Origin of the sequence: Halobacteriovorax sp. JY17, assembly GCF_002753895.1 — a bacterium.
Taxonomy (GTDB): Bacteria; Bdellovibrionota; Bacteriovoracia; order Bacteriovoracales; family Bacteriovoracaceae; genus Halobacteriovorax.
Genome location: NZ_NJER01000003.1, coordinates 285667 through 343337 on the forward strand (window position 1 = coordinate 285667; position 57671 = coordinate 343337).

General features: G+C 35.3%; 56 protein-coding genes and 1 other RNA gene (2 of these 57 only partly in view). 17 read left to right on the forward strand and 40 right to left on the reverse strand.

Annotation, left to right across the window (positions count from 1 at the left end; genetic code table 11):
• Positions 1 to 1589, reverse strand: partial view of a hypothetical protein gene (locus CES88_RS13780; protein ID WP_290735504.1) — the 5' portion only. It extends 457 nt beyond the left edge of the window; 1589 of the gene's 2046 nt are visible here — the first part of the coding sequence; its start codon is at positions 1587 to 1589; its stop codon lies beyond the left edge, outside the window.
• A 258-nt stretch (positions 1590 to 1847) separates the two neighbouring features.
• Here CES88_RS13780 and CES88_RS13785 point away from each other — a divergent pair, with 258 nt between their 5' ends.
• A complete protein-coding gene (locus tag CES88_RS13785) occupies positions 1848 to 3026 on the forward strand; it encodes a hypothetical protein (protein WP_290735505.1) in 1179 nt (392 codons plus the stop codon).
• 12 nt (positions 3027 to 3038) lie between these two features.
• Complete coding sequence (locus tag CES88_RS13790; protein WP_290735508.1) at positions 3039 to 4154, forward strand: SPASM domain-containing protein; 1116 nt, start codon at positions 3039 to 3041, stop codon at positions 4152 to 4154.
• On the opposite strand, the gene CES88_RS13795 is transcribed toward CES88_RS13790, so the two are convergent.
• The 6 genes from CES88_RS13795 to aroC form a co-directional block, all read right to left on the reverse strand.
• On the reverse strand, positions 4138 to 5283 hold the full coding sequence (locus CES88_RS13795; protein WP_290735510.1) for an SPASM domain-containing protein: 1146 nt from the start codon (positions 5281 to 5283) through the stop codon (positions 4138 to 4140). The genes CES88_RS13790 and CES88_RS13795 overlap by 17 nt on opposite strands.
• A gap of 13 nt (positions 5284 to 5296) precedes the next feature.
• Positions 5297 to 6178 carry a hypothetical protein gene (locus tag CES88_RS13800; protein ID WP_290735511.1) on the reverse strand — a complete coding sequence of 294 codons (882 nt, stop codon included), beginning with the start codon at positions 6176 to 6178 and terminating at the stop codon, positions 5297 to 5299.
• A gap of 21 nt (positions 6179 to 6199) precedes the next feature.
• Entirely contained in the window at positions 6200 to 6676 is a 477-nt protein-coding gene (locus CES88_RS13805) for a hypothetical protein (RefSeq protein WP_290735513.1), read from the reverse strand.
• 105 nt (positions 6677 to 6781) lie between these two features.
• Entirely contained in the window at positions 6782 to 8002 is a 1221-nt protein-coding gene (locus tag CES88_RS13810) for a hypothetical protein (protein WP_290735515.1), read from the reverse strand.
• Positions 7977 to 9002: a 3-dehydroquinate synthase family protein gene (locus tag CES88_RS13815; RefSeq protein ID WP_290735517.1), complete on the reverse strand. Its 1026-nt coding sequence runs from the start codon at positions 9000 to 9002 to the stop codon at positions 7977 to 7979. The genes CES88_RS13810 and CES88_RS13815 overlap by 26 nt, the downstream gene beginning before the upstream one ends.
• A complete protein-coding gene (gene aroC, locus CES88_RS13820; protein ID WP_290735519.1) occupies positions 8995 to 10002 on the reverse strand; it encodes a chorismate synthase in 1008 nt (335 codons plus the stop codon). The genes CES88_RS13815 and aroC overlap by 8 nt, the downstream gene beginning before the upstream one ends.
• A gap of 134 nt (positions 10003 to 10136) precedes the next feature.
• On the opposite strand from aroC, the gene CES88_RS13825 reads away from it, so the two are divergent.
• A complete protein-coding gene (locus CES88_RS13825; protein ID WP_290735522.1) occupies positions 10137 to 10838 on the forward strand; it encodes a hypothetical protein in 702 nt (233 codons plus the stop codon).
• Between the two features lie 9 nt (positions 10839 to 10847).
• Positions 10848 to 11564 carry a hypothetical protein gene (locus CES88_RS13830; RefSeq protein WP_290735524.1) on the forward strand — a complete coding sequence of 239 codons (717 nt, stop codon included), beginning with the start codon at positions 10848 to 10850 and terminating at the stop codon, positions 11562 to 11564.
• Between the two features lie 6 nt (positions 11565 to 11570).
• Here CES88_RS13830 and CES88_RS13835 read toward each other — a convergent pair whose 3' ends face one another.
• On the reverse strand, positions 11571 to 12989 hold the full coding sequence (locus CES88_RS13835) for a TolC family protein (RefSeq protein WP_290735527.1): 1419 nt from the start codon (positions 12987 to 12989) through the stop codon (positions 11571 to 11573).
• A gap of 126 nt (positions 12990 to 13115) precedes the next feature.
• Between CES88_RS13835 and rnpB the strand changes: the two genes are divergently transcribed.
• The 3 genes from rnpB to CES88_RS13850 all read left to right on the forward strand — a co-directional run bounded on the left by rnpB (position 13116) and on the right by CES88_RS13850 (position 16055).
• Positions 13116 to 13467, forward strand: an RNA gene (rnpB, locus tag CES88_RS13840) — RNase P RNA component class A.
• Positions 13468 to 13512: 45 nt separating this feature from the next.
• The gene (locus CES88_RS13845) at positions 13513 to 14844 is read left to right on the forward strand and encodes a twitch domain-containing radical SAM protein (RefSeq protein WP_290735531.1); all 1332 of its coding nucleotides are present in this window, start codon (positions 13513 to 13515) and stop codon (positions 14842 to 14844) included.
• On the forward strand, positions 14841 to 16055 hold the full coding sequence (locus tag CES88_RS13850) for a twitch domain-containing radical SAM protein (protein ID WP_290735533.1): 1215 nt from the start codon (positions 14841 to 14843) through the stop codon (positions 16053 to 16055). Before CES88_RS13845 ends, CES88_RS13850 begins: the two co-directional genes overlap by 4 nt.
• Here the strand turns inward: CES88_RS13850 and CES88_RS13855 are convergent.
• Genes CES88_RS13855 through CES88_RS13865 form a run of 3 tightly spaced genes read right to left on the reverse strand, consistent with a single transcriptional unit; the run spans position 16043 to position 18529 of the window.
• Positions 16043 to 17092 (reverse strand): hypothetical protein, encoded by a 1050-nt coding sequence (locus CES88_RS13855; protein WP_290735536.1) that lies wholly within the window; start codon positions 17090 to 17092, stop codon positions 16043 to 16045. The two genes, CES88_RS13850 and CES88_RS13855, sit on opposite strands and share 13 nt — an antisense overlap.
• 25 nt (positions 17093 to 17117) lie before the next feature.
• Positions 17118 to 17897 (reverse strand): hypothetical protein, encoded by a 780-nt coding sequence (locus CES88_RS13860; RefSeq protein WP_290735538.1) that lies wholly within the window; start codon positions 17895 to 17897, stop codon positions 17118 to 17120.
• Complete coding sequence (locus CES88_RS13865) at positions 17894 to 18529, reverse strand: helix-turn-helix transcriptional regulator (protein ID WP_290735541.1); 636 nt, start codon at positions 18527 to 18529, stop codon at positions 17894 to 17896. The genes CES88_RS13860 and CES88_RS13865 overlap by 4 nt, the downstream gene beginning before the upstream one ends.
• Positions 18530 to 18725: 196 nt before the next feature.
• On the opposite strand from CES88_RS13865, the gene CES88_RS13870 reads away from it, so the two are divergent.
• The 3 genes from CES88_RS13870 to CES88_RS13880 all read left to right on the forward strand — a co-directional run bounded on the left by CES88_RS13870 (position 18726) and on the right by CES88_RS13880 (position 20034).
• Positions 18726 to 19256, forward strand: a complete 531-nt coding sequence (locus CES88_RS13870; protein ID WP_290735542.1) for a pentapeptide repeat-containing protein — start codon at positions 18726 to 18728, stop codon at positions 19254 to 19256.
• A 199-nt stretch (positions 19257 to 19455) separates the two neighbouring features.
• A complete protein-coding gene (locus tag CES88_RS13875; RefSeq protein ID WP_290735545.1) occupies positions 19456 to 19599 on the forward strand; it encodes a hypothetical protein in 144 nt (47 codons plus the stop codon).
• 180 nt (positions 19600 to 19779) lie between these two features.
• The gene (locus CES88_RS13880) at positions 19780 to 20034 is read left to right on the forward strand and encodes a hypothetical protein (protein ID WP_290735547.1); all 255 of its coding nucleotides are present in this window, start codon (positions 19780 to 19782) and stop codon (positions 20032 to 20034) included.
• A gap of 15 nt (positions 20035 to 20049) precedes the next feature.
• On the opposite strand, the gene CES88_RS13885 is transcribed toward CES88_RS13880, so the two are convergent.
• Both CES88_RS13885 and nadC read right to left on the reverse strand, forming a co-directional pair.
• The gene (locus CES88_RS13885; RefSeq protein ID WP_290735550.1) at positions 20050 to 21615 is read right to left on the reverse strand and encodes an FAD-dependent oxidoreductase; all 1566 of its coding nucleotides are present in this window, start codon (positions 21613 to 21615) and stop codon (positions 20050 to 20052) included.
• On the reverse strand, positions 21616 to 22467 hold the full coding sequence (gene nadC / locus CES88_RS13890) for a carboxylating nicotinate-nucleotide diphosphorylase (protein WP_290735552.1): 852 nt from the start codon (positions 22465 to 22467) through the stop codon (positions 21616 to 21618). It lies immediately after the preceding gene.
• A 127-nt stretch (positions 22468 to 22594) separates the two neighbouring features.
• Here nadC and CES88_RS13895 point away from each other — a divergent pair, with 127 nt between their 5' ends.
• Positions 22595 to 23734: a hypothetical protein gene (locus CES88_RS13895; protein ID WP_290735555.1), complete on the forward strand. Its 1140-nt coding sequence runs from the start codon at positions 22595 to 22597 to the stop codon at positions 23732 to 23734.
• Here CES88_RS13895 and CES88_RS13900 read toward each other — a convergent pair whose 3' ends face one another.
• The 11 genes from CES88_RS13900 to CES88_RS13950 all read right to left on the reverse strand — a co-directional run bounded on the left by CES88_RS13900 (position 23735) and on the right by CES88_RS13950 (position 38175).
• Complete coding sequence (locus CES88_RS13900) at positions 23735 to 25387, reverse strand: HAMP domain-containing sensor histidine kinase (RefSeq protein ID WP_290735558.1); 1653 nt, start codon at positions 25385 to 25387, stop codon at positions 23735 to 23737. It lies immediately after the preceding gene.
• Positions 25377 to 26816: an ABC transporter substrate-binding protein gene (locus tag CES88_RS13905; RefSeq protein ID WP_290735561.1), complete on the reverse strand. Its 1440-nt coding sequence runs from the start codon at positions 26814 to 26816 to the stop codon at positions 25377 to 25379. The genes CES88_RS13900 and CES88_RS13905 overlap by 11 nt, the downstream gene beginning before the upstream one ends.
• Positions 26806 to 27591, reverse strand: coding sequence for an HEXXH motif-containing putative peptide modification protein (locus tag CES88_RS13910; RefSeq protein WP_290735563.1), 786 nt, complete (start codon positions 27589 to 27591; stop codon positions 26806 to 26808). The genes CES88_RS13905 and CES88_RS13910 overlap by 11 nt, the downstream gene beginning before the upstream one ends.
• Positions 27588 to 28592: an NAD-dependent epimerase/dehydratase family protein gene (locus CES88_RS13915; protein WP_290735566.1), complete on the reverse strand. Its 1005-nt coding sequence runs from the start codon at positions 28590 to 28592 to the stop codon at positions 27588 to 27590. The genes CES88_RS13910 and CES88_RS13915 overlap by 4 nt, the downstream gene beginning before the upstream one ends.
• Positions 28593 to 28601: 9 nt before the next feature.
• On the reverse strand, positions 28602 to 29390 hold the full coding sequence (locus CES88_RS13920; protein WP_290735569.1) for a hypothetical protein: 789 nt from the start codon (positions 29388 to 29390) through the stop codon (positions 28602 to 28604).
• A gap of 184 nt (positions 29391 to 29574) precedes the next feature.
• Positions 29575 to 31764, reverse strand: coding sequence for a thiamine pyrophosphate-dependent enzyme (locus CES88_RS13925; RefSeq protein ID WP_290735572.1), 2190 nt, complete (start codon positions 31762 to 31764; stop codon positions 29575 to 29577).
• A gap of 122 nt (positions 31765 to 31886) precedes the next feature.
• A complete protein-coding gene (locus CES88_RS13930) occupies positions 31887 to 33008 on the reverse strand; it encodes a hypothetical protein (protein WP_290735575.1) in 1122 nt (373 codons plus the stop codon).
• 89 nt (positions 33009 to 33097) lie between these two features.
• Entirely contained in the window at positions 33098 to 34150 is a 1053-nt protein-coding gene (locus CES88_RS13935) for a radical SAM protein (RefSeq protein WP_290735578.1), read from the reverse strand.
• The gene (locus CES88_RS13940; protein WP_290735580.1) at positions 34147 to 34833 is read right to left on the reverse strand and encodes a glycosyltransferase family 2 protein; all 687 of its coding nucleotides are present in this window, start codon (positions 34831 to 34833) and stop codon (positions 34147 to 34149) included. The genes CES88_RS13935 and CES88_RS13940 overlap by 4 nt, the downstream gene beginning before the upstream one ends.
• A gap of 73 nt (positions 34834 to 34906) precedes the next feature.
• Entirely contained in the window at positions 34907 to 36454 is a 1548-nt protein-coding gene (locus CES88_RS13945; RefSeq protein WP_290735583.1) for a radical SAM protein, read from the reverse strand.
• Between the two features lie 11 nt (positions 36455 to 36465).
• On the reverse strand, positions 36466 to 38175 hold the full coding sequence (locus CES88_RS13950; protein WP_290735586.1) for a hypothetical protein: 1710 nt from the start codon (positions 38173 to 38175) through the stop codon (positions 36466 to 36468).
• A 128-nt stretch (positions 38176 to 38303) separates the two neighbouring features.
• On the opposite strand from CES88_RS13950, the gene CES88_RS13955 reads away from it, so the two are divergent.
• Entirely contained in the window at positions 38304 to 39323 is a 1020-nt protein-coding gene (locus CES88_RS13955; RefSeq protein WP_290735589.1) for a cupin-like domain-containing protein, read from the forward strand.
• A 31-nt stretch (positions 39324 to 39354) separates the two neighbouring features.
• Here CES88_RS13955 and CES88_RS13960 read toward each other — a convergent pair whose 3' ends face one another.
• Positions 39355 to 40461, reverse strand: coding sequence for a Glu/Leu/Phe/Val dehydrogenase dimerization domain-containing protein (locus CES88_RS13960; protein ID WP_365993276.1), 1107 nt, complete (start codon positions 40459 to 40461; stop codon positions 39355 to 39357).
• A 109-nt stretch (positions 40462 to 40570) separates the two neighbouring features.
• Between CES88_RS13960 and CES88_RS13965 the strand changes: the two genes are divergently transcribed.
• Positions 40571 to 40921 carry a 2Fe-2S iron-sulfur cluster-binding protein gene (locus CES88_RS13965; protein WP_290735593.1) on the forward strand — a complete coding sequence of 117 codons (351 nt, stop codon included), beginning with the start codon at positions 40571 to 40573 and terminating at the stop codon, positions 40919 to 40921.
• Here the strand turns inward: CES88_RS13965 and CES88_RS13970 are convergent.
• From CES88_RS13970 to CES88_RS13995, 6 genes are all read right to left on the reverse strand, one after another.
• A complete protein-coding gene (locus tag CES88_RS13970; RefSeq protein ID WP_290735596.1) occupies positions 40910 to 41320 on the reverse strand; it encodes a hypothetical protein in 411 nt (136 codons plus the stop codon). The genes CES88_RS13965 and CES88_RS13970 overlap by 12 nt on opposite strands.
• Positions 41317 to 42294 carry an NAD(P)/FAD-dependent oxidoreductase gene (locus CES88_RS13975; RefSeq protein WP_290735601.1) on the reverse strand — a complete coding sequence of 326 codons (978 nt, stop codon included), beginning with the start codon at positions 42292 to 42294 and terminating at the stop codon, positions 41317 to 41319. Before CES88_RS13975 ends, CES88_RS13970 begins: the two co-directional genes overlap by 4 nt.
• Before the next feature lie 72 nt (positions 42295 to 42366).
• Positions 42367 to 43737, reverse strand: a complete 1371-nt coding sequence (locus CES88_RS13980; RefSeq protein WP_290735604.1) for a hemolysin family protein — start codon at positions 43735 to 43737, stop codon at positions 42367 to 42369.
• Positions 43738 to 43978: 241 nt separating this feature from the next.
• Positions 43979 to 44434, reverse strand: coding sequence for a hypothetical protein (locus CES88_RS13985; protein ID WP_290735607.1), 456 nt, complete (start codon positions 44432 to 44434; stop codon positions 43979 to 43981).
• Entirely contained in the window at positions 44431 to 45201 is a 771-nt protein-coding gene (locus CES88_RS13990) for a hypothetical protein (RefSeq protein ID WP_290735610.1), read from the reverse strand. The genes CES88_RS13985 and CES88_RS13990 overlap by 4 nt, the downstream gene beginning before the upstream one ends.
• The gene (locus CES88_RS13995; RefSeq protein ID WP_290735613.1) at positions 45186 to 45635 is read right to left on the reverse strand and encodes an NUDIX domain-containing protein; all 450 of its coding nucleotides are present in this window, start codon (positions 45633 to 45635) and stop codon (positions 45186 to 45188) included. The genes CES88_RS13990 and CES88_RS13995 overlap by 16 nt, the downstream gene beginning before the upstream one ends.
• Positions 45636 to 45729: 94 nt before the next feature.
• Here CES88_RS13995 and CES88_RS14000 point away from each other — a divergent pair, with 94 nt between their 5' ends.
• Positions 45730 to 46719, forward strand: coding sequence for a tRNA-dihydrouridine synthase family protein (locus CES88_RS14000; protein ID WP_290735615.1), 990 nt, complete (start codon positions 45730 to 45732; stop codon positions 46717 to 46719).
• On the opposite strand, the gene CES88_RS14005 is transcribed toward CES88_RS14000, so the two are convergent.
• Positions 46694 to 47116, reverse strand: a complete 423-nt coding sequence (locus CES88_RS14005; RefSeq protein ID WP_290735618.1) for a hypothetical protein — start codon at positions 47114 to 47116, stop codon at positions 46694 to 46696. The genes CES88_RS14000 and CES88_RS14005 overlap by 26 nt on opposite strands.
• An 87-nt stretch (positions 47117 to 47203) precedes the next feature.
• Between CES88_RS14005 and CES88_RS14010 the strand changes: the two genes are divergently transcribed.
• Positions 47204 to 47650, forward strand: coding sequence for a hypothetical protein (locus tag CES88_RS14010; protein WP_290735622.1), 447 nt, complete (start codon positions 47204 to 47206; stop codon positions 47648 to 47650).
• A 40-nt stretch (positions 47651 to 47690) separates the two neighbouring features.
• On the opposite strand, the gene CES88_RS14015 is transcribed toward CES88_RS14010, so the two are convergent.
• The 5 genes from CES88_RS14015 to ftsY form a co-directional block, all read right to left on the reverse strand.
• A complete protein-coding gene (locus CES88_RS14015) occupies positions 47691 to 48188 on the reverse strand; it encodes a hypothetical protein (protein WP_290735625.1) in 498 nt (165 codons plus the stop codon).
• A 114-nt stretch (positions 48189 to 48302) separates the two neighbouring features.
• Positions 48303 to 49856, reverse strand: coding sequence for a ribonuclease Y (gene rny / locus CES88_RS14020; RefSeq protein ID WP_290735628.1), 1554 nt, complete (start codon positions 49854 to 49856; stop codon positions 48303 to 48305).
• A 26-nt stretch (positions 49857 to 49882) separates the two neighbouring features.
• Positions 49883 to 50437, reverse strand: a complete 555-nt coding sequence (locus CES88_RS14025) for a 5-formyltetrahydrofolate cyclo-ligase (protein ID WP_290735631.1) — start codon at positions 50435 to 50437, stop codon at positions 49883 to 49885.
• Between the two features lie 31 nt (positions 50438 to 50468).
• Entirely contained in the window at positions 50469 to 50774 is a 306-nt protein-coding gene (gene zapA, locus CES88_RS14030; protein ID WP_290735634.1) for a cell division protein ZapA, read from the reverse strand.
• Positions 50775 to 50824: 50 nt separating this feature from the next.
• Positions 50825 to 52015 carry a signal recognition particle-docking protein FtsY gene (gene ftsY / locus CES88_RS14035; protein WP_290735637.1) on the reverse strand — a complete coding sequence of 397 codons (1191 nt, stop codon included), beginning with the start codon at positions 52013 to 52015 and terminating at the stop codon, positions 50825 to 50827.
• A 79-nt stretch (positions 52016 to 52094) separates the two neighbouring features.
• Here ftsY and CES88_RS14040 point away from each other — a divergent pair, with 79 nt between their 5' ends.
• Positions 52095 to 53084: an amino acid--tRNA ligase-related protein gene (locus CES88_RS14040; protein ID WP_290735640.1), complete on the forward strand. Its 990-nt coding sequence runs from the start codon at positions 52095 to 52097 to the stop codon at positions 53082 to 53084.
• On the opposite strand, the gene CES88_RS14045 is transcribed toward CES88_RS14040, so the two are convergent.
• From CES88_RS14045 to CES88_RS14055, 3 genes are read right to left on the reverse strand one after another with little or no spacing between them, the layout of a single operon-like run.
• A complete protein-coding gene (locus tag CES88_RS14045) occupies positions 53078 to 53860 on the reverse strand; it encodes a hypothetical protein (RefSeq protein WP_290735643.1) in 783 nt (260 codons plus the stop codon). The genes CES88_RS14040 and CES88_RS14045 overlap by 7 nt on opposite strands.
• 4 nt (positions 53861 to 53864) lie before the next feature.
• Positions 53865 to 54062 (reverse strand): hypothetical protein, encoded by a 198-nt coding sequence (locus CES88_RS14050; protein WP_290735645.1) that lies wholly within the window; start codon positions 54060 to 54062, stop codon positions 53865 to 53867.
• Positions 54046 to 55434: a sigma-54 dependent transcriptional regulator gene (locus tag CES88_RS14055; protein ID WP_290735647.1), complete on the reverse strand. Its 1389-nt coding sequence runs from the start codon at positions 55432 to 55434 to the stop codon at positions 54046 to 54048. The genes CES88_RS14050 and CES88_RS14055 overlap by 17 nt, the downstream gene beginning before the upstream one ends.
• A gap of 298 nt (positions 55435 to 55732) precedes the next feature.
• Here CES88_RS14055 and CES88_RS14060 point away from each other — a divergent pair, with 298 nt between their 5' ends.
• Positions 55733 to 57671 carry the 5' end (the start) of a putative Ig domain-containing protein gene (locus CES88_RS14060; protein ID WP_290735649.1) on the forward strand. Its footprint extends 2999 nt past the window's final position, so only the first 1939 of its 4938 coding nucleotides appear in the window; its start codon is at positions 55733 to 55735; the stop codon falls past the right edge of the window.

Here is a 57671-nt window from a genome sequence, read left to right on the forward strand (position 1 = left end):
GCAATAGTTGAAGCTGCCCCCGTTGGCTTTAACGTTGAAGCAACAACCCAATTTACCCACTCTCTTGTAACAAAGTCTGTTTGAGAAAGGGCATTGGCTGATGCTGTTGAATTATATCTTTCACTTGTTGTTATTCTACCATCTGAAATTGTTACTCTCTTTGAACCATTTAAAGATTCAATAGCACCGACCCCCAAATTTCCTGCATTTGTTCCAGCTCTAAATGACTTCTTTACACGTAAGTCACCATCCACACCATTTGGATTATAACCAGCCCCAATGGAAGCTGAGTTATTTATATCTAGTGTTCCGTTTGTACCTGACGCATTATTTCCGGTACCTATGGCAACACTTGTCTTTACGGCAAGGCCACCATCCACATTAGGTGGATTGACTCCACTCCCAATTGCCACCGCCCTCTTCACGGCCATAACACCATCACCAGCAGGCATTCCTGCCCCATCACCAATCGTAACACCTTGTCTTACTCTCAAGGTTCCCTCTAGTCCGCCAGTTACGCCGTTTCCAATCGCTACTGAATTATTAATTAAAGCATCACCAGATTGAGAGTTTGCAGCAACTCCGACACCAAGACTATTTTGAAGGGATACATCACCAGGATTTCCAGTTGATCCCATACCAACACCAACAGATCCTGCGACATCTAAATTACTTTGAGAAGTTTCATTTATCGCTGCTCCAATACCAACAGATCCTCTATCGGCAGGTCCGCCAGAATTATCTGGTTCAATAGAAAGATTTCCAGAGACTGTTACTGCCGGCGCAGTGTTACTGATTATACTTTTTACAGTTATTCCCTTACAATCACCATTTTCAATTGTTCCGTCCAAAGTATCACATGAGGCCTCTACGAAGTTTTCATTATCGCCATAACAACTTTGAATAACTCTTAGACCATTAGCGATAACTCTCGATTCTATAAACTTAACGGTTGTTTCTGACCCAAAAGATCTCTTATTAAAATCCTCTTGCGCTTCAGCGTCTGTACCATCTCTTCCTCGTCCCAACCTTTCAAAAGTTAGTCGATATACTACAGAACCAATTTGTCGTTGAGTATTTGCACCACCGTCAGTGGCCTTTGTATCTCCATCAAAAGTATAACTACTCTCCGCCCCATTACCATAACTTGCATCATCGCCATAAATAGTACTACCTGATTGATAATAGCCCCTAAAGTCGATACTCTTTAAGCGAACACTTCCTGAAGCACCACCATATAAGGTATCGCTTGCTAAAACCTCTACTTTATTACCAGGCGTATCATCACCATTACTTCTTGACCAATTATTAGTTGCCCTCACAAGGTTTGGTAAGTTTGTCCAACTACCACTATCTACAGAGAGTCCTCTTAAATTCGCTGAACAATTATGCTCTCTTCTTAAAAGCATTTCAGCCCTTTGAGTAACAGAAGATACTGTCGAATCCTGAGTAAGCTTCCTTTGTCCTTTTGTCATATTACCCATTAACTGAGTAACACCTAGTGAAACAACACCAAGCATCCCAGCAGCAACAACAACTTCTGCGAGAGTAAAACCTGAAGAGTTTGATAAAAATTTTCTCTTTGCCATAAGAACACCTATTTTCAAATTGAATCTTGACCACAATTATATCTTATTTAGAGAATAAACTAAGGATGTTAATCTTTGCCGTATAGAATTCAATTACTTAAGTAAATTTCTTTGTTAAGGATATTTTATTTTTTACCCAACTTATTGGCACATCTATATAAGCCACTAATTATACGATCTCTAACTCTAAATCGTTCTATACCATTAAAACGGACAAATTTACTGGAGATAAACATAACTCTCCCCTACAATAAAGATATGAAAAAAATCACCTCCTCACTTCTCTTACTTACATCACTTACTTCATACTCTCAAAGCTCAAGCAAGATATCCGCTTGTGATTTATGGCAAGATCTACCCAATCAAGAATATCAACAGATTGAACAATTACAGAAAACGATGTTTGAACGAATTGCTAACACTAGGGCCTTCTATAAAATTTCAGATCAATTACTTACAGAAGTTTCTAATAATACTTATCAATACAATAAAGATTCTCTTGATAAATGGGCCGCTTACTCTCAACTTGACTCAACAAAGCAGACTAATATTATTAAGGAATGGAGAAACCAATTTTTCAAGGCCTTTATTTTAAAGTCTTACCCAAAGCTAACTCTTGCCCAAAGAACTATTATCGACGAAAGTTTTATTGAACTACACAAAAAGGCTTTTCCAGAAATAAAGAAGAAGTCCTTCGAAGAAATATTAGAGACAGCAAAGCATCTTATTATTAAATATATTGATTCAATGAAAATTTCTAAAAGTAGTGCAATGATTCTAAAAGGCTCTATTGTAACAATTAAGTTAAGTTGGGTAGAAACTATTGCAAACTCACTCTTCATGAATGACCCCGAGCGATATCTTAGAATGGACATTGAATACAACCCAGAACACAATGTTCTTATAGTTGGACAAAAAGCATCCAAACATATTGACGGAGACACTCTACTTTCTATTTTTATTCAGCAAATGGCCCTTTCTTTTTCTCCATGTAGATGGTCTATCCTTTTTGAAAAAGAAAAATTTCCTTTTCAAAAACCTCTAGATTGCCTAAGAAACATAAATTCAATTTATGCTAAAAAGAGAGATGATAGCCAAATCCAGAAATTATTTAAGGAAAAGAAAATTACAAAAGAACAAAAAGATGCTTTAGATAAATATCCTCTCTGCAATACTCCTTATTATCCAACAGAGGGATTACAAAAAGAGCAAATTAATATTGCTTTTTCCGATTGGTTTAGTGCCGAAGTTGTTTCTCAGATGGGAAAAATATCTCCTCATTTCAGAGAAGACCTCTGTGCCTTGCAAACAGATAGCTTAATTCATTCTTATCCACAAAATCTTGAACGTTTAGTTAGAATATATTTAGCAAATCCTAAGCTTAGAAATTTAACTCGAATTAAAATTTCAAAAAATATTAACTATTGCTCAATGTGAGAATTTATCAAGATGCAAAATGAGAAGAAGAAAATTGTAAGATACGAAGAAGTGAAAGAAACACTTCCTGATTCTTTTTGTCCTGTTCCATTCTCTAGCCTCATTCTCAATCCTAATGGCCTAGTTGGATGCTGCAGAGAAAAAGGCAATGAGCATGCTATTGGAGATATTACCAACTCCTCAATCGAAGAAATTTGGAATGGAGAAAAAGCAAGAGCATGGAGACAAGAGTTTCTGACAGGTAATATAAAAACTTGCAAAGAAGAGATACGGCACAACTCATGTCATCGCTTAAATAATTATCACGACTTAATTGAACATATCGATATAAGTGAAATAGTGAAAACTCCTATACTAAGACTAACTCCAGATTTTAATGGCAAATGTAATTTAAAATGTCCTTTTTGTGATGTCTGGCAATTACCAAATGGGCTATATGACAGCCTTCCAGGATTCTGGGAACATTTATCCAGTCATATCCTTCCATTTGTTCTACAAATTGACTGCTTGGCTGGAGAGCCATTTATCCAAAAAGATTTTTACAAGCTGCTCAAACTCTCTAGTCAAAATAATTCCAATTGTACATGGGAAGCCACGACGAATGGACAATGGAAGTTAACTGATAAAATAAAAGCACAATTAGACCAAGTAGCATTTAGAATTATTTCAGTTAGTCTTGATTCTACAGATGAAAAGAGTTACTCCATAATAAGAGCTCCTGGAGTATTAAAAAAAACGTTGGAGACAATAAGCGATCTACAGAAGTACTCTAAAGAGAGGGAAGATAAGGGGTCTCCATTTCAATTGCTAATAAACTTTGCGATTCAAAGAGAAAATGTATTTCAAATTGTTGATATGTTTAATTTTTGTAAAGAACGAAATTTAGATATATTCATACAATATGTTTACTTCCCAAGTGAATTTTCACCATCAACACTTCCAATGGATGAAAGAAAGAAAATACTTCATTTTTATTTTTCGAATTTAGACAGTGAGCAATTAGTTCAGGCTAGACGAGTTATATTGGCCCTCATTGATACTTTTCCAGAAGAGAAGAAAAGGAAACTTTTTAGTATATATCAAATGCAAACAAATAATAAGATTCTACCCTTTATAAGTTTAACTTAAGTTTCTCCCTATAAGACTCATCCATCACCTTATTTATTATGGGTAAATAGTAAGCTCTATCAATATTTGGTAATGAGAAGACTAAAGGTTTTATAACTCTCATACAAAGAGAAATTTTGATCGAATTCATACCCAAGAGAAAATTAATAATACGCACTTTCTCATCTCGATCAAATTGTAACAAGCTATGCTCGAAAGGCTCATAGCAAAGAGAGATAAATGGTAAGATTTCCTTTTCTCTACAAAAGTCTAATACATCAGGAACTTCTCTCCAATTATCGGGTTGTACGAGAAAATTCATATTCAAGTTAAGAGAAGACTTTCCTCTAGACACTCTATCCTTTTCATACTCAAGCATTGAATCAATTGTCCTTAAAACAACCTTGAGGTTTCCTGGAAATCTTATTTTGTTGTACACCTCAGGAATTAGGCTATCGATACTCGCAACAATACTTTTCACTTCAATTTTATCTAAATATGATTTAATTCTTGCTGTAAGTTTCCAATGCATATTTGTCGTGATATTCCAGCGGCAATCGGAATTAACAGTGCTGACCTCATCGATCAATTTAAAAGTATCATCTTGCAAGAAAGGCTCTCCCGAAAGCATATCGATCTCTTTCAAATAGGGAAACATAGATTTTCTAGCATCTTTCCAAAAGTTGTCTTCAGTATAAAACCCGTTAGGCATTTTCCAAACGTGACACATTTGACATTGAAGATTACAAAAGCCATTAAAGTTTGCTGTTAATTTCAGAATTGGACTTGTCTGAGTTTCTGTGAGTTCTGCATACTCGAGCAGCTCATTATTGCCTGCACATAAGTTACAGTTATTATAATCAATGTCATTTCGACACATTTTAGAGTTTCCATCTAAAAACTCTCTTCGCCACTTCTTAGCGATATCTCCATTCCAAATTTCTTCAAAAGTATTATCCTTAAGATTTCCAATTGAATACTCCGTTCCCTTAAGTCTACACATCCCCACCGATCCATTAGGCTCAAGAATAACTGTTGAAAAAGGCACCACACAAAAATTCTGTCTATCAAAACCACTCTTTCTAAATGTTTCTAAAACATTTCCAGTTAAAGTTAGTTTATTTTTCAGTCTACTTTTTTTTGTGTTCATACACCCTTGTCAATTACTTACAGTTTGTTGTTTTAAAAACTTCTTCTGGATAACTAATATTATAAAAGGACTCAACGAACTCACCTCTTTCATCGAGACTAATCATTATTTTCCCTCTTTCATCTGCATCTTCTTGAGCTGCGAATAAAGTCCTAAAAGAAACTTCTTCACCCTGGTGTCCAGTAATTTCTCCTCCCTCTACGACGACCCCTCTTACCTGGTCAGCGCTTTGAAGTTTCCATACTTTAAATCTATTTTCTGTAAATTTTATTTTTAAAATTGAATCTTTCTTAGAGCAATATTCTTCTTTAAATTTTATACTTAATTCTTTAGTCTCCTCTACGATACGAATTCCTTCGCAATTCTTCTTTGAGAAAACTTCATTCTTTCCAGTTTCATCATCCTTCGCAGAGAAGCTTTCAATCGAGCCTGATTCTGTCTTCAAAACCTTGAGTATTTGATTTTTAATATCTTCAGCCCTTTCTGCTTTTAGAACATTTAAGCTAATCGAGTCTTTATCCAAAACATGATAAGTTCCTGCAACAAAAGGTGCTATAGACTCTCGATTAAAAGACTCGCTAGGCAAAACGTTGTTCCAAGCACTAAGTATTCCACCATCCGCATTCACCAGAACTCTACGACTTCCAGTAGTGCAATAATTTCCAGAAAGTTCAAGATCTAAGAATTTCTCTTTATTTAAATTTTCCAGTTTCTCTCTTTCACTTTCTTCAATTTCTTTCAACTTCTTTTCAAAAAGTATCATTCGGGCCTTATCTTTTTCAACTTGACTAGAAGTAACTAAGAAGTCGCTATTGATAGATTTATATTGATCATAGAAGTAATAACTCAAAGAGATACTAATTAAAACACATAGAATTAGAAAAGCTTTCGACATAACATTCCATCTTTTTATAGATTAATAACAATTTCTTAAATCAAACTTTAAGGATTTTTCTTTGATAGGAAAGTAGCTTACAACTTTCCCTGTTTGGGCAACATACTGAAGCTCCATTTCATAGGTTTTGATCTCGCTAGTATCTTTTGCGTAGAGAACTTTAAAATTTGCATGAAATGAATCTACAATCTCAATTTCCCCCATCACATCAGGACGGGTTCCTTGAACTATTTCAAAATCCCCTTTTACTTCATTCCATTGCTTAAAGTTCTTTCCCTCGATTTTAACGAACATAAATTCTTCTCCAATCGAGCAATAACGTCCTAGGAAATAGATTTTTTCAGGTGCCACAGAAAAACCATTCTCAGCTTCAAGACTATAATTATTCATCTTTAGAGCTGTCGTAAGTTTTTCTGACTCTTTATACACTTTAGTATAAAGAAATAAATTAATAAGAATGCTTAACTGGAGACATCCAAGTAGTATCTTTTTACTCATGGGACCATTATAGAGCAAAACTAACTTTATTCACTCTTTTTTTAGTAAAACCTGAGCTTAATAAAGGAAAGTGTTTAATTTTGACACAATAATGCATTAAAGAACTCAAGTAACCACTTCAAAGAAATTACCAAAAGATTTTGCAACACTCTCTATACTTGCTAGAGAACCTCCTCCATTTGCTCTTAAGAATAAATAAGAAACCATCACAATACGATGATCATCTGGAGGAAATATGTCCTTTCTTGAATTAACTCTACGTTGCCTTCCTTTTATTAGTAAGACATCATTTTTTTCATCATAGGAGTTTTCTATTTGATATAAATCTAAAAGTTTCTGAATTTCAACAAGCCTATCGCTTTCTTTATACTTTAATACGGATAAGTTTCGAAGCTTAGAAGTACCCTCAATTCTTGCGCATATAAAGGAGAGCGTTGGAACGAGATCGGGACAATCAGAACAATCGAAGTCAATAACCTTTAAGTTCTTATTCGTTGAAACTTCAAGTCCATTATCTTTAGTCTCTACTTGAAAGTTCATTTTCCTCAACAGGTCTATAAAAACAGAGTCGGATTGATACTTATCAACAGAGAAACAGTTTTCAACCCTAACTCTTCCTAAGTCTGCCCCAAGAGCGAGAACATAAGACATTGAACTAAAGTCCACCGGAACAATGAATTTCTTTTGACCTTTTCTAAATTCACTAATTAAATTCTTAGTCATTTCCCAGTAACTTGTAGAGTATGTCATATCGATAGGCGAAACCTCTACGCCTTTAAAGCAAAGAGCAAGAGCTATCGCTGTTGCATGCTGGGTTGTTTTTGAAGCATCAATATTTAGAAAGCGATTATTTAATACGATTGGTCCATTTAAAGTAAGCCAGCTTTCACACTGATTTACAATTGCACCTAATTCGACAAGGCCCTCCAGAAGATCTGCAATTGGCCTCTCCCTCATTCTTCCTTCTGGTTCGACTCTATACTTTCTTTTTCCGAGGGCGAGAAATGGGATTAAGAATCTCGTTGTTGTTCCACCATCACCTGGAAGGATTTCTATAATTTCACTTCCCTCTTTTTCACATTCAGGAAAGGAGTTCTCAATTCTAATACCATCGTCTATATCGACTATTTTCAACCCTACAATGCGCAAACAATGAATAAGATTAGTCACGTCATGTGAGAGAGGCAGATTAACGATTTCAATACTTTCTTTACATAAGCTCGCTAAGATTATTGCCCTATTTGCATAGGACTTCGAACTGGGAACCTTTACTACTTTATTAAAAGGTTCTGCCTCAACATTAAATAGAGAGTTTTTTAATTGCATCTTTTTTCTCGATGATTTTACTTTCAACTTCTGTAAATGAGATTGAAGTAATTTCTGTTTTTCCAATTTCTTCTACTAAGACAAAGTCAATAAACTCATTTGAAGTAGACTTCTTATCTCTTCTTAAATACTTCATTATATTTGTAAGTGGAAATTCTTTATTGAGCCAAGGAGCATCTCCTAGCTCAATATTTAAATTTTCTGTTAGTACTTTTATATCTTTAAAGTGCTTTCCTTCTTTAAATAGTAGATCAACAAGAACAACTCCCCAAATAACCGATATACCATGAGGAAGCTGATACTCACTTTCAATCGCATGTCCAAAGGTATGACCTAAGTTCAAAATTTTACGAACACCACTTTCTTTAAAGTCTTCCGTTACTATTTTTTCCTTAAAGAGAATACAGTCCTTAATGAGTGTTTTTATTTCTACATCAGGAGTTATTTTATCGAATATTTCTTTCGACAAAAGACCATATTTTAATATTTCTCCAGCTCCACTACTCACTTCTATTTGATCAAGTGTTTCGAGAAATGAATCACAAACCCAGATGTGCTCAGGATGATGAAAGGCTCCAATTAAGTTCTTACCTAGTGAAGAATTTATTGCAACCTTTCCTCCAATTGCAGCGTCAACCATTGAAAGAAGTGTTGTTGGAATTGTTGACCATTTAATACCACGTAGAAGAAGGGCTGCGACCATTCCAGAGAAATCACTCGTTGCTCCGCCACCTAAAGAAATAAGATGAGCTTTTCTATGGACATTCTTCGATAGAAAATAATCTAGAACAGATTCAAGATTTTCAAAGTTTTTTACTTTTTCTCCATCAGGAGCTTTCCAAAAAACAATTTTCTTTCCTTCTATTTTAAGAAGGGGAAGAGTTTTTGAATACAAACTCCAAACATTTAAATCTGCGATAATAAGAATTAAATCGGAATCGATAGAGCGAATCTTCTCCTTTAAATAATCTAATTTACAAAACTCAATCTTACTATTCATTAATTCCCCCATCTCCGTAAGCTCTCTGTCTCAAGAAATGATCTGCTAATACGCACTTAACCATTGCCTCGACGACTGGAACCGCCCTTGGAAGAATACAAGGATCATGCCTTCCTTCTTTTGCTTTTTCTCCAATCGTTGAAGTCGGCTTAAAGGTTGTTGTCATGAAGATATCTTCTCCATTTGATATTCCGCCTTCTATTCCGCCAAAGTTCTCTCTCTTAGAAGAGACTTCACTTCCCATGAGATTTGCCATCTCCTCACCAAGTCCAAAAGAGAATGAAACACAAGCCCCAATAGAAAGTAGGCTCTTTGCAAAATCGGCCTTCAATTTATCAAATGCAGGTTCTCCAAGGCCTATCGGAGTTCCTTTAATTAATATAGAAATTCTCCCTCCTACGGATTCACCATCTGCCTTTAGTTTTAGGAGGTATTTCTTAATTTCTGTATTTTTTTCTACCAATGGGTAATTATAAGGAGAGATATCTTTTGTATTTAAGAGATCATCTACTGTTGCAGAGAAAGGACCCATCTTTGAAATATAGGCCCTCACTTCAATTTTAGGTATCATAAGACTAGCAAAGTATCCTGCGATGACTCGAGCTAAGGTCTCTCTTCCTGAAGACCTTCCCCCTCCACGATGATCCCTAAAACCATACTTACCTTGTGTCGTTTCATCAGCGTGACCTGGTCTATACTCAGACTTTAGCTTGTCGTAGTCTTTACTTCTTTGATTAGTATTTCTAACAATCACGGCGATAGGAGTTCCTAGAGTTTTGTTTTGAAAAACGCCGGAGAGAACTTCAGCGCTATCAGCTTCTTTCCTATTTGTTGTTCCTGCAACTCTCCCAGGAGCTCTTCGATCCAGTTCAATTTGAAGATCTTCTAGATTAAAGTCTAGGCCAGCTGTTACTCCATCAATCACAACCCCAAGCGCCTCACCATGGGACTCACCAAATGTTACAAACGAGAAAAGCTTACCAAATTTATTGCCACGCATATTTCACTCTCTACTTAAATAATTGGCAGTAAATATTCTAACTACCTGTAATTTTATTGTCCTACCTATTATGCCAGAAGGTAAGACATTTGTGGGAAAATGTTCAGAAGTTATCGTGACCGAAAGAGGTTCAAATGATAGACAATAGACAGGCGCTACAAGATATTGAAGAGATATCAGAAATACTTGAGAAAATCAGTCGTCATGGAAACTGTCTTGAGTTTTGCCAAACTGTTAATGGCCTCACCTACCGTAGCCAATCTTTAATAAAGTTTATTAATAATTTTTCATATGATATTGCTCTTCGCCCTAAAGACAAACTTAATCGCTTTCAATTTATTCCTGAGATACCAATTTTTGCTAAGAATGAATTTAATAGTATTGTTTTTAAATGCGAGATTAAAAAGATTAACCATCACAACTTAATCGTTGCAAATTTCCCAGAACTTCTCTATCTCTTAAATACTAGAGAAGGGCAAAGACTTAACTTTGAAAACCTTAATCTTCCTGTCATTTTTAGAAATAATAATACGACAGACTACCAACTTAAGAACCTCTTCTTCGGGGGGAGGCTCTGCGATTTTTCAAGGAATGGACTATCCTTTGTTGTCTATGATGAGATATGTGCAGACTTCAACATTGGAGATAAAGTTCAATTCTCCACTATAAATGGCTATTCTCTAAAAGAGCCTATTATTGGTACTCTAGTCTATCTACAAAATATTGAAGACCCTAAGATAGTTCCCTCATCAAAGCTTGCAATAAGGTTTGACAGAGCAATACCTATCAAGCAAATTCTTAAGTACATAGATAATCAAATCTACATTAATGCTTAAGAATAATCGATGGAACATTTCAAACACTTTATAGAGCTTCAAAGCTTACTATCTAAGATATCCCTTCACGAAGATAATATTAAATCTGAAGAGGCCCGTATTATCTTTCTAGAGTCTTCTAGAGATAAGAGGCTTCAAGAAAGAGATCAACTTTTAGAGCAAAGAGATCAAATAATTAAGGTATCAAATGAACACGAAAAAGTTTTATTTGAAAAAGAGAGAGATTTAAAAAGAGCAACAGACAACCTAACCCAGGCGAGCTCAGAAGCCCAAATGAAGAGTCTAGAATCTGAAATTGAGAGACTCTCCCTTCTTACAGATCAAATACAAGAAGAAATACTAAGTAAGCTTGAAGAACAAGAAAACATTGAAAATAAAATTAATGAAGCCAAAGAATTTCTAACCGGATCTTCAGAAACACTCGAAGAAATAAGAAGAGAAGTGGAGAATTTTAGCAATAATGAAAGAAAAGAGATAAGTAACTACAGGGAGAGAATCGAACTTCTCTTAGAATCTCTCAGTACTTCACACCGTGACTTCTTTGAACAAACCTTGAAAGTTATAAAGGATGATAAAGTTATTTCATTTTTAAATGGTAAAATTTGCGCAAGATGTCGCTATGAAGCCTCTAGTACACAAATTACAGAAATAGAAAATGGAAGATCTAATGAGGTATGCAATAACTGCTCTCGCATACTTATCCCTTCAACTATAAATAGCTTCTAGAAGAAGCTATTTAATCACCGCCTCTTGAAGTTTTCCTCTTAGGAATGCCAACGTACTATAATTAGAATCCTTCAAGTAGAGATAATTTACATAGGACTGCTGAGTTGTAATCAGCTCCTCTTCGGCCCTAATCACCTGATCTAGAGTCGCTCTCCCCCTAGAGTAGAGACGGTTATATTCTTTTAAAGTCTTATTAGATAGTTCAAGTCTCTTAGAAGCAGAGCTGATTAGAATATCAACTTCTCTCTGTCTCTTAATAAGTGAGCTCTCTTGCTCTTTAAGACTTAAGAGAACCTTTCTTGATTCCATCTTAACTTTATTCAACTCTATTGCTGCCGCTTGTTTTGTTAGAGACTCTGCACTTGATCCGATATTCCAAGTTAAAGTAAGTCCAACAGTAAGCTCATTATTTTCACTTCCAATCATTCCTTTTGAAATAGGACTATCGGTTGTCTCATAATTATTCGTAGTGTACGAAGTTCCAAAAACAAGGCTTGGATAAACGGCACTCTCTGCTCTTCTAGAGCTATCAATTAAATAGTCAATTTGCTTCTTGGTTTGAAGAAAGTTCTTATTCTCTTCAATTTCACCGCTAACTTTTACAACTTCACTTTCCGCTTTTAATTGATAGTTTAAAATATTTGCTGCAGTGACTTCCCTATGAACTTTCTTAGATAGGTTCTCAAGACTTGACTGGAGAGAGATGATCTCCGACTTTAAACTCTCTTCAGAAGCAAGATTTTGAGTTTCCGCACTATAAAGATCAACCTTCTCGCTTAGGCCATCACGCACTCTTCTCTTAATTAATGCCAATCTCTTCTTTGCCCTAGTTACAGCAGCTTTCTTAAGTTCAACATTCGCCTTATCAAGTTTAGACTTTAAATACTCTGTCGCAAACGTATAGAGATTCGACTCAGTAATATAATCAGAACTTTGTTTTTGATATTCATATGTCTTTTCAGCTATATCTAGAGAAAGAGCATCTCTTCTTCCAAGAAAGTTATTCCAGAGATCTTGTTCAAGAGAGAGGGTTTGAGTAAATCCTTTATTGTTATTCGTATTATTCGCATTATTTACATAATCAACAAGTGTATTTGATAAGCTAATTTTTGTTCCCGTAAAAAACTCTTTCGATAGACTTAAATTATATGAAGTTGTCTCTGTGTCGTTAGGAAGTAATGTAGCACTACTAATTAGAAGTGATGAACTTCTCTCTAGCTTAGATTTAGTATTCTCACCACTAGCAGATAACTGCCACGCTTTTGATTCAAAAACCACTTCTTTCTCTAGAGATTTAACTTCTAGGTTCATTCTCTGTGAATCATTGTCTGAACCATTCTTTAAGTACTCTGTAGAAAGAGATGATAGTGATGCATCTACCGATAGAGATAATAATAAAGAGATAAATAAAATGAGATTTTTCACATTGATTCCTAAGTCTTATTAATTTACTAGAAAGTTTTATCATAGCGCGTAGAACATTTCTATCAACACGTCCTTTTATTATAATACATTTGACGAAGTAAATAACTTAGTGCATAAAATGGGTTCCGAGATGGGAAGGCTATCGCCGGTGAAGTTTACTTCACGGGAGGAAAGTCCGGGCTCCACATGGCGATGTAGCGGGTAATGCCCGTCCACCGCGAGGTGAGGACAAGTGCAACAGAAAGGATGTACAGGGGTCTGAGAACGTAAGGGGTAGCTTCGGCCGACCTTGCTTCGAATCTTTATGATACCTGCTGTAGTGAAAACAGGTAAACTCTACGTGGTGCAAGCTTAAATAGGCCTGTGTTAAGGGCGGCCAGTCCGTGCAGGCGGGTAAAGCGCTCGAGCCATAAGGTAACTTATGGCCTAGACGAATGATAGTTCACGACAAAACCCGGCTTATCTCCCATCTCGGTCTTTTATAGCGTTTGCATAAAATGTCTTATCTGAGTACCATTTAATAGTGAAGAAAGAACCCATCAACAAAGCATTTTGTATTGCTCCTTGGACGCATACATTTATCAGTCCTCAAAGTGAGCGGAGACTCTGTTGCGCGAGTAGAGAAGAGTTTAATTTTGCGAGACAATATCTAGATAGTAATTTCACTAATAAAGATTCTTTAAAAAACTATAATCCATTGAGCCTGAAAGATTACTGGAATGGTCCTTTTATAAAATCCATTCGAAAGAAAATGTTAAATGGAGAAGTTCCCGACGAGTGTAGTGTTTGCCATGAAAAAGAGCTAACTCTTTCTACTTACAGAGACTATTTTAACAAAGACCTATTTCCTCATTTAATCGAAGATGCCGTTAAAACCACCACAGAAGATGGTAGTACTTCCATGAAGCCAAGATCATATGATTATCGATTTGATAATACTTGTAACTTTAGCTGTAGAATGTGTGGTGATCAGTTATCATCACGCTGGGAAAAAGAAAAGATCGATAATAATTTATGGTCTCCAGAGTCTGATCCCTGGTTGATTTCAGAACTAAATCAAGAAATTAAAAATTTTCAAAGTAATGTTGTTACTGCTGAGTTTCAACAGGCTTTAAGAAATGAAGAAATAGAAGAAATCTACTGGGTCGGTGGCGAACCTTTACTTTGGGATATTCATTGGAAGAGTATGCAGTTCTTAGTGGATTCAAATTATGCTAAAAATACAATTATTAGATATAATACAAACCTCTCACTCATTTCTAAAGACGGTCTTAATTTATTTGATGATTTATTAATCCATTTTAAAAAAGTTATTCTACTTGTAAGTATTGATGGTGCTGAAGAGATTGGTGAATATATTAGAACAGGATTAAAATGGAATAGTTGGCTTAAAAATTTAAAAAAAGCAAAAGAGTTTTCTAACAAGAATTCTCAAATAGAACTTGCTCTTGACATCACTATCACACTGCCTGGGCTTTTTAGTCTCAAAAAAATGATTGATCTTAGCAATAACCTCAATATTCCGATTTACCCTAAACTCGTTTATGCTTTTGACCCAAGCATAATTCTCTCCCCTCTCGCTCTACCAAGAAGTATTCTAAATAGTATTTTAAATGATTTAATAAAGTATAACCTTTTAAATCTAACCGAATACTCTAAAAATCTTCTCGAGCTTCTTCTTGATCTAAGAAAAAGACAGACACATAAAGAGAAATATCCCGACACATATGAAGCAGGATTAAAAATAGGTAAGATAAAACACTTAAGGACTGAATCCATAAGAAACGATAATTTCACCCTTTCGGATATTCTAAAGAGAAACCAAGAAGCAAGAACATGGTGGGAATCTATATGAGTTGTACATTTTGTCCTCTGCCATGGGTTCACCTTAGTACTCACCCAATTGGGGAAGTAACACTTTGCTGTCTTGCAGATAGTACAAACTCAATCGGCAGTGCTCGAAGCAAAGATAAAACTCTTTCATTAAACTCAAATAGTATTGACTCCATTTTAAACTCTGACTCTTTTAAGAAAGTTCGCCTTGAAATGCTCTCAGGAAATAGACCTTCAGCTTGTATGGGTTGCTATAAAAATGAGGACCAAGGAACAAGTTCAAGAAGGCAAGAAGAAATTATTGAAGACTATTTCTCTTTTAAAGAGGCGAGAAAAATAACTAAAGAGGACGGCTCAATCCCTATTTCTCTAAAAAAAGTAGAGCTTAGACTTGGTAATAAATGTAATCTAAAATGTACAACTTGCAATCCTGCAAGCTCGTCATCTTGGACTCAGGAGTATAAAGAGATTTCGAAAAATACAGATATTCAAATTGGTGTTAACTATACTGGCTTAAGAGATGAAATGTTTAACTGGCCGGAAACACAAGAATTCTGGAGTGACCTTTCGAAATACTCAAAAGATATTAGCTTTATCAATATAAATGGTGGAGAACCAATGCTCTACTCTAAGCAAATTTCTTTTTTAAAATACCTTATTGATCATAATCTAAGTAAGAATATTACTCTTGAATATAATATAAATCTCTCTCTGATCTCTAAAGACATTACGGACTTATGGAAAGAATTTAAGAAGGTAATAGTAAAGTGTAGTATTGATGATGTCGAAGCTAGAAATAATTTTATTCGATACCCTCTCTCCTGGAAGAAAGTTCTTGATAACTTTGAAAAAATATTGAGACTAGATGTTGAAATAATTATTCTTCAAACTCTTAGTGTTTATAACTTCTTAACATTTGAAGAAGTATACAAGAAAATCGTTTTAATAAGGAAAGACATTTGCTATAGCATTAACGTAGTAACCGAACCATTCTTCCTTTCTCCACTTTCAATTCCACCAGAAGTGAGAAAAAGGAAAATTAAAGAAGTCTTCCCTCTCATTCCTTTCAAGAAACATCACCAACTTTCAAAGCTATTTTACAACGAAGAGCATGATCAAAAGAATTTAAGAATGTTTCAGAGATATAACTCAATTCTATTAAAAAATAGAAAAAACAATTTCGAGAAAGACTTCAAAGAGTTAAACGAAGTATTAGTGAATTATTTAAAATAGTTTTTAAGCAATTTCATTGTTGTAGTCGTAAAGTTTATATTTTCAAAATCTCTCTTAAAGAATTTATAATTCCTAACATTAGAAATATTTTTTTCAAACTCTTCTTTATCAAGCTCTATTATATAATTAGTTATTTTGTACTTTGTAATAGAAGATTTAAACTGAACTTTCCCTCTCAAATCTTTGACACTTAACTTTATTGGCGATGTAGGATATTGAGAAAGATTCTCATCACTGCTCTTTAAAATAAAAGTCGGAACTTCTATTTGACCACTTAGCCACTCCTTGCTTGTCTTGGTATACCCCAGAACTTTTCCTTTGCTTTTCACGACCACTCTCAAAAGGTCTAATTCATGTTTATCTATTTTCTTCGCTTCTATCTTTGGAATCTTATCAACAATGCCAAGTTTAAGAGATTGGCATGACTTCTTCATTGGACACAATAAGCACTCAGCCTTTCTCGATTGACATAAAACTCTTCCCAAATCCATAAAAGCTTCATTAAGCTCTCTACTATTTTTGTTAGTTAGCTCTTTTAAAATTTTCCCTTCATGAAATTGCTTATAAATTTCTTTTTGAAGTTTTGGGCCTTTTACAACTTCAATCGCAAACAGCCTAGCAATAACTCTTTCAAGATTTGCATCTACGGCCAAGGCTTTCTTACCTGCACCAATTCCAACAATAGCATTAGCAGTGTAGTCACCTATTCCCTTAATTTTTTTTAGTGTTTCAACATCTGTTGGGATCACTCCATCAAACTTTTCTTGAATTTCTTTTGCTGCGTTTAATAAGTTCCTTGCTCTTCTATAATACCCAAGGCCTTTCCAAGCAATACAAACTTCTTCTTCAGAACTTTTTGCTAGAGATTTCAATGTTGGATATTTTTTTAAGAATTTATCTATATGATTAACAACTGTCTGCACTGTTGTTTGTTGCAACATAATTTCAGAGACAAGAGTTAAATAGAGTGATCTATTCTCTCTCCAAGGTAAATGGGAGTGCTGGTCTTTAGACCAATAAAGTAATTTCTTATACATTAGATACTTTTACTAGAATTAGAGACTATTTACAATAGTTAGCAACGGCTTTATCCGTCATTTCATGAACGTCTTCCATAGTGTAGCGCTTTTGATCTCCTCCATAGATTGTTGAAGGAATTGAATCTAGATAGTCTTTTAATTCTAAAGAGAGTTCATCAATATCTGTAAATACATAGAGCTGCTTTACAGATGAATCATTAATCCACCTCATGAGTCTCTTTTGGTCATTTAATCCGTAATTCACACATGCCGAAGCGAGATCACCCATTTGCTTTATCGAAGTATCAAATAATTGAATATTCACTTTTTCTCCGCATCCTTCTCTAAACTTTCTTGCAATAATTCTTCTCTCACAATAGCTTGCATCTTTGTTATAATCTACAGTCCTCATACTTGAACTTGTATCTAACCAAACTTCAACTTCAGCTCGCGCTCCACTTTCCTTCTTTGCTTTCCCACAAAAAATGTCAAAGTAATTTCCTTTCTCACAATTAATCATATCAACATCTGTTGCATTAATTGTTCTATGCGGAGCAGGTTGCTCTTTAGCGATAGGTTTACTTTTCGATTGATCTTCTACAAATCCAATTTGTGGATTAAAACAACCGTCTCCCATAGGAACGCAGTCTAGTTCTCCACCTGTAATATTCTTTGCAGTCAATTTTGAAAATTTAATTTCTTCGTCTCCAATTTCATTAATAATTGAAACGGTTTCTGGAGAAATAAAAAAGAAGTGAACATGATCAGGAAGAGCGAATGACTTCACCGTAAAAAATAAGAATAGAAAAAATATTTTCTTCAAATGGTCATTCCTTTTTGTCTTAAGAACCTAAAGAGGTCATTACCTAAGTCAACAATTAAATCTCTTCCTTCAATATCTAAATTTAGAAAGTCACTCATATAAGCTTTTTGCCGCGGAGTTAGACTCTCTAACTTCTCTTTTATTGTAAGGTCACCGTCTCTTCTTCCTTCGAATTGAATACTTTGAGACTTTCCTCCTACTTTTATTTTTGCGGTCACACTTTGATTTGCAGTTCCTCCGCCTAGAGCATCTGCAAAAGTATCTTCAAAATTTTTCTCTCTCTCTGCCGGAGCGCTTACTGGTCCTTTAACATCAGTCATCGAAGGCTCTTCTCTCGAGTACTCGTCTTCAACCTCTTTATAAAATTTAACTAGTTTTATAAAGTGATCCGCATACTCCTCTTCGACAAAATCAATCATTTCATGAAGTGGGATATTTAATTTTGCAGTTATTTTTGCAACAAGTTGTGGATTAATATCTGAGGTTTTCTGCGCTAAAAATCTACTCATAGTAGAAACTCCAACATCAGTAATCTCGGCCAAATCTTTTTGCGATAAGGAACCACGTACTTGCATATACTTACGAACAACACCTAAGTACTCTGCAATTTTATCTTGATTGAAATTCGACATGTGTCTTCTCCAAGTTGCTGTTATCACAAAAAACAATATTAAATTATCCTTCGTGAGTGCCTGTAATCATTATCGGAATTGCAAAAAAATTCCTTAGTGCAATTTTTATTCTTGACGCAATTAGTCAAATGAATTAATATTTGATTGCACGGAGCAACTTAGTTGCACCAAAAACACAGACTCGGGAGTAGCCGACATGAAAACTCTAACTCAATTCTTTAATCCTTTTTTGAATGAGTGCCAAGTGGATGCTAAGTATGAAGTTATCGAGAATATGGTAATAAATACTAAAGAATTCAAAGGCTTGAGTATTTCAGGTTCTCTCTTCTCTCTCACTACCTTTAAGAATGTTACTTTCGAGTCCTGTGTTTTCTATGGATCAAAAATTGAAAATTGCAAGTTTGTAAATTGCAATTTCATAAATTGCGAGTTCAAATTTACTAACATTATGCACAGCAATTTTACAGGCACAAGGATAGAAAATTGCAAATGGGATTATTCTCCTATCAAGAAGACGCAATTTAATTTCTGCTACCTCTGTGCTGTAACCATGCACTTTAGCTCTTCAGAGAGCAATAACACCCATAGCTCATGTACGAGCAACTTCGATCTCTCATGGGATCAGGCACTTATGGCAGGGGAAGCCGCACTAAAGATAGAGCAAGGTCAGTCAGAGAACTTCACAAATCTGATTGAAAGCTTTCTCTTTGGAAAACAAGCTGCATAAAGTATTGAAATAACGAATATAGCTCAGATTGCCTCAAGGATATATTCGAAAGTCATATCTATAGACAGCGAGGCAACTTATCTAATTCAGAACTGGTAAAAGGATTTATCACCTGGACAACTCAAAATCCTACCTACTGATCTGGCACCTCCGGGTGCCAGAGCACATCCTCAGACGGTAGCGAAATGGGAGTTTTGCTATGAAAGAATTAATTGCATCATTAATACTATCTTTTTTAATTGCTGAGACAGCTCAAGGTGTAGTGACTAAGTATAAGCACGAGATTTTGCCCAACCTTACCATTGGCCAGCATCTAGGAAATCTTGAAAGTGACCTAGAATAATTGGCTAAGATACTTGCAACTATCTGAAAATATATATAATACGTCGAATTCATACAAATTTAGCGTTAAACAGAAAGTCTCTATAAGTAAATGAAATTTATACAATTTTCAATTTTTTATAAGAAATTCGTATATCCATCTTAAAATACTTTCATAGCACGTAAACGGAGGCTCAAGTTGATGGAGAATTTTGAATTAGAAGAAGAACTTTATAACCAGTACCGCGATGAATTGCAATTGGCCTACAAGAGCTGCATGCAACTAGGACAATTCTTTGCTGGTGAATTTAACGACCATATTAACTCTATATGGATTTCGGCAAAAGACGATGGAATGATCGAGGCTGATTTTCAAGACATAATTGATGAAGTAGCCAATCAGCATGTGGACTCAATAATTTACCCTTTCCCAACAATTGTAAACCTTGCAGCATAGAACGATTCATGTGGGCTAGCTTTTTCTATAAAAGCAGCCCACTGACTCTCTATTTCTTCTAGACGAGTTTAAGACCATATAACCAACTTCAACAGCATTTCTAAGACCTATAAGACTGTCTTTAAGTTCAGCATTCTTATAAAATCTTTCAATTTCATCATAGAGTTCACTGAACATTGCATCGGCTCTCTTCAATCGATGAGATGTACGAGTAAGTCCAACATAATTCCACATCGTTTGCTTTAGAGTGAGCCAATCCTGAGAAATCAAAGCATTGTCCGCCTCTAAATTTCCCTTTCTCCAATCTTGAATTTTATGAGCATCATAGAGAGAAGCTGAACCTATTTTTTCGATTATATTTTCTGCTGCAATATAGCCCCAAGTAAGCCCTTCTAGTAGTGAAGTTGATGCCAACCGGTTTGCGCCATGAAGTCCCGTACAAGCAACTTCCCCAACGGCATAGAGCCCCTTTAGATTTGTTTGCCCTTTTAGATTCGTTTTTACTCCGCCGCATGTATAGTGAGCGGCAGGAACAACAGGAATCGGCTCAGTAGTAATATCAACATTTTTTTCAAGGCAGTGCTCATAAATAGTTGGAAATCTTTCTTTAAGCCAAGTGCTATCTTTATGAGAAATATCCAAATAAACACAATCATGTCTTGTCTCAATAATTTCATCTGCTATCGCTCTAGAGACAACATCACGAGGAGCAAGCTCTCTATCTGGATGATACTTTTCCATAAAGGCCACACCATTTGAGTTAATGAGCTTTCCACCTTCCCCTCTAATGGCTTCCGAAATTAAAAATCTTCGATGAGATGAACTATCAAAGAAAGTCGTAGGATGAAATTGAATAAATTCCATATTTGTTAGAATTGCTCCGGCCCTCTTTGCCATCGCATGCCCATCCCCTCTTGCTCCCTCGGAGTTTGAGTGGTGAAGATAGAGTCCGCCAATTCCACCTGTCGCTAAAATAGTAAACTTAGAAATCACTTTTGCGACTTCTTTTGTCTCCTGATTGAGAGCATAGACACCTACGACATAATTATCTTCATAGCGCTGCTGTATACTTACACCGTGGTGAACAGGTGTTAAGAGGTCAATGGCCGTATGTTTTGTAAGTAGATGAACATTTGGAAATCTACTTTTATTATTTAAATAATTTAAAAGAGAAACTTGAATCTCTTTTCCAGTGTAATCACCTTGATATAGAATTCGATCTCTTGAGTGAGCCGCCTCTCTTGTAAAAAGAAGTTCTCCATTTTCATCTTTTGCAAAATTTGTCTTAGACTTATTGATTAGAATTTCTTCCAATATTTTTCCCGAGCGCTCTTTTAAGATACTTGCGGCATTCATATTTGCAGTAAAAGAAGATGCTCTTTCAATATCTCCTAAGAGATCACTATCACTTTCATGAGGATAGATTATTCCTCCCTGAGCATAGAGAGTATTTGAAACCTTGGGATCTTCATCTCTTGTGAGAATTCCCACCTTCATTCCTGTTTCTGCAAGCTTCGCCGCAGAGGTTAATCCAGAGATACCACAACCAATAACAAGAACATCAAATTCGTAAACTGACATCTATGACCTTTTGTACTTGAGAGATAAGTCAACTGCTGGAGCAGCGTATGTCATGGCCCCAATACTAATGGCATCGACACCTGCAATAAGATAATCTTGAATAGTATCTATTCTAATTCCACCTGAAACTTCAAATGTAGTTCCACTTGGCTTCATCGTAACAGCTTCTTTAATATCGCTTGGAGAAAAATTATCAAGCATAAAATGTTTAACTCCAAGTTCAAAGCCCGCTTGGAGCTCAACTAAATCATGAATCTCAACTTCAATAGGAGTATAGAATCCATTCATTGATCTAAAGAAATCTACCGCCTCTTTTACGCCACCAAAGAATGATTTATGATTGTCTTTAACCATCCACATATCACTTTGACCTAAGCGGTGATTATAACCGCCACCAACTCTTACAGCATACTTTTCAAGACCTCTTAACCCTGGCGTTGTTTTTCTTGTATCTAAAATTTTTATCTCACTATCTTTAGCAAGCTCTACAAACTTAGCAGTAAATGTTGCAATTGAACTTGCTCTTTGAAGAAGATTTAAAGCGATTCGCTCTCCTGTTAAGGCGAGAGAGAAAGGAAGATCGAAATGAATTTCAGCTTTCTCTGATTTCTTATAATTCATCCCTTCAAATTTAGAGAACTCTTCTGTACTTAAATTTGCGCCTAGATAATTAAATGCTCCAAAGAAGTATGGAAGTCCCGCTAAAACTAAGTCGTCTTTAATTTTTAAAGAACAAGAAACTCTGTCATTAGGTAAGCTTGCAATATAGGAATGATTCCGAGAGATATCATCTTCTAAAAAGAAATGTTCGAAGTCTTTTTCAAGTGATTTTTCAATTAATATACTACTCATATTGGCTCCCATAGTAAGTACATATCCCCTCAGAAACAATAAGTTAAGTCCTTAAAAACCCTTCCCCCAACATTTGACATAGCTCTTCCTTCAATAAAGTAAAATCAGACAGTTACAAGAGGTAATAATGATTAATTACTGCTTAAAGACAATAATGTTCCAATGGCGCTTCCCTTTTATTCTTATAACAAGCTTAGTACTCTTATCCATTAATATTGGTAATAAGAAGGCTCCTTTTAAAGTCACTCGCTCCTCATCTTTTATAGAAGAGCACCTAAAGAGAATGAAGGAAGTTCAAGATAGAGAAGACTTCGCTTTATCGAGGGCCTTTATTTTGGGTGACAAGAGAAGCTTAACTAAAGATCTAAAAACAAGTTTTTCAAAATTACATATTAACCATCTCTTCACACCAAGCGGAATTCACTTTAGCTCCTTCTTTATACTCTTTCTTCCCCTTATAAAAAATCTTCGAAAAAAAGAGAAAAGAAAACTAGCCTTTGGTGTTGAGTTGATATTGTGCTTACTACCTTTTGGTCTTAATCAGTTCTATTCGCTTAAGAGAATTTCAACTTTACGAATAACAGGTATGCTTTTTAGAAAGCTTAAATATAAAATTGATTTCTTCTATATTTTCCTTCTCAGTTTTTTTTTTGATTTTATTTTTGGAACTTATACTCAAAATCCTATGAGTTACACCTTTAGCTTTCTCTTTCTGGGTAGTCTTCTCTCCAATATAAAATTTTCTTCACTTGCTTTCTCTTTCTTCTCAGCAAATTTACTTTTAACTCTTTTCTTCCCCATTAAAGTTTCCTTAATTGGATTCTTCTTAGGTTTTTTACTTACTTCTCTATTCTCTTTAATATTCCCTTTCCTCTTCATATTCTACTGGATCAGCTCCTTAACTTATCTCAATCTATGTTTTCCATTACTTAAAGTTTTTAAACTTCTCACATTTTATTCTTATACTTTATCTAAATATTCTATAGATTTTGAAATTGATATTATAGGACTAGTCTTTCTTTTAATTTATTCAAATACAAGAAAGATACGCTATCTCGCTCTAGCAATTTCTCTTTCAAGTTCAAGAGTTTACAATATTCCTCAAAATAGAATTAAAATAAAAAACAAAAATGATGAGGTAGTAAAAATGAACTGGAGTATAAAGAAAGATAGAGAGAAGGCAAAAACAACGAATATCACTTGTAGTAGACTTATTCTCTCAGCAGGACATCGCCTGGAATGTAGAAAGAAAAAAATAAGAGAGTAATTACCAAGGAGGATTTTTGCCAATAATTTCCTTAATCCAATACATCGAATTGTAACTTGAAGATTCATTGCCAGTTTCTAGATATATTTCTTTAATTCCTTTCTCATAGTATTCTTTGGCCTTCTCCTCTCCTCTACAATCATTAGATAAATGACTATCTAAATAGAGAACAACATACCCTTCGAGCTCAGGTAATTGTGCCTCAAAGTCCTCACAGCTTTCAAAACATAAGAACTTCCTTTCCTTATTCTTTGCTGCTTCTGCCCAAGTAAATCTTATCAATTCATCATCATCAATCAATACTTCTTGAACTTGCATTTTTGGAAGGCTAATTGAAATTTCAGTCCCTTCACCTTTTATAGAACTTACAAATATACTACCACCCCAGTTTAGTATCTTCTCCTTAGCATGAGAAAGACCTAACCCTGTTCCACTTTTCTTTCCTTTAGTAAAATTCTTCTCTAGAACTTTATCTAAATCAGTACTATCTATGCCTACTCCATTATCAGATATACATATATAAATATATTGTGAATCCGAATCAAACTTCACTTCTATAACTCCTCGATTTAAAGGCAATGCTTCAACAGAGTTATTAATAAGGTTTGATAAAACTCTTTTTAGGTCAACCTGAGAAAAACACCCCCATTCTTTAGTGCTTTTTTCACAGTAATTAAAGTTAATTTCGAGACCACTTTTTTCAATATATTCTAACCTCTTTTCTTCAATAGCTTCAGAAAGAAGTGTAAAGAAATTAAATTCTTCTCCTTCGCTTACTGTAATATCTAGTGATGCTCTTGTCTTTTGCTGCATATTATCGGCAATGCTTCGAATCCGATTTAATGCTGTTTTAATTAAATTAAGCCTAGGCTTCTCTATTTCATCTAAATTATTAATCGCCATATCCAGAGCGGCAAGTGGTGAGCGGATATCATGGGCAACTTGTTGAGCGACCTCAACAATAACCTTATCCTCCACATTTCTTACGATTTCATCTTGGTAACTCTGTAACTGTTTCAAGAGCTCATTTCGGTTCTTAAACAATGAGTTAAGCTCCGTAATATTAATAACTCTATTATTATAGAAATCATCTTCTTTAACTTCTGTATACCTAACAATTTCAGATAAAGACCTCGTCATTTTCTCAAGAGGCCTAATGACGACTTTTTTTAGATAATTATTCAAAATAATCGCTACAGTAAAAAAGCAAATTGTTAAAAAGAGTAGCAACATTAGCACTCTGCTCAGAATACTCTCTTCTTTCTTATACCCAAGAACGACTTCCGCTGCCCTCTCTTCCTTTTTCGTATCGAAGTAGAGATTCTTCTTAATTAAATTCCCCCCCGATAACTCTGATCCATTCCGACAAACGACAAGGTTTTCTTCTGTTAAAATTTGAATATAGCTAACGGTGTTTTGATCAAAGAATTGATTACACTTTTTTTCGACTGAAGCATATTGTCCCATAATTATATCTTGAGAAACAAGAGACGAAAAAAGAGAAAGATTTTCGGTATAAAGTTTATTAAAATTCTCATTATTCATCTTATCAAATGAAACATAGAGATAAACGCTCATCACTACCAAGAACAAGATATTCAAAATAAGTAAAGGTATTGATATCGCTTTAGATAGAGATAAATCAATTTTCATCAATTACATCTCCTAAACTTGGAATAAATTTATAACTAAATCTAGAAAGCTTTCTCTTAGATTTCATCACAATGATTGGCTTTATAGAAAAAGCTTGAATTATTTTATTCTCACTCTCAAAACTAGAAAATGACTCGGAATACCCCTTCAATCTATCAACAACATTATTCGAGTTTCTATGTTTAGAAAGAGAATCCATTAGGTTAGATGTATTACAATTTAAAAATTTATAACGGTTACTTTCCTCAAGTATACTTAAGAAACCATCAGGATCAGGAAAGACGCCTACAGATGCCCCCGAAATGAGATGATACTTGCGCTCTTGCAGGTTCTTTACATAGTCTTTTCCTTCTATCAGAATAATATCAAATTTTATTTGATATTCTGACAGATTTTTTTTGAGCCTTTCAATTACTTTCACTGGAAAGTGCTCCACTCTTAGGATTATTCTTATTTTCTTATCAATCTTTACTTTTTCAACACTCTTCTCCAGGCTCGTTAAATAATAGGGCCTTGGCATAATTCCGTTTGGAAGAAATGTTGTCTGAGAGGAGATTAAACTAGTGTCCTCAACTTTTTTAAAAGATTCTTGAAATATCTTCTTCAAAAAAGTTCTCTGTTTTAATGCTAATGAAAATTCATCAGCACAGTTAAAATAAAGATGATTAATCGCAAGACCATTTAAAGATATAACGGAATAACCATGATCCCTAAGTAGATTCACTTCTTTTTCCGAAATCCCCATGGCCACATCATAACCTAAAAGATTTTTTCCCTTAGATATCGCGATTTCTTTATCTTTTGAAACAATACTAAGTTTATCGTTATTGAACTTTAACACTACATTTCGTGCAAACTTCCCTGGAACTGTTCCATCTTTCAAGAAAGTATAATCTGTCTTACTCGTTATCTTGGGGATGATTCCAAACGTAGGTAATGACAGTACATAAAGAAAAGGAGCGTAGGGCTTCTTTAAATTAAAAGTAATAGAATAATCGTCATTTACTTGTACTAGCTCTCCGTAGTTTTGTTTACTTAAATCTTTCCCCTCCAATCTAAAGGCGTTCATTAAGTAGCTCTTAATTGAGCTCTTATTAGATTTATCAAAATATTGTTTAAAGGAATATTCAATATCATGTGCTGTAATATGATAACCTTGGTAAACTACATCTTTTTTTAATTGAAAGGTATACTTCCGACCATCTTTTGATATAGTCCATCTTTTTGCAATATCTCCTCGGAGAAGTCCTTTGTTATCTACTGAAACTAAATTTCGAAATAGATACTTAGAAATAAAGTAATGATAATAATACCATTGCTTAGTTGGTAGTAAATTCTTAGGCATAATGGGCATAGAAATTTCGTACTTCTTCTGAGCGAAAGTTTGAAGGCTAAGAAAAATAAGAACTAACACAAGGCTAACTTTCAAGAACTCTCCTATAGTTTTCAACTAAGGACATTCCCGCAGCCGTCAACTGTAAATGATCAAAAGTATCGAGCGTATCTTTAAGTAATTCTTTTTCATTTTCTAAATCGTAAGAAAAGTCTTCAACGTGCTTTATCAATCTATACATAACATGTGCAGAATGAAGCCTTGCTATTGGAGGTCTCTCTTTTCTTTGAAAAGGTGCGTATTTTAAAGTCCCATCACTCTCCTCACGAACAAGTCGATCTTCCAAATTTAGAATGAATAGTTCTTGGTGTGCTATTTCATGAACAATGGACTTTATAACATCAGAGCGTTTCTCACATTCATCGTAATTTAAATAGAGGCAAAACAACGTGTGAGGATGAGATGCACCTCTAAAGTTTGGAGCCTTTACAAAACAGAACCTCAGATGCTTTTTAAGATCAATTCCAAATTCCCCAGACTCTTCAACCTCAGAAATAATTGATTCGAGATCAAATCTTTTTAAATCCCCATGAAAAGGATTTAATTTTTCGCTAACAATTGAGATTCGTTTTTTCCAAAACTCTCTAAATTCTACTGAAACATTTTTGTTAACGATCCTTTGCTTATAGAAGTCATTCACACCTATTAGTTCTTGGTGAGATAAGTTTGAGTAATAAAGAAGAGTCAAATATCCAATCGGTGCACTAGCAAGGAAATCGATACTAAAGTTATCTATTAAGGCCTTCGCATATGACGAACGTACTTGTTCAAATTTATCCCCAAAGGTCCAATTACTTAAGTCAAAATTCATTCGGCTCTCAATTCTTTAGAAATTATATCGCTCTCTAGTGATCGAAACTGCTTAGCGTAGCTAGGCTCCTTTTTTAAAAGAAATTCTTCTGTTAAATCCTTCATCCATTGTGAAACAGGAATAATTCTACTTTTGTCTTCTATTGTTTTTAATAGTGTTAAGTCCAACTCGTACTTCCCCCACTTTCCAAAAGGTGGGAGAGCAATTCCTCTTTCAATAAATAATTCTTTATTGATCTTATATATTTCTGTTTTTTTCTTAAAATTATCATCCAAATAAGAGATAAATTTCTTATTAGTTAAGACTTCATCCTGAGAATAATTCACTACCAATTCACTAGTTTTTATATAATTTAAAATTAGATCCATATAGAAGTTTACAAGATTAGAGGCATACACAAGATGATAAGTATTCTCTCCTACGTCTGGAAGTAAAACACCTTTCGAATCAAACACTCTTTCGAAAAAGTAATTCGTTCTCTTTAAGGGGTCATTCTTTCCAACAATAACATTAGGCCTAACGATTAACTTATATTGAAAGTCACTCTCTATTAAAGCTCTTTCACAGTCAGCCTTTCCTTGGATATAGTCCCACTCTCGATCTTGAAACATCGGATTCTTTTCATATTTAGTAAACACATCAACATCAGACTCAGTAAAATCATTTTCTTTTAAATCTCTTACAAGATGGTAAATTGCTGATGAGCTAGTGAAAACATACTTCAAATTAACTCGATGCCTAAGTGCAGAAATAATATTTTCGATCATTTTTTCATTAACCGACACATTATCCACAATTACATCAAATTCTAGATTCTCTAGCTTCCTCAAGTCGTCAGGATTTAAAATATCTCCCCTAACTGTATTTAAGTTTTCATGGGAGAAATTATCTCGCGGACCAGTTCTATTAAAAGTTATAACTTTATGACCCAAATCAAGTAGTTTAACTACAACTTCTCTTCCGACGAATGAATTACCTCCAAAGATTAGAACTTTAGTCATTTTACAATCCTATTTGTGATTGAAAATAATATCCGAATAATTCATTGAAAGATTCCTACCTTGAATAAGAATTTCAATTCTCGCCTCAGAAATTCCTTCCTCTCTCAATCGATTTAAATTTTCCTCAGAGAGTCTAAAATTTCCAGACAATATTTCAATACGAGAATCTGATAAACCCGCGTCTCTTAAATGGTTTAAATTGATAGACCTACCGTTATCTATCAATATTTCAACTCGCGACTCAGAAAGAGCTTCAGCTCTTAGAAGATCTAAATTCAAGTGATTCCTTGACTCCAACAATATTTCAACTCTAGCTTCAGAAAAACCAGCTTCAGATAGGTTTTCCAAATTTATATTTCTTTGATCTCCAGATAAAATTTCCACTCTTGATTCAGAGAATACCTCATCCTTCATTATTTCAAGATCAATTTTTTCCACTTCATCAGATATTAAAATTTCAATTTTCGCTGCTTGAAAATCTCTTGAAAAGTACAGGTCTAGATTTAGTTTTCCACTATTTTTCTCTATCACCTTGTCTATTTTCTTATTATCTAAGTCTCCAATACTTAAATTTCCAGACTCTAATAAATGAAAAATATGAGGCCTAAGAGAAAAGAAACTTCTTTGATATTTTTGGGATAGTTTAAATGCAATAATATCTGCCTTTATTCTTATAAGTTCAGCATGTTCTTGCTCGCTTATACTCATGTCATAATAAGCCGTACCACTATTTATTTCTGCGATAGCTGCAGGTGACATATTCATTAATAAAATTAAAGATAAAATCTCTTTCTTCATATCCTCTCCAAAGTTATTTCTTTAACTTCTATATGTGTAAATTCTTTAATTTTAAAGTGGATTGAAAAAATTCTATTTAACTTGAATAACGTTTGCACGCAATTTCAACAGGTTACACAAGAAAGGATTATAAAAGATTATGGATAGAGGAGTTCTTGATAATCCCTCTATCCATAAAAAAGCATTAATAATTTAGTAACTTTTTAAGTTCATCATACACATCGTCAACTTGTGGAAGAATATAATCTTCAGAAGTTGGGCAATAGGCAACGTAAGAATCTTTCGCTGCAACTCTTAGAATTGGAGCATCAAGAGACTCAAAACATTCTTCGTTAACTCTTGCTGCAATTTCCCCAGCAAAACCTGACGTCTTAGTTTCTTCGTGACAAATGAGTAATCTATTTGTTTTAGCGATAGAGTTTTTAACGGCCTCCATATCAAATGGAACGAGTGTTCTAGCATCTAAAATTTCAATCTTTACTCCAAGCTCAGCTTCCACTTTCTTTGCCGCTTCAATAGACTTTTGAACTAAGGCACCCCAAGCAACAATCGTTGCATCTGCACCTTCTCTCGCGACACGAGCTTTTCCAAATGGAATCATATACTCTTCGCCTACATCAGCAGTTCTATTGTAACCTTGATAGTAAAGGTGCTTATGCTCTAAGAACATCACTGGATCATCAGCTCTGATTGCCGTTCTTAAAAGACCTGCTGCATCTGCCGCATTTGAAGGGAAGGCCACACAGATTCCAGGAATATGTGTAAAGAGAGACTCACCACATTGCGAGTGATAAATTGATCCTCCTCTTAGGTATCCACCAATTGGAACTCTTACAACCATAGGTGATTTGAAGTCTCCTCCAGATCTATATCTTGTTGTCGCCATCTCATTTTTGAGTTGCATATAGGCCGTCCAGATATAATCAAAGAATTGAATCTCCACTACTGGCTTAATTCCTCTCATTGCCATACCAATAGCGCGACCAATGATATTTGCTTCTGCAAGCGGTGAATTGAAAACTTGTCCTTCTTTAGAAGCTCTTTGAACTCCTGAAGAAACTTTGAAAACTCCACCCTTTCCTGAAAGTTCTGGGTTATCTAATTTTTCTAATTGAGAAAAGTCTGCAACGTCTTCACCGAACATTCTTAGAAGTGGGTTCTTAGAAAACTCTCTCTTTAAAACACTATTAATGGCTCCCGCCATTGGAACATCATCTTTTCCTTCAAGTGTTGGCTCAGTATCAAATTCGCTTGAAGAGATATCTACGTCTTCAGAGAAAATATGCTTTAGAGCATCTTCTGGCTTAGGCCACTCTGTTGCAATGGCTTCATTCATTGCCTGTCTAACTTCTTTTGAAACTTCTTCTAATAAAGCTTTCACTTCATCTTGGCTCATGATTCCAGACTCGATTAGAGTTTTAGGATATGAATTGAAAACATCGAGAACTTTTTCTTCTGCTAGCTCTTCTTTAGTTCTATACATTGATTGATCATCAGAGAGAGAGTGAGAATAAGGTCTTGTCACATGAGAGTGTACAAGTACTGGCCCTTTCTTTGATCTGATGTGTTTAACGGCCTCAACAAATGTTGCGTAAGACTCTATTGGGCAATTACCATCACACTCTAAAACTTTTAGTCCTGGAAATTGCTCCATTGCTTTAGAGATTGATCCTCCAGGTGTTTGAATAAAAGTTGGAGTTGAAATTGCGTAACCATTATCTTCAACGTGAAAGAGAACAGGAAGCTTATTTACGCTTGCAGTTGTTAGTCCTTCCCAGAACTCTCCTTGAGATGTTGTTCCGTCACCGCAAGATGTGTAAACAACTTCATCATCATGAAAGTCTTGTCCGCCAACATCAGCGCCAGTAGCTTCTAAAGAGTTTAAATACTCTCCTGCTTCTGCAACACCGCACGCCTGAAGGAATTGAGTTCCAGTGCATGAAGATTTATTCACAATATTTAATTTTACATTTCCCCAGTGAGCCGGCATTTGACGACCGTGTGAAGCCGTGTCCCCAATATTACCATTGGCCTGACAAAGCATTTCGTAAGGAGTTACTCCAAGTCCAGTACAAAGAGCTCTGTCTCTATAGTAAGGAATGAACCAGTCATACTTCGGTTTCATTGCAAAAGCTGCAGCTGTTAAGACACCTTCATGTCCCGCTCCTGAAATCTGGAAGAATGCTTTTGATTGCTTCTTCATTGTAATTTCAGCGTCATCTAACTTTCTAGAAACGTAAACATTTCTAAGCATCGCTATAAGATCTTCTTTCTTAAGTTTATATTTCTTTGCTAGTTTTAACTTTTCTTCTGCACTAAGTTTCTTAAGTTTTTTAGAACTCATTTCATTCAGTCCTTTTGTTTTATCGAGCATGAAAACTCCTCTTCGGCGCTAGGCGACGTAAATGTAAAAAATCTCTAGCAGACTACCTAAAGGTGGGCCAAATGTCTAAAATGACACGATAGGAAAATGTTAAGATATTGATTTTAGAATAATTAAAGACCGTAACTGAAGCTTAGAGCAAATCTTCTATCCTCTTCGCCTCTAAATTCATTAGAAGTTGTATCAACTGCGTACGTTGTGAGATCAAATTCTAGTCTCTGAGATTTAATTCCAAGTCCTGCAGAACCCCATCCATCACCGTAACCAAATCTGACAAAGAACTTTCTCCCAATATCAAATTCAGCACCAAGAGTGAGTTTCCTATTGGTAGAAATCCCCTCATACTCAGCTGAGATGTCCTTGTAATTTGCTTCAAGATGAAGTCTAACAATTTTTCCAATTTGTGGAGTTAAAGAAAAACCTACGTCCATTGAATTTAAAACATCGGTAGGCGCACCATTAGTACTACCCTCTGAAAATTTTTGGTCGAAGGCATTGTTCATTTTTAAAGCAAACGTTGGAAGGAAAGTAATCGGAAGAGTTAACTTTGCACCGGCCACAACAATAACTGCTGCCCCTTTCTTTATCTCATCTGGATTTTCATTGTACTCAACATTGGCGTCACTCTCACCTACAACTTCTTTTCTATTTAAATAGGTTGCCGAGCCACCAAACTTAACCACACCACCAAAGAGAGAAATATTTAAAGCTGCGTAAGGACCATGATCTCTTCTATCTGCGTATTCAAAAGTAGCGCCTGCCTCTTGCCCGATAGTTGCTCTCGTTCTCTTAGAGACAAGATAACCAAGACTAAAATATCTAGTTGTAAAATTTGGTAGGAAATTAAATCGCTGATGAGAAATTGTTCCTTTATTCTTTAAGAGACTCTTTCTCTGCCCCTCTAAACTAAAGGCATCCATTGCCTCTGGAAAGACATCTAGAACACTTCCCTTTGTAGAATTATCCAGCCATCCCTTATTAAGTTCTAGGTGAAAATTACTTAAGTGAAAGTGAGTCTTTCTAACGGTACCAAGTCCTGCAGGATTATAATAAACAGCACTAGCATCATCTGCTTTAGCAACGTAAGCATTCCCCATGGCCAATGCACGAGCAGAGGTCGCAAGCTCAGGAAAGACAGCATCTTCAAAATCGATAGCAAAACTCAGCGAAGGTATCGAAGAGAGTGCGAAAGTAAGAATAAGTGTTTTAAGCCCAAGGCCCTTTAAACAATTCATCAGGTAATTTTAGCATTTTTAGGTGTGAGATCGAACAGGGCAAGATAGTTCGCCGAGCCGAACATTCTCTTTAAAAACAATACCTTAAGCTACTTCCTAAATGCTTCGAATAGAGTTTTAAACGGTGACAACATCATTGAGTGAGGCGCGTAACAATTCATCCAACACTTTTGACAATTTCCAAGATAAGGATCCATTCGGGCTGGTATATTATTCTTATCAAGTAATTTGTTAAAGAAATCAATTTCTTTAATATTAGAGTAGCTATCTAAATACATACAAGGGCCAACTTCACCATATGGTGAAATATGAATAGAGGAGAGCCCTGCTGAACAAGGAATTAAATTTCTCTTTTGTCCTTCTTGAACAAATTTTAAAGCAAGTCGAATGTAAAGCTTTTCCCAGAAGTCTCCAAGAGAGAAAACTTGATACCTTTTAAGAATTGTTCTCAAAGAAGACAAAAGCTTCCTACTATCAATTACATTTTCTGTATTATAGATTCCTCCACTATTTACAAAAGTGACGGCTTTAATAGAATCGCTATATCTTTCATATTCATCTCTAATAAATTCATAATTTTCATCACTGATTGTAATTCCAAAGTGTGTATTGAATTTCTTAGTCTTTAAAAGATTAAATGTATCAAATGCCTTTCTATAATTTCCAGAAACACCTCTGACTTTATCGTGAATTTTTTCATCACCATCTAAACTTATTGTAATAAAGTGATCTATTCCATAGCTTCGAATTATCTCGGCAATTTTAAGAACTCGATTAGGGAGTAAGCCATTTGTTGTAAAGGCAATCATTTTTAAATTTTTGCAATACTTATCAGCAAGTCTAATTAATTCCTCGACATTATTATCAAGAGTTAACTCACCTCCACTCAAAGAGAGCCAGTATAAGTTTTTTCCATAATTTTTAAAAAGGTTTTCATAATGCTTTATTTGAATTTCTTTTTCTTTGAGGGATTTATTCTTATTAATTTTCCAAATATGGCAACTATCGCATTTAGAATTACAGTCGTTAGTTGTCTGGATAAGAATTTTATATGGAACAATTAAATCAACTCTACCTAATAGAAAGAAGATTCTATGCTTAATATTAATGAGAACAATAGAAATGATGGTTGTTAACTTCATTTTCCATTCTTTTGTAGTTTTAGTGAGAATATTGTTTTTACTATTTTAAACCCGTCAAAGATAGAAATTTTCTTTCCTTCTCTCTTTGTTCTTGGATAATAATCAATTGGAACCTCAAGAATACAAATCGACCCTTGAATAAGTTTAATTGTTACCTCCACACAAAAAGAAAACCCTTTAGAACTTAATGTTAGTCTATCTAAACACGACCTCTTAAATACTTTATGACCTGTATTTATATCCTGAACAGATTTTCCAAAGAGTAACCAAACAAGCTGGGATGTTGTAAATTTTGCAATTAGAGAAACGGGTAAAAAACTTTCAACATTTATACGTCTACCATAGACTACGCTCGTCTCATTCTTAACTATTGGTTCAATTAATCTTGGAATATTAGTCGTTGGGTATTCTAAATCTGCATCCTGAATTAGAATGATCTCCCCTGAAGAAATTCTTAATCCAGATTGAATAGCATCAGCCTTTCCAAGGTTTTCTCCATGAGTGACTAACTTTACAGAAGGAAATTTCTTTACAATTTTTTGGCTTTCATCAGTTGAAGCATCATCAATGACAATTATTTCATAATTGCCTTGAAGTTGAACTAAATGTCCCAACAATGTCCCAATAGTAGCACTTTCGTTATACATAGGAATTATAATTGTTACTAATGGGTCATTAACCACGTTAAGTCCTAAATTAAAGTTTTAAAGAAAGCATAGAAACTATATGACAATCTTAATTAAAACAAAAATATTATTATTTCTGCAATCTTCGACCTTTTACAAAGTCCTTATACATATTTGCAAACGCGACCTCTAACATTGTCTGAGGTGTATCTTTCACAACATTCGTCACTAAATTAAAAAATCTTATTGGCCTAAACAAGTATTGCAAAGAGTAGAAGAATGCCATTCCTCCAAGGCTTAAAAAAGGAATCATGTAATCAGAAACCTCATTATTCCAAGACTTATTATTAAAAGGTTTTGTATAAATCAAATTAGACATGAACTCATAGTAATTCTCATCTCTCTTGATTATTCCTTTCTCAAGTAACTCATCAAATAGCTCACTACCAGGATATGGTGTAAATCCAAAGCAAGGCACATCATGAATTCCCACTAATGCCATTCTAAAGATAAAGATAAAATTATAAACTCTATCCATAAACTTTTCTTCAGGAAATCCAAATATAATATTGGCCTTTACAATAAGTCCTACTTTTACTGCATTTTTCATTGAGGCTAACATCTTCTTTAAATTAACCTTCTTTTTAACAAGCTTACTCATTCTAAGAGAACCAGTCTCAGGAGCATAAGTAATCTTGGTACACCCACTTCTCTTTAGTAAGTCAAGTACTTCAAAAGTTAAAGCTTCCGATCTTGTCCCAGAAGGTAAGGACCATGTTAGATTGATTTCTTGCCGGATCATTTCTTTACAGAAATCAATCGACCATTGCCTATTAATGATTGCAGTAAGATCATAGAAATCAATATGATTTATATTATAGAGATCTTTATACATTTTTATTTCTTCAATTACTTCATAGTAATCTCTCGCCACCCAACGGGTCGTCCACATTTTTGCACTTGAACAAAAAGTACATTGATAGGGGCATCCCCTAGATAGGAGCATTGGCATTGTCCTCTTACCAATCATAGACATTCCAAGTAATCGATCATGAAAAGTGTCTATCTCTAATCCATCCCATTTTGGAAGAGGTATGCTTTCTAAATTTTTCACCCTATAGTCACCATCATTTGTAATTATGGCTTCAGACTTATGATCAAAGAATGTAATCCCGGGAGCACTATATAAATGGTCAGGATTTTCACTGTAAATATTTAAAAGGTTTGCTAGTTTTTGCTCACCCTCTCCTAGAATACAAAGAGAAACTTCTTTCTTATATGTTGTTAATATATATTCATGATCCGCTGTAACATGCTCACCACCTAGGACAATGACGAGGTTTGGGAACTTTTCTCTTATCATTTTTACAAGTTCAATAGTATTAATCCAATCACTAGAAAACATGCAAGAGATTCCGAGAATATCTGTCTCAGAAGAAATAAGACTTAAGGTCTGCTCATTTGGCATACCATTAATTAAAAGATTAGTATCTTTAATAGGCGTAAATGTATCTATTCCTTTAGCAAAGGAGTCTATGCAAGTCACATTATGTCCAAGCTTATCAACAGTGCCGGCCAAGTAGGCAAGGCCCAGCGATGGTGTTCCCTGATTACCGAACACTGAACTTTTTGGGATCACATAAGGTGCTCTAATGAGCGTTACATTTAGTTTATTCATAGATATTCAGATTACTTATCCTCTTTGTAGTATCCATAATAGAAAATGTAATTATCTAAAACATCATCAAACTCAGGATTACTTTTCAATAGATTCTTCTTAATTATATCATAGTAAATTTTCCGCCTATTTATGATATCTTGCCTCAATTCCTCATCTTGAGCGGCCCTCATTCTAAACTCGAGAGAGTCATTTATATAATTATAAAAATAGACTTCGCCACTATTTCCAATTACAACACTCTCCTTTAGATCTTTATTACTTTCAAAGTACTTCTTTGTGTTTTCCCCTGAATTGCTATAGCTCAAACCACAAAAGACCAACAAAAGTATCCCTGTATAGACCTGAAAGAAAAAGAAGAGCCTTTTTTTAAAAAAATTAAACAAAAGAAATATTACAAAGCTCCACACTACAATAAAGCTAAAGTTGTAATTAGCAATTTTCATATTGAATAAAACTGTATCAATAATCTTTTCAAATTCGGCATAGCTTTTGACAATCTTCTGTGTTGCATATTGATAATGATTTATTCTAGTCACAGCAACATAATTTGAGAGAGAGAATAGATGTAAGACAATGAAGCTGACACTAACAAATACTTTGATCCACTTATTCTTTATTGCTTTATAAAAATAGAAGAATCCAATTAACAGTAAAGGAAGAACAGTTAATACTAAACGACCAGAGAATTGATCATTTACAACATTACCTACTATAAATACTGTCTGTGTAAATCCCGCTCCGAGCCACCCGAGGAGCGTAATAAGAATAAATTTGTCATATTTTCTTTGAAATAGTCTAAAGATAAATATCAGGACAAAAACTAGTGAGGGAAGATAAGCTGGGTTAGAAGTAAACAACCCTCCAATTGAAAAACCTCCAAAGAAGAAAGTGCTAAAAAAATTTCGGAAAGAAAAATCAATAAAGGTACTCGCCGATCCCCCCAGTAACTCTATGCCTCCAAATTGATCATACATATTGATATAATACGTTCCTCCCATCAATAAAGTAGTTAGAACAAAGACTACTTTTGCCTGAAAAGACTTATTCCTTATGAAAATATAATAAGCTCCCATTATAAATGGAAAGAAATAGATAGACTTTGAAATTAGTAGAACCCCACAACATATACTAAAACAAAGAGAGTCTTTAAAAGATGAAACCTCTTTTTTCAGTAACACTATAAACAATAAATAAGCTGTCATAGGAAAAGAAAAAATTTCACTCACGCTTAAGTAGCAGATTGAAAAAAACATAAAAACAGTTGAAGTAAAGAAAATCAAAAAGGGTTTTAAAAAATGCTCTTCGTGAAATCCTTTCAGTATCTGTATACAGAAATAAAATCCATAATAAAGGCAAAATAAACTTAATGTAATTGATGCCAACAAAAACTCTTCTTCAAATTTATTTTTAAATAAGAACGTTTCTAAATACCGAAGCCCTACAAGAGCTGGTGTTTGAACTTCTGTGTGTTGTGTTGGATGAAAGTATTCTTTTGTAACCAGCCAGCTAAATGTTTTATCAACTTGATTAATAACATTATAGTCAGAATCCTTAATTATGGAATTTGCCTTAGCAATATATAGGCCATCCTCAAAAAAGGAATCCCCAAAACTTGTAATCGTAATGACATAGAAAATTGCTAAAAATAATGGATAGAGCTTAAAGAAGCCGCCCCCACTGATGGCAATTTTCATAATATCTGACTTTAGTAATTTCATACTCATATACTATAATTCTTTAATAAATTAAGCTACATAGGAAAATATGCTTAAGTAACAAATATGGACAAAAGTTAGCAACAAGGTATAATTTAGAAGTATTAATAACTCCTGACAGAGATTGAAAAATGGTTACCGACAAATTTAAGAAAATTAAAATTCCTATTCTTCTGAGGACAAAATTCAACCTCTACTTTGTCCTGCTTCATATTTTTAAAAACAGTGAATTTCTTATCAATGGCAAAAAGAAGGCGCTAATTGAAATTAACAAGAAAACGAGTTTAAAAAACTTTGATAACTCTCCTAAAGAAGTCGAGAGAAAGAAAAATTTATCTGAAAAAGATTTTTTAAAATACCTTAAGGCCGGTGTACCTGTAATATTTGATAAAGAAGCTCTAGAATGGCCCGCCACCAAGAAGTGGAGCTTTGATTTCTTAGAGGAACATTACGGAGATGAAAAGTTTCCAATTGTTTCAAAGAAAGGACTAGATGAAAAATATCAAGACCCATCTCTTCCTAAAGACGGTGAAATGATTTCTATCAAAGAGCTCGTTAAAAGCTGGAAAAATAAAGAAAACAACTATCTTCGCTTTTGTAAAATAATGGAGTTTTTTCCAGAACTTCAAAAAGATTTCAATCTTAGTTGGCTCGAAAAAATGAGACAATGCTTTATCGGCTTTAGTTATCAATCTTTTATTGGCCCAGCCAAAAGAGTCACGACGTGGCACTGTGGAATGACTGCTTTCTTCTTTGTTACTGTGACTGGAACTAAAGACTGGGAAATGTATCCTGCCGACCTTTCTCCCTTAATGAATGTAGGTCATGACGGGTTTGGCTATTACTTCTCAGACAAGGATGAAGATGAGATTAGTGAATTAATTAAAGAGATCAAGCCTTACAAGTGCACGCTTGAGCCTGGTGATATTCTCTTTATTCCAGCCTGGATGTGGCATCGAGTTGAAAACCAAACCGATACAATTGGAGTTAGTTACCGCTTTGCAAATATTAGAGGGATTCTTCGCTTTCCTGTTCTTACGACTATTAGATTCTTTTTTACTAATCCATCTTTTCTAACGGTGATTAAGAATAGTTTTAAAAAGAAATCTGATCATGACAATGCCTTAACCCCAAAACTTTATGTGAAATAAAAAAGGCTTCGAAAGAAGCCCTTTTTTTAAATTAATTTCTAGTTTTTCTACCAGGGAATCTGTGACCCAAGTTACCTAGGTACTTTCCACTGATATTTCTGATCGATTCAATTCTACTTTCAGCAAGAACGTCGGCAGCTTTATTCACTGGGATATTCTGCTCATCTGAAATTGCAAAAATCTTAAGAGTTGTATCATAAATTGTATCAACCATTCTTGAAGACTTAGAATCAGACCAACCTTCAAATTCAATTGAAACGTTCATTAGTCCACCAGCATTGATTAGGTAATCTGGAGCGTAGAGAATTCCTTTCTGTCTAAGAATTTCACCATGACGATCTTCTGCAAGTTGGTTATTTGCAGCACCTGCAACGATTTTACATTTTAATCTATCAATAGTGTCATCATTCACTGTTGCACCAAGAGCACATGGAGCGTAGATATCACAATCAACATCGTAAATATCATTAACACCAACAACTTCTACTGCAGGAACAGCTTCCTTTAGTAATTGAATATTTCTTTCGTTAATGTCGCAAACAACAACTTTTGCTCCTGCTTCATCTAAGAACTTAGCAAGGTATCTACCAACAGAACCTGCCCCTTGAAGAGCAACTGTTTTACCTTTTGGAGAACGATCTCCATATACTTTCATACATGCAGCTTCAATTCCTCTAAATACACCTTTCGCTGTATATGGAGAAGGGTTACCTGAACCACCATGAATTTTAGCAACACCACAAACATTACCAGTTTCAGTAAAGACGTGTTCGATATCTTGAACACCAATATTTACATCTTCTGCTGTTATATATCTTCCATTTAAAGACTCAAGAAATCTTCCGTAAGATCTAAAAAGAGCTTCCGACTTATCCTTATCAGGATCACCGATAATAACGGCCTTACCACCACCAAGATTTAATCCTGAAACAGCAGCTTTATAAGTCATACCTTTTGAAAGCCTAAGAACATCGTTAATTGCTTCTTCTTCCGAAGCGTACGGCCACATTCTAGTTCCACCAAGAGCTGGTCCTAGTGTTGTGTTGTGAATAGCAACAATTGCTTTTAGATTACAACTAGGATCACTGAAGAAAATCACTTCTTCGTGTCCATCTTTATATAATCTTTCAAAGCTCATCATTTTTTAGCTCCTTGCTACGTGATCCTTAATAATTCTCGTATCATACCGATAAGGTAAGTACCTGAGTAAATTCAGCAAACTATAGTCATTAAAGGATGGAATTCGTATGCCCACCGTGTCACTTGTGCAAGTCACCGAAAATGGAGAACTCATAGATGAGGAGACTCTTTCTTTTGAAATTGAAGCTGGTGAAAACCTATGGGTTGGTCTCGAGTTAGCAGGCCATGTTCTCCCGAGCGGATGCCTAGCAGGATCTTGTGGAACCTGTAGAATCAATGTTTTAGAAGGAAGTGATAACCTATCCAAACTAAGCGTTATTGAGAATGATACTGTAGAGCACATCAAAGGCTCTTATAAAGAAGCGTACGGTGAAACTTGGCTAGAAGGAAAAGAGATTAGACTCTCTTGTAGAGCTAAAGTGACAGGAGATGTGAAAATTCATATTTTAAAGAAGTGAGTTTAATTTAGAAGTGATTGAGAGGAAGTCCTCTCCATCATCCCATATTTCTTGATAGTGAATTTGTCCTTTGATACTTTTCAAGTTTAAATGATAAATTCCGTCTTCGTAGCGAATATCAATTTCTGATTCAGTAATAGTTCCGACCTTTTCATTTTGATAAAAGAGATTTCCATTTTCAATTTTAAAACTTGAGGGAGGATAACTTGCTTGGATTTCTCCGCAGATATATCCTCCGTCTAAAATATAAAGCCTCTCACTCGTAACTTTAAACTGCATAAACACTTCAGAACAATTCCCTTCTCTCACATTGTAACTATAGAAACCTCCACCACTCCACTTTCCAGAGAATCCTGCAAGACTTGATAGAGAAATTAAAAAGACAAAGAGTATTTTCATGAGTTACGGACTCTTCTTCTTATTCTCGCATTAATATCATCAGCACTATCAACGGCTGTGTCCCAAGCAGTATAGATTTGCTTTTTTACACCAGCGCGCAGATCTCCTGCCACATAGAGACCTTCAATATTCGTTTCACCTTTTCCATTAGTGATGACAAACCCTCTCTCATCTACTTCTGCGCCCAGTTTTTTTGCAAGTTCATTGTAGACAATCATTCCAAGGGAAACAAAACTCATTTCAACTTCTACAATTCCAGAACCTTCAACTTCAAACCCTTCCAGCTTTCCAGTCTTTGTATCACCTTTGATTGAGAATATTTCACCCTCATAAACTTCAATTCCATATCTCTCGATAAGATCCTTTACTTCGTCGTCAAGCTCAGGAGCTTCACCGTGAGTGAAGATCATCATTTGAGGAGTTTTATACCTTTCATAGAGCATGGCCGCGACCCAACCAGCTCCATTAGTGTGACCGATTATTCCAGTCTTTTTTCCATAAACATGGTGTCCATCACAACGAAGGCAGTAATCGATAGTTTGATTATTGGCATAAGGGAATACTGGTTCAATATCTCCGTCAATCTTTGGTTGAACGTCCATTACACCTGTGCAAAGAATGACATAGTTGGCTTGATAGACCTCACCCTTATTATCAGTAAGCTCAAACACTTCTCCATTCTTTTTAACTTCAGTTACACCTCTATTTTTTAACCATGTAAACTTATCTTTTAGGTCACTCTCGGTTGATAACCAATTGAGGGACTCTCTATTTGGATTTTCAATTCCTTTCTTATACTCAAGATGTCCCGGCATATTCTCAACTTTCGTCACCCACATCGCACGAGACTTCTTCTTATCTTTTCCCGTTCCAGGAAAGAGAATAGTCTCATCGTTATTTAAGACTGTTCTAAGAGCGGCCATCACACCGGCAGATCCTCCGCCAATAATTGCAACATCATATATTTTACTCATTAAATTTCTCCAAAAAAAAAGACCTAAATAAATTAGGTCTTTAGTATAAACGTAAATAGATCTTTTTATAAGTTATACAGGAGATATTTTTTGAGAAGTAACGCGGTCAACATCTTTCTCTTCAACACTTTCCTCTTCTCCAGCAGAGCTGGCTTCACGTTTTGAAAAGTAATGTTTCTCTCCATCTACATCTTGGATTCTAATTTCTCTAATCTCATAGTCTTGAACCTTCTTAAGCTCAAAGCAGAGACCTTCCCAAACAATAATTTGCCCCTCTTCAGGAAAGTTATTTCCAAGCATATCGAGAATGAAACCAGAAACTGTGGAATAGTTATCATTTAAAGGAATCTTTATTTCAAAGTCATTATATAAATCTCTAAGAGAGAGAGAGCCATCAATATAGATGCCCGTCTCGAGGTCACTTATTTGATATTCTTTATTAACTGACTCTTCTTCTTCATCGTGCTCATCTTGAATTTCTCCAAAGATCTCTTCTACAATATCTTCTAGTGTGATGATTCCTACGATCAGTCCATTCTCATCCTTAACTAAGGCTAAGTGAACCTTCTTTCTATTCATGTGATCAAAGACCGCCTGAATTTTCATATGCTCATAAACGAAGAAAGGACTCTTTAAATGTTTTGAGATATCAAAGTTATCTCTATGTTCTTGCTTTAAGAAAACAAGTTCCTTTACGTGAAGAAACCCTTCCATATTTTCAAGCTCACCATCACAAACAGGAAACCTTGAGTGAGTATCTTCTTTGATAATATCTAAAACTTCATCGTAAGTTGCCTGAGCTTTTATATACTTAATCTTCTGCCTTGGGATCATAATATCTTTTACTTTGATCTTAGGAAAATCTAGGACAGAGTGAAGAAGATCTACTTGCTTTGAATCAATTGTATTTTCTTTTTCAGCTTTTTGAACCATGTACTCAATATCAAGCTTAGTAATAAGCCTACCTGTTAGTTCTGCATTCTCTCCTAGGAAAGTGCTAATAAACCAAACGATACTTTTAATTATTGGAAATAAAGAAATATACCAAAGTTGAAGGAATCTAATTGTTGGAACCGCAAGCTTTTCAGCGTGAGTTCGAGCAAATGTCTTTGGAATAATTTCACCAAAGATCAGAATTATAAAGGTCGTGATACCGACGGCAATTCCGATTGAATCTGATGAGAATACTCTCGCCGTAATTGTTGTCATAAGTGAAGAGGCGAAAATATTAACAACGTTATTTCCTACAAGGATAGTTGTTAAGAATTCATTTGGTCTTTCAATCATGAAGTTTAAGGCATTCCCTCTGCTTCCTCCCTCTTCAATAATTTGCTTGGCCCTATCTAGGTTAATAGACATGAGCACGGCTTCTGATCCAGAAAAAACTCCAGAGAGAAGAAAGCACGTCATAAGAAGTACGATTTCATAAGTCTCTACTTGCACGAGTAACGTCCTGACAGAGAATTGAATAAAGTAGTGGGGATTGATTCAGTAAGGTTGGCTAATCTATTATAGCCGGTGAATGACGGAGGTTCTATTTCCTAGGTCCTTGTTAAGTTTTATAATGAGCCATTTCTTTTATACTTAAATAAATTAAATGTCTTGATTTATAATACATTGCATTGATTTCTTTGTCTATTCCTATGCAATTTCAACGTATTAATTACTATATTTATACCACAAATTAGTGGTGTTCTAACTGCTTTCCATCAAAGTCATGGTCAGAGTAGACGATACGATCATTCATTTCGTGATTAAAGCCATGTATCTCTTTAATATTACTAACATTTCTAAAGATTGTATTGCACTTATAGCAAATTGCTATTTGATTCAGCTTCCTAAAGAGAATTAAATCCATCACATAGAGAACTATAAACGAGATCCCATAAGTCCAAATTGATAAGACCGCAGCGATCACAAAAAGGGCCACACCTATCTTTCTATTAAAATCTTTTTGAGAGTAGAAATCTTTTCTCTCGCAACATGGACATTGTTTTAAAATTCCTTCTTCATGCTCCTTAGAAAAGTGAGTTGCTACTTCTTTTTCGCAAACGTCACACTTCGCAATTCTAGCATCAGTACTTGGAACAACATGGATTCCAGAGCCACATTCAGAACAAGTAAGGGTAACTTCCATCATATTAGTAATCCGTATTTAAAGAATAAGTACGCTGAAACAAGCTCACCTACAAAGACAAAAATTGTCATGGCATACAGGACTCCTGTAGCACTTTGAGTTGAGCGAATCTTCACTAATTTCCAAGTGAAAATACTCATCGCAAAAATGACAACATAGCCCCAGCCAACTCGCATAGTCAACATTAACCAGTTAAATGCGTAGCCACCGCCAAGCTGAGTAAACTCTTTAAAGAATCCCCAGTTTAAATACGTTTCATAACCAGACCAAATAACTTTAATTGCTAGAATTGCCCATAGAATCAGAATACTAACTTTCAAAGGCTTCTCACTAAGTCGCGGCACAACGAGGTAGTAGTGCCCTAGAATCATAGCGTAAGTAATAATTCCAAGAAGAATTGCCGAGCTTACCCCAAATCGAAACTGTGAGCTCCAACCATTTTGAAAATCCATGAGTAAATAAAGTAAAGCGAGATTGTGAACAGCAAATAAAATCCACATGAAAATACTCTTCTCGTCTTTATGAAGCTGTCTAATTAAAAAGAGGGCCACTATGGAGATATAGTAAACTCGAGTTAGAGGATCGGTGAATGTTCCGTAGGAGAGATGGATCAGAAGAGCTGTTACCGCAGATCCAAGGCAAACGCTACTTATAAGTTTTTGAAAGCCAGCCCCAGTCATTTTAGAGCTAGCAATCCATGTGAACATTCCCACGCCTAGTGCCAGAGTCATAAAGAAAAACTCTGCTACATTTACTATTTCTGCTCCCATATATTCTCCAACATATCTGCATCTTTGTGCTTTCTTATATAATTTAATAGGTCGTCTATTATTTCATAATTCACTTCAGGAAGTCTTCCTTTATAAGGCGAAGACTTTTCACTAAAAGAGAATTCAAACCATTCGCCATTTGAAGGGCTTAGTCCTTCTCCACTTGCAAAGTGAGTAAAAAGACAAACACTTCGATCTCTATAATCAAAACTCTTAATTTTAAAGAGAATTACATTTGTAAGTTCAGTGCTGGATTCTTCCAGGAACTCACGAATAGCCGCTTGCTTAGGAATTTCTCCGTCTTCAATCTTTCCACCAGGAAATTCAAGTAGCCCATTAAGTGGCCCATCTTCATGCCTCTCCTGCATCCAAAAACTACAAGAATTTTCATTGATATTTCTTATGAGAATAACTATTGCTACGGGAGTGACCATGACCAACCTTAAATTTCCTATAATACTTTCTAGCAAAAATAAAAAGTGTCTACAAGTCTTGAGATTTTGACACCCGTGGTCTATAAAGCCTTTTATGCGAAAGTTACCATTTAAAGAAAGATCACTTTTATTTGCGCCGATGGAGGGAGTCACTGATGAACCTTACCGTATTGCTATTGAAAGGGCCTTTCCTGAGTGGGATTACCTTTGTACCGACTTTCTCCGCGTCCCAACAGTAGGAGCATTCTCTTCACAGAAGCTCATCAACCACTATGGACAAAAGGTACTACGTACCCCAGAGCTTAGAAAGAAAACTGGATTTCAAATTCTTACCAGCTACCGAGCTCAAACAGAAGAGATGGTTAAACAGATTAACGAGATTAAAGAAATTGAACATCTCGACTTAAACCTTGGATGTCCATCGAAGAAAGTAAATGCCCACAAAGGCGGAGCATACCTTCTAAGTGAGATGAATGAGCTCAGAGAAATCATTCAAATTATAAGAAAGAATTTCGACAGAACATTCACAGTAAAGATAAGAATTGGCTACAAAGATACTGATCGATTTATTGATTCGTTAAAACTCTTTGAAGACGAAGGGGTTGAGGCAATCACAATTCACGGAAGAACAAGAGATCAGCTCTATCGAGGTTTTGCCAATTGGGACTTTATAAAAGAAGCCGTTAAAACTGTTTCTATTCCTGTCATTGGAAACGGGGATGTGTGGACTGTTCACGATATTGATAGAATGTTTGATTACTGTGAGTGCGACTCCATTATGCTTGGTCGAGGAGCCTTGAAAACACCATGGTTGGCCTCACTCTATTACCAATACCAAGATAGACTTGACGATCTAGACGACTTCACTCTCCTTCAAGAAAGAAGAACCTACGTTCAAAATTATTTTGATGAATTAGAGAGAGAATATAAGAAAGAAGAAAATATTAACGTTCGAATCTTGAATAGGTTCAAATCTTTTTCTAGATATATTTTTGACGACTTTGAAAATGCTGAACAGCTTAGATCAAGTTTCTTAAGAGCAAACTCTCTCGATCACTTTAAAGACCTTCTCTACGATATTTAATCAGTCTAATTATTCGTTCACGGTGAAAGATTAATTCAAAATAAATTGATCCTAAAAGTGATGCAATAAAAACGCCCTCTAAACTAATTAAGAAGCAAAGGCCTGAAAAAATCATCGGAGGAACTGACCGAAGAAGAATTTTTAAATAGAACTTCTGACTTATTGAACTTAGAAAGTTATCCACGCCAAAAATAAAACGAAGTAGCGAAAACTTATATTTCTTAAGTTCAAGTCTTTCTCTAAGACTTGGAGCATGTATCGTAAAGCTCCAACAAAACCCTAGAACAATATAATTGAACGTTTGAAAATTAATACTGGTAAACCATAAGCATAGGCTTAGAGTAAAAAGAGCTACTAAGTAAGTTACTAAATATTTATTATTCTCATTTAAAGTCATTGAAATCATTATAGCAGAGAAATTATTGCTATCTCTCCTTTTTTTACGACCTAAATTATAATGAACTTATTCAATCATGGAGGATTAATGAAGCAACTTATTGCAATCTGCGCACTAGCAGTCTCTTTTAATACATATTCAACTTGTACGGATGACTTTAATCAAGGAATCGCACAATATGAATTTGCAATGAATTACTTCGAAAGCGGTAGTGCGAACTATCAAATAGCTGTTGATGAGTCGAGAGGACAAGGAAGAAGAAGTGTTGTGTGCAACGCTCTTGTAAAGTCTAATACTGGTTTTGATGTGGCTACAAATTCATTTTCTAAGTGTATTGAATCGTTTACAAGTGCAGCAAGTAGTTGCTCTGGTCAATCGAGAGATATTGCTCTTGAAAATAAAGACGTTTGCGTAGGAAATCATGATATTGCGAAAGGTAACTACGAACAAATTCTTTCCACACTAAAGGCCACATGCTTTAAGAGTGAAGAAAGTGGTGACCTCAATTTATCTGGAAGTATTCAAGAACTATAAGTGATTTTTAGCATCGAGGTTATCCTCGATGCTAAAATATTTAAATACAATCTTTTCTTTTTAATTTAACAGAGAAATCATAGAACATTCCTCTTCTAATTGAAGAGAGATAGAATTTTCCATCTACATACTCTCCATCAGTCCTAAAGCTCGCATCAACTAAGAAATCAATTTTAATTCTTTGGTAATTTGAACTGTAGTACATAATATCTTCATCCATTTTAAAAGTAGTCTCATTCCCAGAGGTACTCCAATTACCTTTATCAACAGGAATAACTACATTTGAAAAACCGTAGTAAGGTTCATCATAACCATTGAAAACACTTACAACTAATGTGTTTAATTCCTTAAATGTATCTAAATCCCTATAGTACTGGTTTGCTGTCATAAACAGCTCACTCTCTGAATTTTCAAGAGATGGCCCGGCCACAACATCATTTCCATTAATACTAATTGTTTCATAGCATCCAACAAGTTCTGTATAACCAAATGCATTTAGGCTCAATAAAAGTACTGATAGTCTTAGAATTAATTTCATAATTTCTCCTTTTCTTTCTATAGCTTAAACATTTTTCTTTGTTTTAAAAAGAAGAAATAAAAAAGCCCTCAATTGAGGGCTTCCTTTAATTATTTTCTGAATTTTATTCGCGATCTACTTAGCAACACCGATTGCTTTAGTTTCTCTAACCACTGTAATCTTAATAGTTCCAGGGTAAGACATTTCTTCTTCAATCTTCTTAGCAATATCTCTTGAAAGCATTACTGTTTGCTCATCATTTACAGAGTTATTTTCTACGATAACTCTTACTTCTCTACCACCAGAGATTGCGTAAGACTTAGAAACACCTTCAAAGCTATTAACAATTTCTTCAATATCAGTAAGACGTGAAACGTATGATTCCATCATTGCTTTTCTAGCACCTGGACGAGCACCAGAAAGGGCGTCTCCAGCAGCAACAATATGAGCAAGTACTGATTCAGGTTTTTCATCATCATGGTGAGCTCTGATCGCGTGAACGATATCTGGAGACTCTCCATACTTCTTAGCAAAGTCAGCACCAGTAACAGCGTGGGAACCTTCTGCTGAAGCATCAAGAACTTTACCAATATCATGTAATAGACCTGCACGTCTTGCTTGCTTAACGTTTAGTCCCATCTCAGCGGCCATGGCCCCGCAAATAAATGCAGCTTCAATAGCATGTTGGTATTGGTTTTGAGTATAAGATGTTCTCCAATTTAGAGCACCTACTAATTTTAAAATCTCAGGGTGAATCCCGTGAACTCCAATTTCCATTTGAGCTTTTTCACCGAGAGAGAGAAGTTGTTTTTCCATTTCAGTCTTAGACTTATCATGGAATTCTTCAATCTTAGCAGGGTGGATTCTACCATCAGCGATTAGTTTTATAATCGTCTGTCTTGCGATCTCTCTTCTAACGACATTGAAAGATGAAATAACGACAACCTCTGGAGTATCGTCAATAATTAAATCAACTCCACAGATTTGTTCGAACGCACGAATATTTCGACCTTCTCTACCGATAAGACGACCTTTCACATCATCTGATGGAAGCTCAACTGTAGAGATTGTTTTCTCTGCTACATGCTCTCCAGCAAATCTCTGAATTGCAATTCCTACAATTCTCTTCGCTCTCTCTTCTGCTTGGTCTTTAGCTTCTTCTTCTAGACGAACAAGCCTTTTAGAAAAATCTACTTTCGCATCTTCTTCCATTAAAGAGATCAACTCTTCTTTAGCTTGCTCCTCTGTAAGTTTTGCAACTTCAGTTAGCTTTACAACAATTTCTTCTTGCTTAGCTTTAAAGCGACCTTTTTCTTCGTCGGCAGCTCTTCTCGCTTTTTCGACTTCAGCCTCTTTATCGGCCATACGAGCTTTTTCTTTCTCAGCTTCTTCTAACTTTGTTTCAAGCTTAGCTTCTTTCTGAGTAATTTCTCGTTCTTGATCTTTAATTTCTTTAGTTCTTTGACTAATTTCTTTATCAAGATTTTGTTTTTCTTCTCTCGCAATTTCCTTAGCTTCTTTTCTAGCTTTATAAGCTAGATCTTTTGCTTTTTCTTTTGCTTCTTCGATGATCTCATCACCTTTTGATTTTCTTTCATTCAATTCCTTCGTTGCTTGCGCATTTCTAACGACAAATCCAGCTGCCGCACCAACGATTAGAAAAAGAACGGATGCAAGAATAACTTCCATACCCATCTCTTTACTCCTTTATTATTTCAAATCTCAATAACTTCCCTATCTGTGACAACCCAACTTAGATAACAATCGTGCTCTTCCATTGGGATCTCAGGTACTAGCTGCTCATCAAGACTTAAACCTATGGTTATACCTTTATAATTTTGTAAATACTTATCATAGTAACCGCGTCCTCTTCCAAGCCTCTCTCCCTTTCTTCCAAAGGCGAGTCCCGGAACAAGCAAGACATCTGGTGTGACAACCTTACTCTTTAAACTCGGTTCTAATATCTTTACTTTGAAACTCGTATTTTCAACTAAGTCCTCAAAGTTCGACTCTCTAAAAATCATTTCCGCCTGTTCATTAACACTTGGAAAAGCAAGAGTGCCTACTCTCTCTGCTATACTCTCAACGATATTAATTTCGTCATTTAGAGGTGCAAATAATCCTAAAACAATTTCATTGGAAAGGAGGCCTTTGGCCTTAAGAAGTTCTATTAGATTTTTAAAACAAAGTTGTGACTTTTCATTTCTCTTCTCATTGTCTAATTTCAACAACTTTTCTCGAAGATCTTTTCTAAGCTTTTCTTTATTCAAAATAAATTTCCACTCTTTCTAAAGAGAAGAATTAAATAGTAGAAGGAGACACTTCTTCAATAAATTGAAGGGCATCACAAGCCGTCATATGCAATTTTGATATATTATTTTCAAAATCTCTTTCAATAGAGATTTTTTCATTGGCTATTCTAAGAGCCGCAAGTGTTGCTACTTGACCTATATCTAATTGAGGAGACTTTTGTCTTATTTCCTCAGTTATTTTCTGCACATAACTCACAACTTCCCTGGCCGAAACACTCGCGTCTGCCTCATCAGCTGTGAACCTGATATTATATCCTAGTACGTTAAATTCTCTTTCTTCTCTTATACTTTCCATCTCTTAAATAGTACCCTCAAAGCTCTATTAGAGTCAATCAACTTAACCTTCTAATCGATGTCTAGAAGGGCATCTAAGTATTCATTTAAACTGAAAACATTCAGGTCTTCAACCTGCTCACCAACACCAATGTACGTAATTGGTACTTTTAACTTATCAACAATACCAATGGCTGCACCCGCTTTAGATGACCCATCGCATTTTGTAAAAATTAAACCTGATAATCCAAGAGTATTATTAAACTCTTCCGCTTGCCTTATAGCATTTTGTCCCGTTATGGCATCAATAACCAATAAGGTTTGATGAGGCGCTGACTCATCTAGCTTCTTAAGAACATCGCGACTCTTTTTCAGCTCTTCCATTAGATTTCCTTTAGTATGTAATCTTCCGGCCGTATCCAAAATACAGTAATCAGCCTTTGAGTTTAGGGCCGCTTGAAGTGCGTCATAACCCACTCCACTAGGATTCGCCCCCTCTTTTGCACGGATCATCTCTGCCCCTGCTCTTTTACACCAAACTTCCAACTGATCTACCGCTGCTGCCCTAAAAGTATCACAGGCCCCAACAACAACCTTTGCCCCCTGCCCCGTTAATTTTGTCGCAAGCTTTCCAATTGTCGTTGTCTTTCCTGCTCCATTTACGCCAACAATCATAATAACTTTCGTTTTCCCTTTATTGGATTCATCGAAATTATAGAGATCTGTATCCACATCTTTTTGAACAGTACTCATTTTTGAGTCTAGGAAATTTTTTAAGAAAGCTTTAAACTCTCTTTCTCCAAATCCCTCTTTCTTAGCCTCTTCCTCAAGACTTTCAATAAGCTCAGCAGCAATGGTTGGCCCAATATCTGCTCCATAGAGAAGCTCTTCAACTTCTTCCAAAGTGTCGTCATCTAAACCTTTTCCTGTAAAGATAACCCCTATTTTTGACCAAACTTCATTACTTGATTTTGAAAGTCCCTTTCTCAATCTTTCTTTCCAACTCGGACCAGTTGGAGCCACAGGCTCTTCTTCACGAAGAGGCGCTTCTTTGAAAGTTTCTACAACCTCTTTTACCACTTCCTTAGCTTCTACTTTTTCTTCTTCAAGTTTTTCAGAAGGCTTTCTAAATAGAAGAATACTACCCACAAGTACGAGGGCGAGAATTATTCCACCAGCTATATAGACATGGTTAGCATCTGCCACCAAAGTTTGACCCGAACGGTCATAGAGATTTTGTAGTAAGTTTACTAAATCAATCATTAAAAATCCTCTTGTGTATTTTGTGGTGTCATTGATATGTCATAGGCTCAAGAAAATCAACACATGGCGCGGTGAGAAAATGAAAGAAGAGACAAATCGTCTAGAAAAACTAAGAATGCTGTTTAAGCTGCAACAATATATTCGCGAGTTTTTCACTTCGCAGGAATTTATTGATGTACAAACACCACCCATTGTTCAAAACCCGGGAATGGAGACTCACATTCATCCCTTTCAAATTAAGAGCCCACATACAAAGAAAGATTTGAATCTCTATCTTCATACTTCTCCTGAGTTTCACATGAAGGAACTTCTCTCGCTTGGTTTTGAGAAAACTTTCAATTTATCTTACTGCTTTAGAGATGAGCCAAACGCCCCTCACCATCGCCCACAATTTCTTATGCTCGAGTGGTATAGAAGAGATGAATTCTACACAAAAATTATGACAGATATTGAAAGCCTCTTTAATTACTGCATTAAAAGATTTAAAACAGAAGGATTTAAGGTTCGAGAAGAGCTGCAATCCTACATACCTTTAAAGAAAACTATTCAAGAGGTTTTCCAAGAAATTTTAAATATAGATATCCTAAATTATTTAGAAAAAGATTCTCTAGCGAGATTAATTCGAGAAAACTTCAAACAAGTTCCACTTCCATCAGAAAAAGAACACGATAAGCTTTCATGGGACGATTATTACTTCTTATTATTTTTAAATGAAGTTGAGCCTAAGTTAAAAAAATATCCTTTCATACTTCTTTATAATTTCCCAAAGCAATTAAGTGCTCTTTCAACTATAAACAAAGATGACTCCAGAGTTTGCGATCGCTTTGAAGTCTACTCCTTTGGAGTTGAGCTTTGTAATTGCTTTAACGAACTCACAGACCTTTCCCAACTTAAAAATAGATTTTCAGAGCAGGCCTTACTAAAGAAAAATCTCTATGACTACCAACTTCCAGAACCTAGAGATTTCTACAACACCATGGAGACCCTACCCAATTCAAGCGGGATCGCCCTCGGCGTTGAAAGACTATTAATGAGCATTACAAATATTGAAAACCCATTCTTCTACTGATTGGTCGCATTGAATAACTTGTGCAATTTAATAATCACTTCTGACTTCACATGCTGAATTGGTACAAATTGCGCCCATTTCCTATGACGTTCTCTCGATGTGCTTTTTCTAATTTTGTTTGTAAAAAAAGCAGGGTATTTCTTTGCAGTATCTGCCGAAAAGACCGCGTACCAATCGTAAAACAAATTCACATCTTTAAAAAGAAGCTCATCTAATATTTCCAAAGTTTGCTCAACGAGAACTCTCTTTAGGGTAAAGAAGTTTGTTTTCTCTAGCGAGTCCTTTGAAATCTCCTTACTAATAAAGGTGGCTACATAGTACTTTGCAAAAGCAATTCCAGAGTCAGTCATTGGAGTGTCGTAATTTTCCATGGCAGCGTATGTATTATCAAGAACCAGAGCTCTATAAACTCCCTCTCTACTTCCACCTTGTGTTATAACATTCATCCATTTAGCGACATCATTATCATTTGGTTTTACTCTTCTCGCAGCTTCATAAACTTCAAAGAGAAATGATAAGTTTGCTTTATTCATTTGTTCTTTAGTAATATTCGTTTTTACCTTATCTACATACTCAGCTCTTGTAGACTTAGCGTCTTTATTTACCTTTGGGATTTCTGGAAGTTTAATGCTTTCTTCTTTTGATCCAAATAGCTTTACAGCAATTTCATCACCCAAGAATTGTTCCACATAAGGTCTTAACTTATCTGAAATCCCCTCTGCTTGAACGTTAGAAATACTTAAAGTAATCATTGCTGCCATTAAAATTTTCTTCATTTCATTAACCTTTCTTTTTAATAATATTTTTTGCGACTTCCCAGTCGCTTTCTAATTTTTTTGCTTTCTCCAAAATAAGAGGAAGAATTTTTTCGACAATTTCAGGATTCGTCTTCCAATTATCGTTTATTAAGGATAAAGATTGCGAAATAGCGGAAAGACCTGAATTTATATCGTGAATGACTTTACTCTGATCTTCCATCTTTATTTATCCTCTGTGAAATTCGATAAAATGCACTATTTGAAATTTTCAAAACACTTAGTGTTTTTCTAACTTTATCTTCATTACTCTTCAATGTAGATATGACAGCGTCTTCCTCAACTTTATCTAAAAAAGACTTCAACCCATTCATTTGAATAAATTCTAATTGCATTTTGCTTAGAATACTTCCCTCTATGATTGGAGTAAATTCGACTTCAGCAATATTTTCAATGTGACGACTCACCCCTAGAATATGTGCAGGAAGGTCTTTAGCTTCTATCACCCCATGAGACTTTGCCTGTAACATCTCTACAACCTTTCGAAGCTCTCGAATATTTCCGGGCCATGAGTATTGAATTAAAATATTCTTAGCTTCTGAATTTAGAACAACTCTCCTCTTTCCAAGCCCCAAGAAAAACTTTAGTAGAAGAGGAATATCTCCCTTTCTCCTCTCAAGTGGGGGAAGATCAATATTAAATCCTTCAATTCGATAGTATAAGTCTTCTCGAAAACTTCCTTCCTTTACCATCTCTGCTAAATTTTCGCAGGTAGCACTTACCAATTTAAAATTAGATTTTACTAATTTCTCACTTCCTAATGGGTAGAAAGATTTTTCATCTATCGCTCTTAATATTTTCTTCTGTAGAAGCATTGGCATCGTTGCAATTTCATCCAAGAAAAGTGTTCCTCCATCTGCGAGTTCAAACTTTCCTTTCTTACTTGTCTCTGCTCCAGAGAAAGCTCCTTTGGAATAGCCAAACAATTCTGCTTCTAATAGATTCTCTGGAATTTCTGAACAATTTAAATGAATAAACTTATCTTTATTTTCAAAAATCAGTTCATGAATGAGCTTGGCAATAAGAGTTTTCCCTGTACCGGTTGGACCTTTTAAAAAAACAGGTTTATTGCTTGCGACAACTTCATTTATCACTCTTAAATTTTCTATGAGAGAGTCATCCTGAGTCACATATCTAGTTCCAAAGAAGTTTCGAAGTGTAGACTCTTTAGAGAGTACTTTGAATTTCCTCAAAACTAGGGCAAGGGCCTCTTTATCAAAAGGTTTCGACAGATAATCTTCACACCCTCTTTTATAAGCCTCCGCTATATTTGAATCCTCTTCCCTTCCAGAGAGAACAACTGGGTAAGTTCCTTTCTTTTTAACAATTGGAATTAAATCAAGACCTGCCAAATCTCTTTCTAAATCCAAATCAATCCAAGCAAGATCAAACTTTTCATTTTCAAGTAATTCTTTTGCTTCATTTGAATTTTTTGCTTCCCTTACAAGTCCATGCTCTTTTAGTAAAGTCACTAGATTCAATCTGGATAATGCATCATCTTCTATAACAAGAAAATTCAATACCTTCTTACTCACTTCTAAGACCCCAATAATTAAACGTTTTATCTCTTATTTAATTGTATTTCTCTCCTGAGTTTTAAACAAATTTATATTTTAGGGAATACTTTTAACCCCTTGAAAGTTTAGAGAAGATTTAAAATATACTTTTTTTCTAAAAAAAATGAATAGTAGAGAATTTCAGTGCCCTAAATAACAGGCAATTTCGATCTGGTAATAGATCGGAACTAGGCAAGAATTTCCACTCAAGGCCTTGATATTAAAGTATGTTCTTAAGTTTCTAAATATCCGCTCAGAAAGTGTCGATAATAAGACTATGAAAACTTTATGGAAGATATCGACATTTTTAGTACTTTTATTCACCCTGACAGCGTGTATGCCGGATAGCCTCACGAAGTTTAAAGAGTCACCTACCAAAAAAGGAGATGACACAACTTCAAGTAGTGGTGGTTCTGGAGAAACAGACCCTTCTGCTCCCGTAGATGAGATTGTCACAGTATTATCCAATCTTCAAATTCCACAATTTGCAGACGCTATAAATGGTGACTTAATCTTGATTCAACTTGAGACAATTGGAACTTTAAAAGCAGGCGACACCATCTACTCTTCAGCAACAATGTTCAAAACTTCAGACAGAGGTGCAGCCAGAGTCTTACAGGTTGCCCCTGATAATAATAGTACTTCAGGAAAAGTTCTCGCTAGGATCACTCTTGGAGCAATTAGTGAAACAAATATTTTTAGAGATGGATACTTTATTGATAACTGCTCCCTAGGTTATGCGAACTGCTCCGTTGGTTCTTCTACAGCATCACGAATTTTATCGACATCGCTGTATTTTGACCCTTCGGGAGCACCTTCTTTTTCAAGAACAATAACAGTCGATGCGACTAACCCTCTTCCACTAGAATACGGTGTTCAACCAAACCTACCTCTTGGTGTTTCCTTAAATACTGAGACAGGAGAGATAACTGCACCAGTTGTGCCTTTTACAATCGCGAACACTTTTGATTTTTCAGAATATACCTTCTTCTCAAAAGTTACCAACGAGTTTGATGGAGAATTTGATGATCCAGAAGAAGTTACTGATGCAATCTTTAAGATTAGCTCACGAGTCGGAACACAAACAACGGCCATCTCAAATTACAATTTTGATTATAAATTATTAGATAGTGATCGCATTCTTTTAAAGGTTGCTAATACAACAGGTATCTACGCCAATGATGTTCTCTACTCTTGTATTTCAACAAATTTTACAAGCTGTAATACCAATACTGAGTACACTGGAATTGGGACAGTTTACTATGTCGATACTGCGAATAAAACTCTCTACATCAACGTTGATGATGTAAATGGTGCCGCGAACCCTAGTCAGTTTCTAGACGGATACTACCTTCATAAATCAAATGGATCACTCTTTACTGTTCAGACTGGTATTCCTTCTAGACTTTATAACTCTAGTACTACAGGAATATCCTTTTCACCAGAATGGGAAGTTGACCCTGTAGGAGATGGTATAACACCTCTCTTTAATATTGACTCAGTCATTCCTGGACTTACAATTGACGCAAACTCGGGTGTTATTTCATTAACTGCACCCATTCAATTAAGTACAGAAAATCAATACACTGTAACTGCAATTGATTCTTCAACTGGTGAATCAATTGCATCATATGTGTTTAAACTTGGGGTATTTGACCCTCCTAGTGGTATCACTTATTCAGGATCTTCATTTAGTTTAGGAATTGGAAAGGATAGTGTTAATCTAAATCCAGTACTCTCTCCTGTAAACTTTGCTGATACATCAAGTGTCTACTATAGTGTCACAGGTGCCCTTGTTGCTGGAGTTTCATTTTCTGAAAGTGATGGGATTTTTACAGGATCACCAACTGCTTATGACCCAGGAACAACTGTAACGATTGAAGGATACTATCCAAGAGCAGGGTCTACCCCTTTTGCTTCAACAACGATAAACTTTAAAGCAGGAACTCCGATCGATGAATTTTATTATCCACAGCTCGCAGGTGAATACCTTCAACTCACAGTTGGAGACGCTAGAGTCTTTACCTTAGGAGATAATGTTTCATCTTCAAATGGAGCAACAGGTGTTATTTCTTATATCGATGCTGGAACAAATCAAGTTGTTATTCAAGTCTCATCTACACTAACGGGAGCGCAAGTCTTTAAGAGAAATGACTTCTTAGACAATGCCATCACTTACTCATTCTTAAAAACTCAAGTTGCTGATGTCGTGCATA

Bases quoted from the DNA above. Each gene is read 5' to 3' on its own strand.
- CES88_RS13785 (WP_290735505.1), top strand. From the start codon at position 1,848: ATGAAAAAAATCACCTCCTCACTTCTCTTACTTACATCACTTACTTCA.
- CES88_RS13790 (WP_290735508.1), top strand. From the start codon at position 3,039: ATGCAAAATGAGAAGAAGAAAATTGTAAGATACGAAGAAGTGAAAGAA.
- CES88_RS13795 (WP_290735510.1), bottom strand. From the start codon at position 5,283: ATGAACACAAAAAAAAGTAGACTGAAAAATAAACTAACTTTAACTGGA.
- CES88_RS13800 (WP_290735511.1), bottom strand. From the start codon at position 6,178: ATGTCGAAAGCTTTTCTAATTCTATGTGTTTTAATTAGTATCTCTTTG.
- CES88_RS13805 (WP_290735513.1), bottom strand. From the start codon at position 6,676: ATGAGTAAAAAGATACTACTTGGATGTCTCCAGTTAAGCATTCTTATT.
- CES88_RS13810 (WP_290735515.1), bottom strand. From the start codon at position 8,002: ATGCAATTAAAAAACTCTCTATTTAATGTTGAGGCAGAACCTTTTAAT.
- CES88_RS13815 (WP_290735517.1), bottom strand. From the start codon at position 9,002: ATGAATAGTAAGATTGAGTTTTGTAAATTAGATTATTTAAAGGAGAAG.
- aroC (WP_290735519.1), bottom strand. From the start codon at position 10,002: ATGCGTGGCAATAAATTTGGTAAGCTTTTCTCGTTTGTAACATTTGGT.
- CES88_RS13825 (WP_290735522.1), top strand. From the start codon at position 10,137: ATGATAGACAATAGACAGGCGCTACAAGATATTGAAGAGATATCAGAA.
- CES88_RS13830 (WP_290735524.1), top strand. From the start codon at position 10,848: ATGGAACATTTCAAACACTTTATAGAGCTTCAAAGCTTACTATCTAAG.
- CES88_RS13850 (WP_290735533.1), top strand. From the start codon at position 14,841: ATGAGTTGTACATTTTGTCCTCTGCCATGGGTTCACCTTAGTACTCAC.
- CES88_RS13855 (WP_290735536.1), bottom strand. From the start codon at position 17,092: ATGTATAAGAAATTACTTTATTGGTCTAAAGACCAGCACTCCCATTTA.
- CES88_RS13865 (WP_290735541.1), bottom strand. From the start codon at position 18,529: ATGTCGAATTTCAATCAAGATAAAATTGCAGAGTACTTAGGTGTTGTT.
- CES88_RS13870 (WP_290735542.1), top strand. From the start codon at position 18,726: ATGAAAACTCTAACTCAATTCTTTAATCCTTTTTTGAATGAGTGCCAA.
- CES88_RS13875 (WP_290735545.1), top strand. From the start codon at position 19,456: ATGAAAGAATTAATTGCATCATTAATACTATCTTTTTTAATTGCTGAG.
- CES88_RS13880 (WP_290735547.1), top strand. From the start codon at position 19,780: ATGGAGAATTTTGAATTAGAAGAAGAACTTTATAACCAGTACCGCGAT.
- CES88_RS13885 (WP_290735550.1), bottom strand. From the start codon at position 21,615: ATGTCAGTTTACGAATTTGATGTTCTTGTTATTGGTTGTGGTATCTCT.
- nadC (WP_290735552.1), bottom strand. From the start codon at position 22,467: ATGAGTAGTATATTAATTGAAAAATCACTTGAAAAAGACTTCGAACAT.
- CES88_RS13895 (WP_290735555.1), top strand. From the start codon at position 22,595: ATGATTAATTACTGCTTAAAGACAATAATGTTCCAATGGCGCTTCCCT.
- CES88_RS13900 (WP_290735558.1), bottom strand. From the start codon at position 25,387: ATGAAAATTGATTTATCTCTATCTAAAGCGATATCAATACCTTTACTT.
- CES88_RS13910 (WP_290735563.1), bottom strand. From the start codon at position 27,591: ATGAATTTTGACTTAAGTAATTGGACCTTTGGGGATAAATTTGAACAA.
- CES88_RS13915 (WP_290735566.1), bottom strand. From the start codon at position 28,592: ATGACTAAAGTTCTAATCTTTGGAGGTAATTCATTCGTCGGAAGAGAA.
- CES88_RS13920 (WP_290735569.1), bottom strand. From the start codon at position 29,390: ATGAAGAAAGAGATTTTATCTTTAATTTTATTAATGAATATGTCACCT.
- CES88_RS13925 (WP_290735572.1), bottom strand. From the start codon at position 31,764: ATGCTCGATAAAACAAAAGGACTGAATGAAATGAGTTCTAAAAAACTT.
- CES88_RS13930 (WP_290735575.1), bottom strand. From the start codon at position 33,008: ATGAATTGTTTAAAGGGCCTTGGGCTTAAAACACTTATTCTTACTTTC.
- CES88_RS13935 (WP_290735578.1), bottom strand. From the start codon at position 34,150: ATGAAGTTAACAACCATCATTTCTATTGTTCTCATTAATATTAAGCAT.
- CES88_RS13945 (WP_290735583.1), bottom strand. From the start codon at position 36,454: ATGAATAAACTAAATGTAACGCTCATTAGAGCACCTTATGTGATCCCA.
- CES88_RS13950 (WP_290735586.1), bottom strand. From the start codon at position 38,175: ATGAAATTACTAAAGTCAGATATTATGAAAATTGCCATCAGTGGGGGC.
- CES88_RS13955 (WP_290735589.1), top strand. From the start codon at position 38,304: ATGGTTACCGACAAATTTAAGAAAATTAAAATTCCTATTCTTCTGAGG.
- CES88_RS13960 (WP_365993276.1), bottom strand. From the start codon at position 40,461: ATGAGCTTTGAAAGATTATATAAAGATGGACACGAAGAAGTGATTTTC.
- CES88_RS13965 (WP_290735593.1), top strand. From the start codon at position 40,571: ATGCCCACCGTGTCACTTGTGCAAGTCACCGAAAATGGAGAACTCATA.
- CES88_RS13970 (WP_290735596.1), bottom strand. From the start codon at position 41,320: ATGAAAATACTCTTTGTCTTTTTAATTTCTCTATCAAGTCTTGCAGGA.
- CES88_RS13975 (WP_290735601.1), bottom strand. From the start codon at position 42,294: ATGAGTAAAATATATGATGTTGCAATTATTGGCGGAGGATCTGCCGGT.
- CES88_RS13985 (WP_290735607.1), bottom strand. From the start codon at position 44,434: ATGATGGAAGTTACCCTTACTTGTTCTGAATGTGGCTCTGGAATCCAT.
- CES88_RS13990 (WP_290735610.1), bottom strand. From the start codon at position 45,201: ATGGGAGCAGAAATAGTAAATGTAGCAGAGTTTTTCTTTATGACTCTG.
- CES88_RS13995 (WP_290735613.1), bottom strand. From the start codon at position 45,635: ATGGTCACTCCCGTAGCAATAGTTATTCTCATAAGAAATATCAATGAA.
- CES88_RS14000 (WP_290735615.1), top strand. From the start codon at position 45,730: ATGCGAAAGTTACCATTTAAAGAAAGATCACTTTTATTTGCGCCGATG.
- CES88_RS14005 (WP_290735618.1), bottom strand. From the start codon at position 47,116: ATGACTTTAAATGAGAATAATAAATATTTAGTAACTTACTTAGTAGCT.
- CES88_RS14010 (WP_290735622.1), top strand. From the start codon at position 47,204: ATGAAGCAACTTATTGCAATCTGCGCACTAGCAGTCTCTTTTAATACA.
- CES88_RS14015 (WP_290735625.1), bottom strand. From the start codon at position 48,188: ATGAAATTAATTCTAAGACTATCAGTACTTTTATTGAGCCTAAATGCA.
- rny (WP_290735628.1), bottom strand. From the start codon at position 49,856: ATGGAAGTTATTCTTGCATCCGTTCTTTTTCTAATCGTTGGTGCGGCA.
- zapA (WP_290735634.1), bottom strand. From the start codon at position 50,774: ATGGAAAGTATAAGAGAAGAAAGAGAATTTAACGTACTAGGATATAAT.
- ftsY (WP_290735637.1), bottom strand. From the start codon at position 52,015: ATGATTGATTTAGTAAACTTACTACAAAATCTCTATGACCGTTCGGGT.
- CES88_RS14040 (WP_290735640.1), top strand. From the start codon at position 52,095: ATGAAAGAAGAGACAAATCGTCTAGAAAAACTAAGAATGCTGTTTAAG.
- CES88_RS14045 (WP_290735643.1), bottom strand. From the start codon at position 53,860: ATGAAGAAAATTTTAATGGCAGCAATGATTACTTTAAGTATTTCTAAC.
- CES88_RS14050 (WP_290735645.1), bottom strand. From the start codon at position 54,062: ATGGAAGATCAGAGTAAAGTCATTCACGATATAAATTCAGGTCTTTCC.